The 55,085-nt window shown below is 38.2% G+C and carries 53 protein-coding genes, 1 tRNA gene and 5 pseudogenes; 28 read left to right on the forward strand and 31 right to left on the reverse strand.

Translation table 11 applies throughout. From position 1 onward, the window contains the following. From J7R10_RS05830 to J7R10_RS05855, 6 genes are all read right to left on the reverse strand, one after another. Positions 1–613 (reverse strand): TniB family NTP-binding protein (locus J7R10_RS05830; protein ID WP_484792988.1); only part of this gene is annotated, 613 nt, incomplete at its 3' end. A 305-nt stretch (positions 614–918) separates the two neighbouring features. Further along, entirely contained in the window at positions 919–2,892 is a 1,974-nt protein-coding gene (locus J7R10_RS05835; protein ID WP_010705673.1) for a transposase domain-containing protein, read from the reverse strand. Next, positions 2,889–3,347 carry a hypothetical protein gene (locus J7R10_RS05840; protein WP_026501401.1) on the reverse strand — a complete coding sequence of 153 codons (459 nt, stop codon included), beginning with the start codon at positions 3,345–3,347 and terminating at the stop codon, positions 2,889–2,891. The genes J7R10_RS05835 and J7R10_RS05840 overlap by 4 nt, the downstream gene beginning before the upstream one ends. Further along, positions 3,347–4,315 (reverse strand): ParB/RepB/Spo0J family partition protein, encoded by a 969-nt coding sequence (locus J7R10_RS05845; protein WP_010705675.1) that lies wholly within the window; start codon positions 4,313–4,315, stop codon positions 3,347–3,349. Before J7R10_RS05845 ends, J7R10_RS05840 begins: the two co-directional genes overlap by 1 nt. Next, positions 4,315–4,713 carry a hypothetical protein gene (locus J7R10_RS05850; RefSeq protein ID WP_010705676.1) on the reverse strand — a complete coding sequence of 133 codons (399 nt, stop codon included), beginning with the start codon at positions 4,711–4,713 and terminating at the stop codon, positions 4,315–4,317. The genes J7R10_RS05845 and J7R10_RS05850 overlap by 1 nt, the downstream gene beginning before the upstream one ends. Before the next feature lie 155 nt (positions 4,714–4,868). Continuing rightward, a complete protein-coding gene (locus J7R10_RS05855) occupies positions 4,869–5,162 on the reverse strand; it encodes a helix-turn-helix domain-containing protein (RefSeq protein ID WP_010705677.1) in 294 nt (97 codons plus the stop codon). Positions 5,163–5,314: 152 nt separating this feature from the next. Between J7R10_RS05855 and J7R10_RS05860 the strand changes: the two genes are divergently transcribed. The 3 genes from J7R10_RS05860 to rimO all read left to right on the forward strand — a co-directional run bounded on the left by J7R10_RS05860 (position 5,315) and on the right by rimO (position 8,956). Next, positions 5,315–5,845: a helix-turn-helix domain-containing protein gene (locus J7R10_RS05860; protein ID WP_010705678.1), complete on the forward strand. Its 531-nt coding sequence runs from the start codon at positions 5,315–5,317 to the stop codon at positions 5,843–5,845. An 854-nt stretch (positions 5,846–6,699) separates the two neighbouring features. Further along, the gene (gene lexA / locus J7R10_RS05865) at positions 6,700–7,413 is read left to right on the forward strand and encodes a transcriptional repressor LexA (protein ID WP_010705679.1); all 714 of its coding nucleotides are present in this window, start codon (positions 6,700–6,702) and stop codon (positions 7,411–7,413) included. 229 nt (positions 7,414–7,642) lie between these two features. Further along, on the forward strand, positions 7,643–8,956 hold the full coding sequence (gene rimO / locus J7R10_RS05870) for a 30S ribosomal protein S12 methylthiotransferase RimO (RefSeq protein WP_010705680.1): 1,314 nt from the start codon (positions 7,643–7,645) through the stop codon (positions 8,954–8,956). Between the two features lie 37 nt (positions 8,957–8,993). Here the strand turns inward: rimO and ttcA are convergent. The 4 genes and pseudogenes from ttcA to J7R10_RS05890 all read right to left on the reverse strand — a co-directional run bounded on the left by ttcA (position 8,994) and on the right by J7R10_RS05890 (position 12,580). Continuing rightward, a pseudogene (gene ttcA, locus J7R10_RS05875) lies at positions 8,994–9,891 on the reverse strand (tRNA 2-thiocytidine(32) synthetase TtcA). Between the two features lie 246 nt (positions 9,892–10,137). Continuing rightward, the gene (gene rpsD / locus J7R10_RS05880) at positions 10,138–10,755 is read right to left on the reverse strand and encodes a 30S ribosomal protein S4 (RefSeq protein ID WP_010705682.1); all 618 of its coding nucleotides are present in this window, start codon (positions 10,753–10,755) and stop codon (positions 10,138–10,140) included. Between the two features lie 183 nt (positions 10,756–10,938). Further along, positions 10,939–11,751: a glutamate racemase gene (murI, locus tag J7R10_RS05885; protein WP_010705683.1), complete on the reverse strand. Its 813-nt coding sequence runs from the start codon at positions 11,749–11,751 to the stop codon at positions 10,939–10,941. Continuing rightward, positions 11,744–12,580, reverse strand: a complete 837-nt coding sequence (locus J7R10_RS05890; protein ID WP_010705684.1) for an RNA methyltransferase — start codon at positions 12,578–12,580, stop codon at positions 11,744–11,746. Before J7R10_RS05890 ends, murI begins: the two co-directional genes overlap by 8 nt. 319 nt (positions 12,581–12,899) lie before the next feature. On the opposite strand from J7R10_RS05890, the gene sfsA reads away from it, so the two are divergent. The 3 genes from sfsA to radC are packed head-to-tail and all read left to right on the forward strand — an operon-like array spanning position 12,900 to position 15,252. After that, entirely contained in the window at positions 12,900–13,610 is a 711-nt protein-coding gene (gene sfsA, locus J7R10_RS05895; protein ID WP_010705685.1) for a DNA/RNA nuclease SfsA, read from the forward strand. Beyond that, on the forward strand, positions 13,610–14,440 hold the full coding sequence (gene map / locus J7R10_RS05900) for a type I methionyl aminopeptidase (protein WP_010705686.1): 831 nt from the start codon (positions 13,610–13,612) through the stop codon (positions 14,438–14,440). The genes sfsA and map overlap by 1 nt, the downstream gene beginning before the upstream one ends. 17 nt (positions 14,441–14,457) lie before the next feature. Beyond that, on the forward strand, positions 14,458–15,252 hold the full coding sequence (gene radC / locus J7R10_RS05905; protein ID WP_010705687.1) for a RadC family protein: 795 nt from the start codon (positions 14,458–14,460) through the stop codon (positions 15,250–15,252). Positions 15,253–15,297: 45 nt separating this feature from the next. On the opposite strand, the gene J7R10_RS05910 is transcribed toward radC, so the two are convergent. The 4 genes from J7R10_RS05910 to J7R10_RS05925 form a co-directional block, all read right to left on the reverse strand. Next, the gene (locus J7R10_RS05910) at positions 15,298–15,510 is read right to left on the reverse strand and encodes a DUF3126 family protein (RefSeq protein WP_010705688.1); all 213 of its coding nucleotides are present in this window, start codon (positions 15,508–15,510) and stop codon (positions 15,298–15,300) included. A gap of 536 nt (positions 15,511–16,046) precedes the next feature. Then, entirely contained in the window at positions 16,047–16,820 is a 774-nt protein-coding gene (locus J7R10_RS05915; protein WP_010705689.1) for an alpha/beta fold hydrolase, read from the reverse strand. Beyond that, on the reverse strand, positions 16,817–17,338 hold the full coding sequence (locus J7R10_RS05920; RefSeq protein ID WP_010705690.1) for a DUF192 domain-containing protein: 522 nt from the start codon (positions 17,336–17,338) through the stop codon (positions 16,817–16,819). The genes J7R10_RS05915 and J7R10_RS05920 overlap by 4 nt, the downstream gene beginning before the upstream one ends. A gap of 254 nt (positions 17,339–17,592) precedes the next feature. Further along, positions 17,593–18,168 (reverse strand): cold-shock protein, encoded by a 576-nt coding sequence (locus J7R10_RS05925; RefSeq protein ID WP_010705691.1) that lies wholly within the window; start codon positions 18,166–18,168, stop codon positions 17,593–17,595. Positions 18,169–18,482: 314 nt separating this feature from the next. Between J7R10_RS05925 and J7R10_RS05930 the strand changes: the two genes are divergently transcribed. The 5 genes from J7R10_RS05930 to J7R10_RS05950 all read left to right on the forward strand — a co-directional run bounded on the left by J7R10_RS05930 (position 18,483) and on the right by J7R10_RS05950 (position 23,344). Continuing rightward, positions 18,483–19,616, forward strand: coding sequence for an ABC transporter substrate-binding protein (locus tag J7R10_RS05930; protein ID WP_208436387.1), 1,134 nt, complete (start codon positions 18,483–18,485; stop codon positions 19,614–19,616). Positions 19,617–19,733: 117 nt separating this feature from the next. Further along, positions 19,734–20,810, forward strand: coding sequence for a branched-chain amino acid ABC transporter permease (locus J7R10_RS05935; RefSeq protein WP_015399044.1), 1,077 nt, complete (start codon positions 19,734–19,736; stop codon positions 20,808–20,810). Then, positions 20,810–21,868, forward strand: a complete 1,059-nt coding sequence (locus J7R10_RS05940; RefSeq protein ID WP_010705313.1) for a branched-chain amino acid ABC transporter permease — start codon at positions 20,810–20,812, stop codon at positions 21,866–21,868. The genes J7R10_RS05935 and J7R10_RS05940 overlap by 1 nt, the downstream gene beginning before the upstream one ends. Then, entirely contained in the window at positions 21,865–22,647 is a 783-nt protein-coding gene (locus J7R10_RS05945; RefSeq protein ID WP_010705314.1) for an ABC transporter ATP-binding protein, read from the forward strand. The genes J7R10_RS05940 and J7R10_RS05945 overlap by 4 nt, the downstream gene beginning before the upstream one ends. Then, positions 22,634–23,344, forward strand: coding sequence for an ABC transporter ATP-binding protein (locus J7R10_RS05950; protein ID WP_010705315.1), 711 nt, complete (start codon positions 22,634–22,636; stop codon positions 23,342–23,344). Before J7R10_RS05945 ends, J7R10_RS05950 begins: the two co-directional genes overlap by 14 nt. Before the next feature lie 113 nt (positions 23,345–23,457). Here the strand turns inward: J7R10_RS05950 and gatA are convergent, their stop codons facing one another. Together gatA and gatC are read right to left on the reverse strand one after the other, a co-directional pair. Beyond that, a complete protein-coding gene (gene gatA / locus J7R10_RS05955) occupies positions 23,458–24,942 on the reverse strand; it encodes an Asp-tRNA(Asn)/Glu-tRNA(Gln) amidotransferase subunit GatA (protein ID WP_010705316.1) in 1,485 nt (494 codons plus the stop codon). A 30-nt stretch (positions 24,943–24,972) separates the two neighbouring features. Continuing rightward, a complete protein-coding gene (gene gatC / locus J7R10_RS05960) occupies positions 24,973–25,260 on the reverse strand; it encodes an Asp-tRNA(Asn)/Glu-tRNA(Gln) amidotransferase subunit GatC (RefSeq protein WP_010705317.1) in 288 nt (95 codons plus the stop codon). A 138-nt stretch (positions 25,261–25,398) separates the two neighbouring features. Between gatC and ruvX the strand changes: the two genes are divergently transcribed. Further along, entirely contained in the window at positions 25,399–25,878 is a 480-nt protein-coding gene (gene ruvX / locus J7R10_RS05965; protein ID WP_010705318.1) for a Holliday junction resolvase RuvX, read from the forward strand. Here ruvX and J7R10_RS05970 read toward each other — a convergent pair. Beyond that, positions 25,863–27,491: an acyl-CoA dehydrogenase family protein gene (locus tag J7R10_RS05970; protein WP_010705319.1), complete on the reverse strand. Its 1,629-nt coding sequence runs from the start codon at positions 27,489–27,491 to the stop codon at positions 25,863–25,865. The two genes, ruvX and J7R10_RS05970, sit on opposite strands and share 16 nt — an antisense overlap. A 128-nt stretch (positions 27,492–27,619) precedes the next feature. On the opposite strand from J7R10_RS05970, the gene J7R10_RS05975 reads away from it, so the two are divergent. The 4 genes from J7R10_RS05975 to dprA are packed head-to-tail and all read left to right on the forward strand — an operon-like array spanning position 27,620 to position 31,719. Then, complete coding sequence (locus J7R10_RS05975; protein ID WP_010705320.1) at positions 27,620–28,585, forward strand: aspartate carbamoyltransferase catalytic subunit; 966 nt, start codon at positions 27,620–27,622, stop codon at positions 28,583–28,585. Continuing rightward, a complete protein-coding gene (locus tag J7R10_RS05980) occupies positions 28,582–29,886 on the forward strand; it encodes a dihydroorotase (RefSeq protein ID WP_010705321.1) in 1,305 nt (434 codons plus the stop codon). The genes J7R10_RS05975 and J7R10_RS05980 overlap by 4 nt, the downstream gene beginning before the upstream one ends. Before the next feature lie 8 nt (positions 29,887–29,894). After that, complete coding sequence (gene plsY, locus J7R10_RS05985) at positions 29,895–30,530, forward strand: glycerol-3-phosphate 1-O-acyltransferase PlsY (RefSeq protein ID WP_010705322.1); 636 nt, start codon at positions 29,895–29,897, stop codon at positions 30,528–30,530. Continuing rightward, positions 30,505–31,719: a DNA-processing protein DprA gene (dprA, locus tag J7R10_RS05990; RefSeq protein WP_010705323.1), complete on the forward strand. Its 1,215-nt coding sequence runs from the start codon at positions 30,505–30,507 to the stop codon at positions 31,717–31,719. Before plsY ends, dprA begins: the two co-directional genes overlap by 26 nt. Here dprA and J7R10_RS09945 read toward each other — a convergent pair. Beyond that, the gene (locus J7R10_RS09945; RefSeq protein ID WP_081601358.1) at positions 31,649–31,855 is read right to left on the reverse strand and encodes a hypothetical protein; all 207 of its coding nucleotides are present in this window, start codon (positions 31,853–31,855) and stop codon (positions 31,649–31,651) included. The genes dprA and J7R10_RS09945 overlap by 71 nt on opposite strands. Before the next feature lie 265 nt (positions 31,856–32,120). Between J7R10_RS09945 and topA the strand changes: the two genes are divergently transcribed. The 6 genes and pseudogenes from topA (at position 32,121) to J7R10_RS06020 (ending at position 40,532) form a co-directional block, all read left to right on the forward strand. Then, positions 32,121–34,682, forward strand: coding sequence for a type I DNA topoisomerase (gene topA / locus J7R10_RS05995; protein ID WP_010705324.1), 2,562 nt, complete (start codon positions 32,121–32,123; stop codon positions 34,680–34,682). Positions 34,683–34,685: 3 nt separating this feature from the next. After that, complete coding sequence (gene rnr, locus J7R10_RS06000) at positions 34,686–36,968, forward strand: ribonuclease R (protein WP_010705325.1); 2,283 nt, start codon at positions 34,686–34,688, stop codon at positions 36,966–36,968. Between the two features lie 1,311 nt (positions 36,969–38,279). Beyond that, positions 38,280–38,447 (forward strand): 50S ribosomal protein L33, encoded by a 168-nt coding sequence (rpmG, locus tag J7R10_RS06005; protein WP_004864083.1) that lies wholly within the window; start codon positions 38,280–38,282, stop codon positions 38,445–38,447. Between the two features lie 341 nt (positions 38,448–38,788). After that, positions 38,789–39,367: a thermonuclease family protein gene (locus J7R10_RS06010; protein WP_035000689.1), complete on the forward strand. Its 579-nt coding sequence runs from the start codon at positions 38,789–38,791 to the stop codon at positions 39,365–39,367. A gap of 30 nt (positions 39,368–39,397) precedes the next feature. Then, entirely contained in the window at positions 39,398–40,033 is a 636-nt protein-coding gene (locus J7R10_RS06015; protein ID WP_010705327.1) for a uracil-DNA glycosylase family protein, read from the forward strand. 17 nt (positions 40,034–40,050) lie between these two features. Further along, positions 40,051–40,532, forward strand: a pseudogene (locus J7R10_RS06020) (Lrp/AsnC family transcriptional regulator). 36 nt (positions 40,533–40,568) lie between these two features. On the opposite strand, the gene J7R10_RS06025 reads toward J7R10_RS06020, so the two are convergent. From J7R10_RS06025 to glpD, 3 genes are all read right to left on the reverse strand, one after another. Next, entirely contained in the window at positions 40,569–41,558 is a 990-nt protein-coding gene (locus tag J7R10_RS06025; RefSeq protein WP_010705328.1) for a nicotinate-nucleotide--dimethylbenzimidazole phosphoribosyltransferase, read from the reverse strand. A 384-nt stretch (positions 41,559–41,942) separates the two neighbouring features. Continuing rightward, a complete protein-coding gene (gene dusA, locus J7R10_RS06030) occupies positions 41,943–42,923 on the reverse strand; it encodes a tRNA dihydrouridine(20/20a) synthase DusA (protein ID WP_010705329.1) in 981 nt (326 codons plus the stop codon). A gap of 463 nt (positions 42,924–43,386) precedes the next feature. Beyond that, positions 43,387–44,919, reverse strand: a complete 1,533-nt coding sequence (gene glpD, locus J7R10_RS06035; protein WP_010705330.1) for a glycerol-3-phosphate dehydrogenase — start codon at positions 44,917–44,919, stop codon at positions 43,387–43,389. 347 nt (positions 44,920–45,266) lie between these two features. Between glpD and J7R10_RS06040 the strand changes: the two genes are divergently transcribed. The 4 genes from J7R10_RS06040 to J7R10_RS06055 all read left to right on the forward strand — a co-directional run bounded on the left by J7R10_RS06040 (position 45,267) and on the right by J7R10_RS06055 (position 48,539). Next, a complete protein-coding gene (locus J7R10_RS06040; protein ID WP_026501346.1) occupies positions 45,267–46,139 on the forward strand; it encodes a DsbA family protein in 873 nt (290 codons plus the stop codon). Between the two features lie 254 nt (positions 46,140–46,393). After that, the gene (gene accB / locus J7R10_RS06045) at positions 46,394–46,885 is read left to right on the forward strand and encodes an acetyl-CoA carboxylase biotin carboxyl carrier protein (RefSeq protein ID WP_010705332.1); all 492 of its coding nucleotides are present in this window, start codon (positions 46,394–46,396) and stop codon (positions 46,883–46,885) included. Between the two features lie 14 nt (positions 46,886–46,899). Continuing rightward, positions 46,900–48,258, forward strand: a complete 1,359-nt coding sequence (gene accC / locus J7R10_RS06050; RefSeq protein ID WP_010705333.1) for an acetyl-CoA carboxylase biotin carboxylase subunit — start codon at positions 46,900–46,902, stop codon at positions 48,256–48,258. Positions 48,259–48,463: 205 nt separating this feature from the next. Then, positions 48,464–48,539 (forward strand) — tRNA-Thr (locus tag J7R10_RS06055). 152 nt (positions 48,540–48,691) lie between these two features. On the opposite strand, the gene J7R10_RS06060 is transcribed toward J7R10_RS06055, so the two are convergent. The 7 genes and pseudogenes from J7R10_RS06060 to J7R10_RS06090 all read right to left on the reverse strand — a co-directional run bounded on the left by J7R10_RS06060 (position 48,692) and on the right by J7R10_RS06090 (position 51,464). Continuing rightward, positions 48,692–48,961 (reverse strand): type II toxin-antitoxin system RelE/ParE family toxin, encoded by a 270-nt coding sequence (locus J7R10_RS06060; RefSeq protein ID WP_010705334.1) that lies wholly within the window; start codon positions 48,959–48,961, stop codon positions 48,692–48,694. 2 nt (positions 48,962–48,963) lie between these two features. Then, complete coding sequence (locus J7R10_RS06065) at positions 48,964–49,209, reverse strand: ribbon-helix-helix domain-containing protein (RefSeq protein WP_010705335.1); 246 nt, start codon at positions 49,207–49,209, stop codon at positions 48,964–48,966. Between the two features lie 82 nt (positions 49,210–49,291). Then, positions 49,292–49,510: a hypothetical protein gene (locus tag J7R10_RS06070; RefSeq protein WP_035000687.1), complete on the reverse strand. Its 219-nt coding sequence runs from the start codon at positions 49,508–49,510 to the stop codon at positions 49,292–49,294. A gap of 351 nt (positions 49,511–49,861) precedes the next feature. Further along, positions 49,862–50,526 (reverse strand): annotated as a pseudogene (locus J7R10_RS06075) (lysozyme). 64 nt (positions 50,527–50,590) lie between these two features. Beyond that, positions 50,591–50,923, reverse strand: a complete 333-nt coding sequence (locus J7R10_RS06080; protein WP_010705337.1) for a hypothetical protein — start codon at positions 50,921–50,923, stop codon at positions 50,591–50,593. Positions 50,924–50,936: 13 nt separating this feature from the next. Further along, on the reverse strand, positions 50,937–51,074 hold the full coding sequence (locus J7R10_RS06085) for a hypothetical protein (protein ID WP_155806764.1): 138 nt from the start codon (positions 51,072–51,074) through the stop codon (positions 50,937–50,939). Positions 51,075–51,110: 36 nt separating this feature from the next. Beyond that, on the reverse strand, positions 51,111–51,464 hold the full coding sequence (locus J7R10_RS06090) for a hypothetical protein (protein ID WP_051101756.1): 354 nt from the start codon (positions 51,462–51,464) through the stop codon (positions 51,111–51,113). Between the two features lie 254 nt (positions 51,465–51,718). Here J7R10_RS06090 and J7R10_RS06095 point away from each other — a divergent pair. Together J7R10_RS06095 and J7R10_RS06100 are read left to right on the forward strand one after the other, a co-directional pair. Continuing rightward, positions 51,719–52,880, forward strand: a pseudogene (locus J7R10_RS06095) (tyrosine-type recombinase/integrase). A 206-nt stretch (positions 52,881–53,086) separates the two neighbouring features. Beyond that, positions 53,087–53,287: a helix-turn-helix transcriptional regulator gene (locus tag J7R10_RS06100; RefSeq protein WP_010705338.1), complete on the forward strand. Its 201-nt coding sequence runs from the start codon at positions 53,087–53,089 to the stop codon at positions 53,285–53,287. A gap of 54 nt (positions 53,288–53,341) precedes the next feature. Here the strand turns inward: J7R10_RS06100 and J7R10_RS06105 are convergent, their stop codons facing one another. The 3 genes and pseudogenes from J7R10_RS06105 to J7R10_RS06115 form a co-directional block, all read right to left on the reverse strand. After that, positions 53,342–53,701: a hypothetical protein gene (locus tag J7R10_RS06105; protein WP_010705339.1), complete on the reverse strand. Its 360-nt coding sequence runs from the start codon at positions 53,699–53,701 to the stop codon at positions 53,342–53,344. Positions 53,702–53,885: 184 nt separating this feature from the next. Further along, positions 53,886–54,290 carry a hypothetical protein gene (locus J7R10_RS06110; RefSeq protein ID WP_010705340.1) on the reverse strand — a complete coding sequence of 135 codons (405 nt, stop codon included), beginning with the start codon at positions 54,288–54,290 and terminating at the stop codon, positions 53,886–53,888. Continuing rightward, positions 54,287–55,085 (reverse strand): annotated as a pseudogene (locus J7R10_RS06115) (filamentous hemagglutinin); the annotation flags it as partial. The gene J7R10_RS06110 and the pseudogene J7R10_RS06115, both read right to left, overlap by 4 nt.

Genomic DNA, 55,085 nt, shown 5'->3' on the forward strand with positions numbered 1-55,085 from the left:
ACGTCCCACCACCTACCCGCTCTAACCTCTTGCCAATCGCACGGGTTAAACGGGTGGGATTATATTCCACCACTTCCAATTCTGCTGCCATATCATTCAAAATACCATGAACACTGCGCGTATGCGGACTTGCTGTCACCAGATAAACATGCGGACGGGTCGCACGGTAATGGCGGCAGGTTTCCGTTTTACCACTGCCCGCATCAAGCGTAATCATCACCATATCGCCCGTGCTTTGTGCCAGCGTTAAAGTATCAATGATCTCACTGGCAATGCGATTCCTCTGAAAGGCTGGCTTTTCAGGTATACGCTCCAAAAGTTCATCAACCTCCTTTAAAGCCTCTACCCACTGTTGAACTTTTGCATTCTGCTTGCCCAATTGCCCCGCATAACTCCCCGCATACCATTGCGAAAATGTTCCATCTGGCATACCAATGCGCCGCGCCACTTCCGCCTTCGTCCAATCATGCATTTTTGCGATAGCTCTCACCGCATCCACAAGCTCATTCCATAAAGCAATATCATCACTGTTGCGGTTTGCTGCTGTTTCGGGCTGGATTTTTGGTCGCGCCCAAGGATTTTTATCGACCGTTGCATTTATCGCGTATTTCATCTATAATCTCCCTCTCGTATTGATTTTAGACTCTTGAATGGGTAGGCTCCCACCTACCCATTCGTGTTATTCTTCAAGCCGTACGCGATACTCAACCGGCTCCCGACAATCTCCCCCCTGCACCTTTTCACTCAAAGGGGAAACTTAAATCACTCCATACTCCTCACCCAATCAGGTAAAGACGCATAAAAACTCGATTCTATTGATTTGAAATGGATAAGACTTCTCCCCCCCCTTTCTCTGTTCATTCTTCAACCCCGCACATGGACCTCAACCAGTCCCCTTAAATCCCCCCTCTCCTTTTCCTATTGCTTAGGAAACTTTATCACTTCACGCCCCTCATCAGACGCCGAAAACTTTCTCAAAGCTTTATGCAAATGATGGCTAAATTCTTGGGCTTCCAAAGCCTCGTCCTCCTTCGCTTGCAAAGCTAAATTCCCCACATTGTTTGGAACCAATCTCGTAACCTTTGGCTTTATCGGAAGCTTGGATTTGAACGCTTCATCTTTTTTCTCAAGGCGCCCATAAACATCTGCCAATTGATCAGGAGCAAGTTTAGCTGCCAACTGCTTTTCGGCTTTCACAGCCTTCACATACTCTTTACGCAAACGCCCATTGAGACGTGCCGCCTGCTGGTCGTAAAAACCAACATCGCAAAGGCATGGTGCCAAACAAATCAACCGATTATGCAAATCATAAACCCGCAAATCCTGATGCAAATGATCCGGATCAAAGCGTACAATCACCTTCTGCCCCGCATGCTCATTCAATGCTCGTGCCCAATAACGATTGCCATAAAAATGAATCTCGCCCGTACCCTTTTGCGCACGCAATGCTTCAGAGGTCAAAAGCCATAAAGCCCGTTGCGCCGCTGTTGCCTGCCGAATAATCGTCCCCTCGGCTTGCAAACTTTCTGCAAAAGTCTCATCAAAACTACGCCCCGCACATGTCAGCGCCTTGCGCCCTGTTTGTGCATTGTGTGCACAAATTTGCGCGCCAACATGGGCTTTAAACGCTTCAAATCCTATGGCGCGCTTACCATAATCTTCAGGCTTGGCATCTGGTTTATTGCCTGTATATGCCCCCGCACAAAAAGGATGCTTCGAAATCGCTTCTGCTAAATCACGCCATGCTCTCTCAATCGGTTTAGACTGCCCGCTATAAGGGGTCGTCCATTGCAATTGCACACCCAAACTCGTCAAAAGCCCTTGCGGATCATCCGGCTTAATCTTAAAACGAAAGCGGTTTTGCACACCCCCAGAAATCCATTTGCTGGTAAAAGCGCGCCCATTATCCAAAGTCATTCGCTCCGGTATTCCATAAGCCTCCACCATATCCCCAATCACCAAACGTACGATTTCCCAAGTCTCGGCATCAGACAAGCGCCACGATAAAATCTTGCCCGAATAAAGATCTTGTATGGCAATCAAATAAAGCCGCACAGGCTTCTCCGCCCAAGGCACAGCAACAAAAACATCCAGCTTATGCCCATCCATATTCACCGCTTGCAAAGCATGCAGATTTGAACGATCACGCCGTTGTGCTGGATAAAGCTTTTTTGCCTTTTCTTCTCCCTCACGTGCCAACACCACAGCCGCCTTGGAAACTTCTTTATGAAAACGGCGCCGCAAAGCCCGCTCCGAAGGAATTGGCTCCCAACCCTTTTTCCGTGCAATCACAACCATCCGCCGATAACACGCCGAAAATGCTGGTTTAGAGGGACGTAAATAATCCGAACAGAGAACCTCCCAAGCTTCCTCATGACAAAGCGCAAATTGCGAAACATTCTCCTCACCATAACAAGGCGCTAGCGCTGCCAACCAATCAGGGCGCGCATATCCCTCCACCATCTGCCGCCAATTAAAAAGCGACATCCGGCTCACACCAAAGTGCACCGCAGTGCTTGTTGCCGCATCATGCACGCCAAGACCGCCATGGAGCAAATCATCCATAAAACAAAGCGCCTTCAAACGCTCTTCACAGCGCCTTTTATGCTCCTTTGAAAGCCCCTCATAACGTGCCCAAAGTTCTTCTTTTTGTCCACAACTCTCCCCCGAAACACCCACTCCAAATCGCACCAACAAAGCCGCCCGCGCTTCCTCCGGCAATAACGAGAGATGAATCTCGACAATGGGTCGAAACGCTCCCTTAACTTTGCGTATCAAGTCACTATGATGGCGCCATTTCGTCGACAAAATCCTGCGAAAGCCACTTTTGCTCTTCGGTACCCCTGGCAAAGCCGCTTCAGCCAATTCAGCAATACTAAACCATTCCTTCATGGCTGCCCCCTTTTAATGCGAACCGGCGTTGCGCGCATGGCTTTCAATCGCGCCGCAATCTCCCGCTGTTCCTGCTGCAACCGTGCAATCTCTGCCAAACGCGCTTCATCCCCTTGCAACAACAACAATCCATCTTCACGCACCACCTCATCCCAGAGCCAAAAGGCTTCTGTCGCCCGCACAAAGGCTTTAAAACGCGGTAGAGAAATATCCACCTGCTTACTTTCCGCAACATACGCATCCAAACTCGCCTTACTCAAACAACCAATGCCCAAATAATGCGCCATACGTTCGGCAACCACACTGCGTTCAACTCGGCATTCGCGTAAAGCCCGTGCCATGGCACGCTTCATGTGTGAACGAAACCGCTCTAAATCAATCTGCGCAACCGGTTCGCGGCAAGGAAAAACCGGCTGTTGAAAAAAATCAAGCTGCCCGCAACCATGCATCTTCATCATTGCACCTCCACCGGTTGCTTTTCCAAATATGCACAAAAACGCGCCCGCGTTTGCTCATTTGCCCTTTGCCACACCCCCAATAATTGGGCAAAAATCCGTTCCTGTTCATTAATTTGTGGTGGCGTATTAATCCCATTGACCAAATCAAAGGCCCGTCGTAAATCCCCCTCAACCTGTTGAAAAGCAACCGCCACTCTCCGTTGCGCAACCGGCTCCATCTTCGCCAACTTCAACAATTGTGCCTGATTATCCGCCAATGCTGTTCCACGCAAAACCGAACGCAACTCCGGTTGTAAATGTCGAGCAATACTATTAAGGCGTCTTACTGATTTTGTAGATAAACCAATCCTATCGGCAACATGTGTGGCAAAGTGCAAACTTTGCACTTTGCCATTTAAGTCATCATCATTTGGCAAAGGGTCAAGTTGACCCTTTGCCACTTTGTCCCCTTCACACCCGATTTTATTGTGATCTGAAGTTGCATTGCTGTCCCTTTGAGAAATAGGTGCAAGTTGCACCAATTTCTCAAAATCTGTCTCACCACCGATCAAAGGGACAACTTGTCCCTTTGATTTTCTGTCCCCACCACGCTTGATTTCCCCATACTTCTTCTCCCATAATTCGCGGTAAGTCTGGACAAAAAGCGCACGGTCAATCACAGACAATTCATTGCGAAACAGATTTTCCGCCACTTCTAAAAGCGCAGCATTGTCCTTATCAGCCTGCACCACAACCGCATCAATTTCGCTATAATCCAAAAGCTCAGCAGCACGCAGCCGATGCGCACCAGCAATAAGCGTATAATTGCCTTCTTTAGCATTGGGGGTATGACGCACCGTAATCGGATTCATCAATCCCTCCCGCGCCATCGATTGTGCAAGTGCCTTGGCATGCTCATCATCTACAGGGCGAATGCGCTCCGGCACCACAATCACATCAAGAGCAAGCTTTTGAAACTGTGCCATCACGCTGCCGCCTTTCTGATCTCTTTTAAAAACAAATCCATCGCACGCACAGCCCATCTTTGATAAGCTTTCGCAAAGACAGGTTCCATTAACCGCCGGTTAATCACCTGCAGAGACAGAGAAATAGAAGTCCGCTGCCGTGCCTGTATGGCAACAATACGCCGCCGCGGCACCTCAAACTGATAATGCAGAATATGGATAACAATCTGCCGCGCTAACGCCGCATCAAATAAGCCATGCGGAGGGTCAATAATATACCGGATCGGCAGATGCTTAAATCCACCACTCACTGCCTTAAAAGAACAGGAAAGCATCACCTGTAAACGTTCAACTTCTGAATAAGGATTAACGATATCGCTTCTGACATCTGGGGTCCATAAATTACAAGCAGCAACCATAACCACCCCCTATAAAAACGGCTGTTTGACAACACAACTCTATGCAATTTATCTTGCCCATTTTGTATTGATCTTTAGACATTGATAAACCTTTTTATCTTATGGTATTTAAATTCATGGCAAATGCGCAAAAACGCAAAGCCGTATAACGAAGTTTAAGCAGCGTTACCACGCAAAGCGGAATGCTTTATCGAATCCGTATTGGCATGTTTTGCTGCTTTGAAAATACGACGGCGACTTTTGGGGTAGCGGTCGTAGAAAACCTGCTCGACGGGCAAACCGATAAAATCGGCTATGGCACGTTCGGCTTTCTCGTTAGGCCGTGTCCAAATGTTTTTGACACTGGATGACGGTATTTGATATGCTTTCGCGAGCTCCGCCAAGGTCATATTACGGCGGCGTAGCTCGGCTAAAATACTATGGCGATCCCATGTTTGTGTGAGAGTCATAACTTTCGCTCCTGCTTCAAACGGATGTCGCAACCATCCGTCTTTTGTGGGGTTCTTTGTGTAATAACTGCCCTTAATAACGGGCTGTAATATGAGGTATAAATCAATATAATTGTTTAGTCAACAATTATATTGACTTTGGAGTGATTTTTTTGGCACGTCCTGAATCAGAGCCTAAAACCGAACTGGCAAAACGTTTTCGTGAGGTACGTCGCATCCTTGGTTTCACGGAGCGCAAACAATTTGCCAAACATCTTGGTGTAACTGCTGGCTCTATAGGAACTTATGAAACTGGTATAAGTGAACCGACTGCCTCTGCTCTCTCCAAATACCAAGAAATCTGTGGAATATCCTTAGATTGGCTCGTTACCGGCAATGGTGAAATGTTTAGTGACATGGCAAAAGCGAAAGCAGCTGGTTTTAAAGCACCTACTATCCCTACTGGGCTTATGAAAAAGCTCGGTCGCATAGCTTATACGACCTATCGCGACGCAAAAATAAAACTCCCCCCTGAAGATATAGCGGAATTAGCGGCAGAGCTTTATAGAAAGTTGCAAGAGCTTGTTCAAAACATCAATGACCCAGAAGAAGTCGAGCTTACTTTGCCTCTTCTAAAGTTGCATTTAAAGCGTCAAATTGAAGCTGAAAAAGCACATCTAACAACCACACAAAATACGGCGTAATGCCCCTTTAAAAGGAAAAATATGCGAGCGTTTCTCCTTACATTAATAAAGTAAATTAACTTATTGTTTTTAAAAGATTATATGTAATAAAAATAGAAATGCTCGGTAGCGAGCGTTTCTATTTTGCTTTTTTGATCATTTTGGGCTGATTTTGAAGGTAATTACATTTTTTGCTTCATTTTTTTCAAAGGGTCTTCAAAGCCGGTTTTCTGGGCTTTCATAGACTTTTTAAAATTCTTCAAAGCATTTTCAAAGACCTTTCAAAGGATTTTCTTACTTTTAGTGCAAAATTCTAATTTTTGGCATTTTTTGCTCTTTTTGCCATTTTCAGGTGTCAAAATCTTATTTGACAAAACACGCATTTTAAGGTAAAAAATATGCATAAAAACAACAAATTACCACGTATTCCTACCTAATCCCACCTAATCCCACTTAGTATAAAACCTAGTGTCAAACTACAATAATTGAAATGATATTAAAAATATCACGCATGACGATAAAAAAACACTTAATATTTTAACTATAAATAATTGTAGTGAAAATAAAAGGTCAAGATCAATATGTGAATTGATTCCCAATGTTATAGCTAGCATCTTTTTAAATCAGCAGAATCCGTTTAACTAAGCTCTTTATAACAGAAATTACAAAATACACGGCTATCTTCTCAAGAAGAGGTAGATAACTCTTCTCCAAAACGGATTTATAAATTTATCTTAAGAAAAGAAATCATAATTAAAAATTTAAAAAATAAAGTATTTTTTGTTTATCTCAAAAAACTTGTAAAGTATTTGCAGATAAAATACATTTTAGCTTATGTTTTCTTTATTTTTGATATTTTTTAATTGGAATATTGAATGCTAACATGTAAACAATATGAGCTCCTCTTGTTTATTCACAATCATATAAAAGAAACAGGTATTCCCCCCTCCTTTGAGGAAATGAAAATTGCATTAGAGCTTTCTTCAAAGTCTTGTATTCATAAACTCATTATAGCATTAGAACAAAGAGGTTTTATACGCCGTTTACCAAATCGTGCCCGTGCATTAGAAGTGATTCGACTTCCTGAAAAAATAACCTTTAATCTTTCTTTAGCACGTAAAATTTCTCCTAGTATGATAAAAAAAAATCAAAGAAGAATATCAAAAAATTTTAATGATCTTGATAATGGTGAAATAGAAAAGAAAAAAAGTGTCATTATCCCTATTATGGGGCGCATTGCTGCAAGTGTGCCTGTCTCCGCTGTAACACAGCAAATAAATACGCTTTCTTTACCAGAAGATATGATTCATTCTGGTGAGCACTATGCTTTAGAAGTCAAAGATGATTCTATGATTGAAGCTGGTATTCTTGATAAAGATATTATAATTGTTAAACGTCAAACTACAGCAATATCAGGTGAAATTATTGTTGCATTTATTGATAAAGAAGAAGCAACTTTAAAACGTTATCGACGAAACGGAGCCTCTATTGCTTTAGAAGCTGCAAATCATCACTATGAAACACGAATATATGGATCAGAGCATGTACAGATACAAGGTAAACTTATTGGGCTTATTCGCAAATACTAAATAATAAAAATATTTTCCTAACTATACTTCACACATTTAATAAAATTTAGTATTTTCTCATATTACACTACACTCATTGATATAAATATTGCACGCATAAAACATTATAAAAACAAATGATGTCATAAAAAATTGTCTTGCATATCTATCAAAGATAAAGCACATTTTTATTCTTAATGAAGTGAAAATAGCCAACAAAATTTAATGTTATAAAGTTGCAGGATTTATCATGGCAGCACCCCGTATTAGTTTTGTCTCTCTTGGATGTCCAAAAGCACTGGTAGATTCTGAACGAATTATTACCAGACTCCGATCTGAAGGTTATGAAATTTCACGTAAACATCAAGGTGCTGATCTCGTTATTGTGAATACTTGTGGTTTTCTTGATTCTGCTCGAAATGAATCATTAACCACTATTGATGAAGCTCTCAAAGAAAATGGAAAAGTGATTGTAACTGGGTGTCTTGGTGCTGATCCTGATATTATTCGTCAAGCACACCCTAATGTATTAGCCATTACGGGACCACAGGCCTATGAAAGTGTTATACAAGCTGTTCATACAGCAATTCCTCCAGTTCACGATCCCTTTATTGATTTAGTTCCTCCACAAGGTATTCGCTTAACACCTCGACATTATGCTTACTTAAAAATTTCTGAAGGATGTTCTAATCGATGTAGTTTTTGTATTATCCCTATTCTACGCGGTAATCTTACTTCACGCCCCATCAAGGATGTTCTTCACGAAGCTGAAAAACTTGTGCAGGCTGGTGTAAAAGAGCTTTTGGTTATCTCACAAGATACGAGTGCTTACGGCATTGATATTAAATATCTCGAAAGTTCTTGGAAAGATCGCACAGTAAAAACCAAATTTTTTGATCTTTGTCGCGAATTAGGTGATATGGGCATTTGGATACGCATGCATTATGTTTATCCTTATCCTCATGTTGATGAAGTTATTGAGCTTATGGCGGCAAAAAAAATTCTTCCTTATCTGGATATCCCTTTTCAGCATGCATCACCCACTGTTTTACGCAACATGAGACGTCCTGCTCTTATGGAAAAAACAAATCGTAGAATTGAAAAGTGGAGAAAAATTTGTCCAGATCTCACTCTACGATCAACGTTCATTGTTGGTTTTCCAGGCGAAACGAATGAAGATTTTAATATACTCCTCGAATGGCTAGAGGAAGCAAAAATTGAACGTGCTGGCTGCTTTAAATATGAACCAGTAAAAGGTGCTGTCGCAAATAATTTAGGATTAGAAAAGATTGCCGAAGAAGTGAAAGAAAATCGCTGGCATCGTTTTATGGCAAAACAACAACAAATTTCTACTCATCTTTTAAAGAAAAAAATCGGAAAAAGACTTCAAGTTCTCATCGATGAAAGTCAAGGAAAAATTGCTAAAGGTCGTAGCCAATATGATGCTCCCGAAGTAGATGGTGTTGTACATATAGCATCACGACGACCATTACGTGTTGGTGAATTTGTCTCCGTAAAAATCGAAAAATCAGATACTTATGATCTTTATGGTGTCGCGGTTTAAGGGTAAGGTTTAGGTTTATTATCTTAGTAGTTAAGCTTTATAATAAGCTCTTAAAATCAAAAAAATTCTTATCAAGTAAATGGCTTGGACGAACATTTGTCAAAGCGCGGATCATAGTATCTTTCCGTCCTGGTATTCTTCTTTCTATATCTTTGAGCATTTCTTTCATTGCATTGCGTTGTAAACCATCTTGACTTCCACAAAGATTGCAAGGGATGATAGGAAATCGCATAGCTTGAGAAAATTTTTCCATGTCTTCCTCAGCAGCATAAACAAGAGGGCGCAAAACGAAAAGATCTCCTTCGTCGTTTACAAGCTTTCCAGGCATGGCAGCTAATCGGCCACCATGAAACAAATTCATAAAAAACGTTTCTAAAACATCATCACGATGATGTCCGAGAACTAATGCAGAACATCCCTCTTCACGTGCAATACGGTATAAATTACCACGTCGTAACCGAGAACAAAGCGAACAATATGTTTGCGTATCTGCCAATTTATCTGTGACAATGGAATAAGTATCCTGATACTCAATGCGATATGGAACTTTATAAGAGTTTAAAAAGTCTGGAAGAATATGCTTTGGAAAGCCTGGCTGTCCTTGATCAAGATTACAAGCTAGAATTTCAACAGGTAAAAGGCCACGCCATTTTAAATCAAGAAGAAGTGCTAAGAGCCCGTAAGAATCTTTTCCGCCCGATAAAGCAATCAGCCACTTTTTTCCTGAAGAAAGCATGGAAAAATCATCCAATGCTTGCCGCATATGGCGTAAAAGCCGTTTGCGCAATTTATTAAATTCCACAGTTGAAGGAGCAATCCGAAATATTGGATGACAATCACCAGCTTCCCTCGCCAAAGAATTAGTTTTTTCTACATTCTTTTCCATTGCTCGATATTCGACTTAAAATATTACCCATCATACCATAATTCTGCATGTAAATATCTTGTTCTGCAAAAACAACAGAAAAAACATAGTCTAAACGAATGTCTATTGAGCGATAAGACGAGATCTGTAAAAAGAAATGGAGCTACATCAAACGACGCTGTTATAAAATATAACAACAAACTTGACATAGCACCATTCACAAAAAAACTCGTTAGCTTTTAAAAAATATAAAGCAACACTAATATTTTTGAATGTATAACAAAATGAAAGAGAGCAATATTCCCTTATAGAGAACTTAACGAGAATAAAATTCAACAACCAAATTGGGTTCCATCTGCACAGCATAAGGAACATCCGCAAAAGCAGGAATACGCGTAAATGTTGCTTTCATTTGATTATGATCTGCTTCAATATACTCGGGAACATCACGTTCTGCTAAATGCACAGACTCCAAGACCAAAACAAGCTTTTTTGATTTTTCACGAACCTCAATAACATCACCTGGCTTACAACGATATGATTGAACATTCGTGCGCCGGCCATTTACGTTAACATGACCATGATTGATAAACTGGCGAGAAGCAAAAATTGTAGGAACAAATTTTGCACGGTAGACGACAGCATCCAAACGCGATTCTAAAAGACCAATTAGATTTTCACCAGTATCACCACGACGTCGAGCAGCTTCTTCATAAGTTTTACGGAATTGCTTTTCTGAAATATCACCGTAAAATCCTTTTAACTTCTGCTTAGCGCGTAATTGTACACCATAATCAGAGAGCTTCCCTTTACGGCGCTGACCATGTTGACCTGGTCCATAATCACGACGATTGACTGGAGACTTTGGACGTCCCCAAATGTTTTCTCCCATACGCCGATCAATTTTATATTTTGTTGTTTCGCGTTTACTCATCGCATTTCCTTTTAAAACAGAATACAAGATCTCATCGTAAGATCTCAAGGAAACGCGCCCTCCTCTGCCTTCAAATCAAAAGACTGACAGGATAGCTTAACATATAATAGGTAAAGCTACCCACGGGACACGTCAATTCATGCCATTTCCTCGAAAGAAAAGACTGAAGTAGCTTTATTGATCTTAGATCCCAAAGTCAACTCCTTTGATGATATTTAAGTGAAATCTTTTTAACAAATGTTCTGTTGAAGAAGTTATATTTTGCGTTGTAAATAACGCAAAGTCTTTATGCTTCTTTATGATTTCTGACTGGTCTCTTTCCGGTAATAATGATCTTGTGTGTTTGGCTACAGCTTTTGCTGGATCAATCCATTCTACTGGCCATAAAGCTTGTTCACGAAAAAAATTGATCAAAAAAGGATAATGCGTACAAGCTAAAACAATAATATCAGTATATTTGCCATCTTTCTTAACAAAACATGGAAGGATTTCATGACGCAATTTCTGCAAATCGATAGGCTTTCCACGCAAATAATCTTCAGCAAATCCAGCAAGTTTTTCACTTCCAACAAGCTGAACATGACACTGAGCAGCAAAAGAATTGATTAATTCATGTGTATAGGAACGCTTAACTGTTGCAGGAGTGGCTAAGACTGAAATAAAACCCGATTTTGTTTGTTCTGCTGCTGACTTAATTGCGGGAACTGTTCCTACAAAAAGAATATGCGGAAATCTCTTTCGTAAATCTGCCATTATCAGTGTAGAAGCAGTGTTGCAAGCGATCACACATAAAACAGGGTTATAGAGTGTTAAAAGATTTGTAAAAATCTTTAAAATGCGTTTTTTTAAAACATTTTCTTCCCAATTTCCATAAGGAAAACCCGCATCATCAGCAACATAAATAAATTGTCTTTCAGGAATCAGAAGCCGCACTTCCCTCAACACTGTTAAACCACCAATGCCACTATCAAAAAAAAGAAGGGGCCGTTCATCCATCAGTTTTCACACTTGTTTTTATTTTTTTACGTTCACGATGTGCGGACGCACCACTTCCTCGTGGGAACTTAGGCGAATAATGATCCAATGAAGATATAATCCCCCGTAGCAAACGAACCTCAGATTCGCTAAAATGAGCGCGTGTAAAAACAGAGCGCAGATTTGCAAGCATTACTTCTTTGCGTTCTCGAGGTCTAAAATATCCACGGATATCCAAAGCATCCTCTAACTGAGATAAAAAACCATGAAATGTTGCTTTATTCGCTGGCTCCATCTCGACTGCACGAAAAGCCGTATTGCTCATATCTTCCAAACCTGATTTCATCCACTCATAAGACATCAACAAAACCGCTTGCGCAATATTGAGTGAGGCAAAAGCAGGATTAACTGGAAAAGTAATGATTTCATCGACAAGACTGATTTCATCATTTTCTAGTCCCCACCTTTCTCTTCCAAAGAGAATACCCGTTTTATGCCCAATATTCTCACGCTGACGTAATACACTTGCTGCTTCAACAGCACTTCTTACAGTTTTAAAACCACATCTTTCACGTGCTGTTGTAGCAAAAACATAATGCAAATCTGCAATTGCATCAGGTAACGTATCAAAAATGACTGCATTATTAATGACATGATCTGCTTTACTCGCAGCAGCTATAGCTTTTTCATTTGGAAATATTTCTCGAGGCTTGACTAATCGAAGCTCAGAAAGCCCAAAATTTGCCATCGCTCTTGCTACCATACCAATATTCTCAGGCAACTGCGGCTCGACTAAAATAATAATTGGACCATTTGTCAAATTTTCACGATTCTTATTCGTTCCAGCCATCAATTCTCCCTAACCTCACGCATTATGCTGTTATTGTTTTTTTTTTGAACATAGCCTTCTTTTAAAATACTCCCTCAAAGAACCTTTTTAATAACAAATTACGGTCAATATTATCTTTTGATTCAAAGTTTATTGTAAAGCAACAACTTTAAAAATTAATAATGGTTTATGAAGAAAAAATAAATTTTGGCGCTTAGAGTAGTGAGGTAAATTGTTTTAAACATTTTTATGCATTTAAAATGCCTTATTGAAACATGTTCTAAAACTCACAAATAACAATCTGGTTGAATTATAAAAACATAAATTCTAAGAAAGGAATATGCTCTTTATTTCCAAACTTTTTCCTGCAAAACTTATCCGTCGTTATAAACGTTTTCTTGCTGATGTTAAAGGAGAAGATCAAGATATCTTTACTGTTTCAGTTCCTAATACAGGATCGATGCTTGGATTGATAACTCCCAACGCTAATATTTGGCTTTCATATAACAATAATTCCAAGCGAAAATATGCATATCAATTAGAAATTGTCGAAGTAAATAATACTTTAGTTGGTATCAATACGACTTTACCAAATAAGCTTGCATTAGAAGCAATTCAAAAGGGTTTATTACCAGAATTGAGTGGATACAAAACTATTTTGAAAGAACAATGCTATGGTAGACAATCACGCATTGACTTTCTTCTGTGTGATGGCATTACCCCTGATTCTTATCTAGAAGTCAAAAATGTTCATTTTATTCGCAAAAAAGGATTAGCAGAATTTCCCGATACAGTGACAAAACGCGGCACACGACATCTTGAAGAACTTATAAAAGTTGTGCAACAGGGAAAACGAGCTGCTATGCTTTATGTTATTCAACGGGAGGATTGCTCAAATTTTACAATCTGCCATGACCTTGACCCAACCTATGGACGTACATTTGATTTAGCGCTAAAATCTGGAGTAGAATTTTATGCTGTAAAATGTCACGTAAGTACAAAAGGTATTTTTCCGATTCATCGAGTAGAAATAGAAAAATGGAAAAAGTAATGATTGACTATATTGAATATAATAAAATACCCTTAAAATTTAACGGACAAATTCGTATTTTTGATGATTACGCTTTTACCAAAATGCGTGAAGTTGGTCGCATTGCTGCGGAATGTCTTGATTCACTTATAGATGTCATTAAACCTGGTGTCACCACACAAGAAATTGATGATTTTGTCTTTACTTTTGGAGCGGAGCGAGGAGCCCTTCCTGCTGACTTGAATTATCATGGATACGGTTATTCATGCTGTACATCCATCAATCATGTTGTTTGCCATGGCATCCCTAACAAAAGGCCCTTGCAAGAAGGCGATATTGTTAATGTTGATGTGACCTTTATTCTCGACGGTTGGCATGGAGATTCAAGCCGCATGTACCCTGTTGGAAAAATTAGACGAGCTGCTGAGCGTCTCCTAAAAATCACCCATGAAAGTTTGATGAGGGGAATTTCTGTAGTCAAACCCGGAGCAACCACTGGTGATATTGGTGCCGCCATTCAACATTATGCAGAATCTGAACGCTGCTCGATTGTCAGAGATTTTTGTGGACATGGAATTGGTCAGCTATTTCATGACGCGCCCAATATTCTCCATTATGGAAATCCTGGAGAAGGAGTAGAATTAAAACAAGGTATGATATTTACAATTGAGCCGATGATCAACCTCGGTAAACCACAGGTTAAAATTTTATCGGATGGTTGGACAGCTGTTACACGCGATCGATCTCTTACTGCACAGTATGAACATACAATTGGTGTAACAAATGAAGGATGTGAAATTTTTACGCAATCTCCTAGAAATATTTTTTATATTCCAAATTCATATGCCTAAATAAATGTAGAAATGTCATGGCTAAAAAAACAAATAAAAAGGAAGACATCCAGAGCAATCATTTTGCATTAACACCAAGTCCTTCACTCAATCCAATACCAGAAATAAAAAATAAAAAAGCTCAGAAGAATTTACAAATACATAAACATTATCAAGGACATCGTGAACGTCTCCGTAAACGCTATTTAAAATCAAAAGGAAATTCGATTGAAGATTATGAATACCTTGAATTATTGCTTTTTCGCACTATTCCCCGAGCAAATACAAAACCAATAGCTAAGAGTTTGATCGCACGTTTTGGCTCATTAGCAGACGTATTGGGTGCTAATATTGATCGGCTTCAAGAAGTTGAAGGATGCGGTCCAGCAACGGCAACCGATTTAAAAATTATTTCAGATGTTGCTGGACGTCTTGCTCGTGCAGAATTATTCAAACGTGATATTTTTTCATCATGGGATAAAGTATTAGCTTATTGCAAAGCTGTCATGGCTCATGAAACACGTGAACAATTTCGTGTCTTATTTCTCGATAAAAAAAATGGTTTACTTGCTGATGAAGTGCAACAAACTGGAACCATCGATCATACCCCTGTTTATCCACGTGAAGTAATCGGCCGAGCTTTGGAATTGTCCGCATCAGGACTTATCTTAGTGCATAACCATCCTTCTGGTGATGCCACACCTTCTCAAGCAGATATAACTATGACACATAGAATAAAAGATGGAGCAAATGCATTAGGCATTATTGTTCACGACCACCTTATCATCGCACGAAACAAACATACGAGCTTTAAAGCGTTAAGACTTATATGACTTTCATTTAAATAAAAAAGACTTCATTTAATTAGTTGCAACGAATCAATTTTCTAAATCAATATCCAATATAGCCATTGAAAAATTGTATGATAGTTCATCCTCATCTTCATCTCGATAGATAACACCTAAAAACTCATCCCCAATATAAACTTCACAAGAATCATCCTTTTTAGGCCGTGCCTTCACTTGTAATGCTGAATTTTGGAATGTGTTTTTTAAATAACTATCAAGTTTTTTTATTTCATCAGCATTCACAATGCTCTCCTGTCTTTTGAGACTTTTAAATTAATGCCTAAACAGTAAATAAGGTACTCCTAAAATTCTATAAAAATAATAAACAATCTTAGTCGCAATTTTTACTTATATTACCTATATCTGAGATAATATTATTTGGTGTATTGACTGAGGGGCCTTTATTAAAGAATCCTACGATCGTTAAATATATTCGTATAGTTTCAAAAATAAAAAATACAGTTAGAAAACCGCAATTTTTAAATAATTTCTATTTTATCCCCAAGTTTAGTAGTTACACTTACAAGCAGTTTTTGATAAAATATTGAAAATATATCTTTTACAACTGCCTTATTTGTCAAAAGATTCTATTGCATCATAAAAAATAGTTTTCTTTAACTATTTCCAGAACACGCTTGTTAAAGCTATAAGAAAAAATTTCATTCCTACACAAATACATAAAATAAACTAACAAAAATTTATTATTATTCCTTCATCTATCTTACCCAAAATAAAAAATATTGGAGAACTTTGCGAACTCTAAAACTTGCGAATAATTCTTATACGATAGGATAACGAGAAAGAAAATTGATAACGCCCTTTTTATAGACCTTATCTCCCACAGCAAGCATATGATCTCGATCGGGGATTGGCAATGCTTCACCACTGGGCAATAAAGCTGCTAATGGCTCTGCTTCACCGCCAATTTCATCTAATGAACCAACAGCAACAAGTGCAGGTTGTTTAATTTTATAAATCTCAGATGCTGTTAATTCCTGTTTTGATGTAATAATACAAGCAGCCAGAGCACGTCTATCGCTTTTAGTTTGGTCTGCAAATTTACGAAACATCAAACCACGCGGATTAGTAATGGTAGAAATATCTTCTGCTAAAAGAGCCTCAGCAACAGGCTTCCAATCCCCTGCTCCTGTTACCATCCCAATACCTAAGCCACCAAAAATAACACTGTGTACATATGTTGGATATAAAAGAGCCATAAATCCGCTAATTCGAGCCCCCATAGAATATCCCATGACATGCGCTTTAGATAATTCTAAATGCTGCAATAATCTTACCGCATCACCAGCCATAGCTTGAGGTGTATAAAAAGAAGAATCATAACTTTTAGCAGAATCCCCATGTCCGCGATTATCTAGAGCAATAACACGATATCCCGCTTCAGTAAGGATACGAAACCAACCCGTTGCATACCAATTCACCCGTGCGGAAGATCCAAAACCATGAATTAACAAGATAGGATCCCCCTGCCCCTCTTCTCGATAAGCAAATCGCAAACCGTCATATTCAAAAAAACGAATATCCTCTGCTGTCATTGTTTATCGCCTTCGCACTTCCCACAAATGGTAGGATGAATAACACGTTGTCCTTGCCGTATTTGTTTCTCAGAAACTTCACCAGCATTCAGTTCAAGTGCGAAAGTTGCAGGTACCCCTGATGAAATAATATCTTTTGAAAATGGGGGAGTTTTTTCGACAATCGACACAATAACCCCCTCAGCGTTTAAAAAAATCATATCTAAGGGCAAAGGTGTATTTGCCATCCACATAAAAAATTCTTCCTTATCCTTTAACTGCTCATTTCCTTGCTGTTTAAAGAGCATCGCACGATCATGTGGAAAATGCGTGCGATACATTAAACCAGCAGCAGCCTGAGACTGTGTAAAGGCAATCTCTACCCTGTAAGAGACCACATCTTGTTTTGTTTGTATTTCTAAGGGAACTGGATCAATAGGAATCTCTATGGGCTGTTTTGCTGCAACTACATTCACTTCCCATAGCATCAAAAATAGTGCCAATACGACAATATGCCCTCTTTTAAAAGGCTTTAACATTTTTATCTCCACTATAGATAACTCATTGCCTTCATTTATAAAACTGAAAGAGCAAAATTTAAAAAGTAAAAGGATAAGAGAGCATTCTTGTTATTGTTCTTCATATCATATTAAAAACCCCCTTTACCTTTTACGACGTCACAAATTATATCTCTTCACATAACTGCCTTTATAACTATCATGTCTGAGCAACAACACCTCTCTCCTTAAAAATCAGGAGATCATTTGGCTTCAATAGTGCGATTTAATGCGTATTAATGCGTAGCAAACGGAATCCCTATATCCGGATAAATTTCTGCTGTCATCAAGCCTTTTTCCCCTTTACCAAACCGCACAAGAACAACTTGACCAGAACGAAGCTCCGCTAAACCAAAACGGCGCAATGTTTCCATATGAATAAAAATATCTTCTGTTCCCTGCCCACGGCTAAGGAAACCAAACCCTTTATCGCGATTAAACCATTTAACAATTGCGCGCTCTAAACCACTTTCTGGAGTAACAACAACATGCGTACGGGCTGGAATCTCTGACGGATGAATTGCTGAAGAGCAATCTATGGATTTTACCTGAACACACTTTAACCCTCGTTCAGTCTTTTCTACAGCACAAATAACTTTAGCGCCCTCCAACGCCGTTTGAAAACCATCCCTCCGCATTACCGTAACATGCAATAATATATCGGAAAAATGAGGTAAATCAGGTACAATAAACCCATACCCCTTACTACCATCAAACCACTTAATGACACCACTGATTTCAATAATCTCACCACAAGCACCTATACTGTCCTCAGATAGGGAACAATCCTTTAATGCATCCTTAATCGTCATAATAAAACGTGATCCTGTAGTTCTAAATTGTACGACATTGATTCTCTACGTTTAAGTAAACATTGCTCTTGCCTCAACACGCAAGCCCCAAGATAAGATTTCCCCATATTGTCGTACCTCCACTGTTAATATCAACACGAATATTCATAAAAGTGTTTGCTCGTACGCCTTACATATTTTACAAAAGATGTTTTACAATAAAAAGATAATATAAAAGATTTTCACCAATGCTATTTTCATTCATGTGTAACTTGCATGATGAAGAACTTCAAGATAAGGTGCGAAAACCACAACTCAATTCAGGAAAGTGCGCAATGTTATTAAAGAAAATCCTTATTACAGTCGCAGCTACCATGGCATTTGTAGCAAATGTCTATGCGAGTGAACCTATCAAAATCGGTGTTTACCTTCCGTTAAGTGGTCAAAATGCATTTGGAGGTCAGCTCGAAATTAGAGGTATAGAATTGGCACATAAAAAAGTCCCAGAAATATTGGGACGTAAAGTGGAACTTATTATTATCGATAATAAGTCTGATAAGGTAGAAGCAGCTAATGCTGTCATGCGTTTAACCGCAAGTGAAAAAGTAAGTGGAATCATTGGCACTTATGGCTCTTCACTCTCATTGGCTGGTGGAGAAATATCTGAAAAAGCAAAAACTCCAACCATTGCAACGTCTTCAACAAATCCACTTGTTACACAAGGTAAAAAATATTATTTTCGCACTTGTTTTATTGATTCCTACCAAGGTATTGGAATTGCCACTTATGTAAGTCAGACTTTGCATGCAAAAAGAGCTGCTATTCTCAAAGATATCTCAAGCGATTATGCGATTGGGCTTTCAAGTTATTTTACGCGTGCTTTCAAAAAATTAGGTGGTAAAATTATCTCAAACTTAAATTACAATTCTGGAGATCAGGATTTTTCAGCTGTTCTTACACAAATTATAGCACAAAAACTCGATATCTTATTTATTCCATCCTACTTTTCTGAGGGTGCCATCATTATGAAGCAAGCACGTGAATTAGGTGCAAAGTTTCAGATTATGGGTGGTGATGCTATGGATAACCCTGAAACCATTACGATTGCAGGAGAAGCTGCAGAAGGCTTCTTACATACCACACTTCCCTATAGTGAAAACATGCCGAATATGTCAAAAGCTGCTCAAGAATTCACAACTAAATGGAGAGAAGCTTATCCTGATAAAGAACCAAATATCAATTCTGTTTTGGGATATACGAGTTATATGATGTTCATGAAAGCTATTGAAAATGCTGGCAATGCTGATCGTGAAAAAATCACTACAGAACTTAGCAAATTAAAGGATTTTCAAACACCTTTTGGTGATATGACGATGGATGAAAACCATAATCCTAAAATTCCTATTGGTATAATTGAAATCAAAAACGGTAAACGCGTCTATTTAGATGAAGTTAAACCTGCTTTTTAAAAAGACAAAAATTTTGCTAATTAAAAAGTGTAAGAATCGGTTAAGAACTTTTTTCTCAACTATCTAAAGATTTCTTATTTTATCCTATATAAATGAACAAATGTGGAAGGATGAGAGATGAGCACTGAAATGTTCATCCAGTATTTTTTTAATGCACTGGCATTGGGATCTCTTTATGGACTTATCGCGATTGGTTACACGATGGTCTATGGTATATTGAGACTCATTAATTTTGCTCACGGTGATATCTTTATGCTGGGAGCATATTTTGTTTTCTTTTCCACCATTAGCTTTATGCCTGCTTGGGCAACACTTTTTCTTTTGTTACTCGCTGTTCTCATCTATTACTCGGTGTTTATAGGGTTCAAAAAACGTCCTTCAACTTTTTGGATTGCTGTTTTTTTAATGCTTACTTTGGGGTTCATTTATTACTTTAAAATTGCCCCACAAGATTTTACTCCAATTTGGGCTCTCGCCCTCTGTTTTTCAATTTTTATCACAAGTGCAGTGGGTATTATTGTTGATCAATTTGCCTATAAACCTTTGCGCCATGCTCCGCGTATCTCAGCACTTATCGGTGCAATAGGGGTTTCCTTTTTTATTGAAAATCTTGCTACTGTACTCTTTAGTGGTGTCCCGAAAGGTGTAAAACAACCAGATTTTCTTGTAAGACCATTTCTATGGCATTTAGAATCAGGAGCAGAGAAGATCATTAGAATTGCTCCCATGTCTCTCATCGTTCCCGCTGTTTCATTTATTCTTATTCTTTTACTGCTATGGATTATTCATAAAACAAAACCTGGTCTTGCTATGCGTGCAATCTCACATGATATTGAAACAACACGTCTGATGGGTGTTTCTGTCAATAAAGTCATTGCATTTACATTTGGAATAGGCTCAGCACTTGCCGCTATCGCAGGCATTATGTGGTCACTACGTTATCCTCAAATTCAGCCTTATATGGGCGTTCTTCCTGGGCTTAAAGCATTTATTGCTGCCGTTATAGGAGGTATTGGCTCAATTCCAGGAGCAATGTTAGGGGGATTATTACTAGGGTTTATTGAAATTATGATTATCGCATTTTTTCCCGCGTTATCTGGATATCGAGATGCTTTCGCTTTTATTTTATTGATTCTGATTTTATTGATAATGCCTACTGGATTAATGGGCAAAAAAAGCCAGGAGAAAATCTAATGGGAAAAGCCGCTACAACTTTTCTATCATGTGTCAGTATTCTCGTTCTTATTGGTTTTTTATTTTATGCTGATAACCATTTTAATGATTACACACTTCGTGTTATCAATCTGATTGCTATTAATGCAATATTGGCAATTTCGCTCAATTTGATTTATGGTTTCACAGGCATGTTTTCTCTTGGACATGCTGGTTTCATGGCAATTGGTGCTTATGTCTGTGCAATTTTACTGCTGTCTCCTGAACAAAAAGAGATGATGTGGATTCTTGAACCTATAGCTGAACCGTTGTATCATCTACAGTTACCTTTTTTCATCGCCGTTGTTATAAGTGGTTTATCTACTGCAGTTATAGGTTTACTGATTGCTCTTCCTATATTACGTCTTGGTGGTGATTATCTTGGGATTGCAACATTGGGTTTTGCAGAAATTATTCGTATTGTCATTACGAATGCAACATCGCTAACAAATGGCTCCTTAGGAATCAAAGGAATACCGCAAAATGCAACATTATGGTGGAACTATAGTTGGTTAGCATTTACTGTTTTCTTTATTGTTCTCTTACTACGAAGCAATACCGGTAATGTATTACGTGCTATTCGTGATGACGAAATCGCTGCAAAAACAATGGGAGTTAACGCTTTTTTCTATCGTAGTTTTTCTTTTACTGTTGGTGCATTTTTTGCTGGGATAGGAGGAGCATTGATGGCTGCTCTTATTTCAACTATCGATCCAAAAATGTTCAATTTTCTCCTTACTTTTAATATTTTGATGATTGTTGTCGCTGGTGGTCTTGGTTCAATTACAGGAAGCATTATTGGGAGCATTATTATTACAGTCATGCTTGAATGGCTTCGCATTATTGAAAGTCCATTTGATTTAGGTTTTATACATATTCCAGAAACACCAGGACTGCGTATGGTTGTTTTTTCTCTTTTATTGCTCGTCATTATTTTATTTTGGAGAAAAGGACTGTTGGGACAACGTGAATTCTCGTGGAATGGAATTTATAGCTTTTTGACACGCAAAAAACTCTCTAATACTGAAGGAAAGTTATGAACGACACCATCCTTTCACTCAATGATATCGTGATGCGTTTTGGTGGCTTGATTGCTGTAAATAATATTAATATGGCAATCAAACGAGGAACAATTACTGGATTAATTGGTCCCAATGGAGCTGGAAAAACGACTGTTTTTAATATGATTTCCGGATTTTATACCCCTACGAGTGGAATCATTCTTTTTGATGAGCAAAAAGTATCTGGATCTCCTCCTTATGTTATCTGTAAACGCCATATTGCACGAACATTTCAAAATATTCGCCTTTTCTCAGGATTAACGGTTTTACAAAATGTGATGGTGGGAGCTCATGTCCGGCAAAAATATCCATGGTTTTCTTCAGCACTGTTTTTTTCAAAAGCAATAAAGGAAAAAAGAGAGGTCCATAAAAATTCAATGGAACTTCTTGAACGGCTACAACTTGATCATCTTGCTCATCAATCTGCAACGGCCCTTCCCTATGGTGTGCAACGCCGTTTAGAAATTGCACGTGCTCTAGCAACAAAGCCAAAATTACTCCTTCTTGATGAACCTGCTGCTGGTATGAATCCACAGGAAAGTGAGGACCTTAGAAAATTCATAGAAAAAGTACGGGAAGACTTTGATCTTACAATTCTGCTTATTGAACACGATATGAAAGTTGTTATGGAGCTTTGCCAATATATTTGGGTGATGGAATACGGATCTTGTATTGCTCATGGCACACCAGATGAAATTCGTAACAACCCCAAAGTTATTGAAGCTTATCTTGGCGGAGATGTTTATGGATATTCTTAAAATCAAAAATCTTCACGTTCATTATGGTGCTATTAAAGCTATCCAAAACCTTTCTATGTCTATAAAAAAAGGAAGTATCGTAACTTTAATTGGTGCTAATGGAGCAGGAAAAAGCAGCATTGTACGCTCTATTACAGGACTGAATCGATCTGTTTATGGAGAGATTACCTATAAAGGCGAATCAATTATTAAAAAATCACCAGAAACAATCCTGCGATTGGGTATTGCTCTAAGTCCTGAAGGACGGCGTATTATGCCCCATCTTACTGTTTTAGAGAATCTACATCTAGGCGCTTATATCCGTCACAATAAGCTAGGAATTGCCCGTGATATAGAATGGATTTTTGATCTCTTTCCGCGTCTGCGTGAAAGAGCAAAACAGTTGGGAGGAACAATGTCTGGTGGTGAGCAACAAATGCTTGCTGTAGGTCGCGCACTTATGAGCAATCCTGACATGGTCATATTAGATGAACCCTCTCTGGGTTTAGCACCACTGCTTGTAAAAGAACTTTTTTCGATTATCAAAAAAATTAAAGATATGGGAAAAACTGTCCTTCTTATTGAACAAAATGCATTTGCAGCACTTTCTATTGCTGACTATGCTTATATTCTAGAAGTAGGACATGTTTTATTTCACGGTGAAGGAAAATCTATGCTTTTTGATCCACGTGTTAAAGAAGCATATCTTGGTGGATAAAAACGGAGCAATGTTAAAAAACTAATGCCCTCCTCTGCCTCAAAGAACCTCCCTAGCTTAAGAGTTCTGCTTTTTTATTAAAAGTTTCTCATAAAACAAACGCAGATCTTTTGTCATATCCACCATTTCTCTGCGCTGAATACTCCTGCTGCCTGTTCTATAATATGCGCTATCTGAAAAATAACTTCTTCAGCAAAAGGCTTACCAATCAATTGCAACCCTAGTGGTAAACCATTTGATGAGAGACCAGCAGGAACAGAGATGCCCGGTAAACCAGCCATATTTACTGGAACAGTAAAAATATCATTGAGATACATTGCTACAGTATCATTTTTTATCTTTTCATCAGCGATGCCAAAAGCAGATGTTGGTGTTGCAGGTGTGAGAATAGCATCAATACCAGAAGCAAAACATTGATCAAAATCACGCTTTACTAATGTTCGCACTTTTTGGGCTCTCAAGTAATAAGCATCATAATAGCCTGATGAGAGAACATAAGTACCAATCAATATACGTCGTTTGACTTCATCACCGAAACCGGCTGATCGGGTATTTTCATACATTTCAATGACGTCTTTTCCCGGTATGCGGAGACCGAAACGGACACCATCATAACGTGCTAAATTAGAAGACGCTTCTGCAGGAGCCACAATATAGTAAGCAGGCAAAGCATATCTTGTATGAGGTAATGAAATATCGATTATTTCAGCACCTGCTTCTTTTAGCCAATCCATGCCTTTTTGCCAAAGCGTAACAATTTCAGAAGACATCCCTTCCATATGGTATTCTTTCGGAATACCAATTTTCATTCCTTTAATTGATTGACCAAGATAACTTTCATAATCAGGAACTGGTACATTAACAGAAGTGGAATCTTTTTCATCAAAAGAAGCCATGGATTTAAGCAAAATAGCACAATCGCGAACATCCCGCCCGATAGGGCCTGCTTGATCAAGTGATGAGGCAAAAGCGATAGTTCCCCACCGTGAACAACGCCCATAAGTTGGTTTAATTCCTACCGTTCCGGTGAATGCTGCTGGTTGACGTATTGAACCGCCTGTATCTGTCGCCGTTGCACCAGCACAAATCTGTGCTGCAACAGCAGCTGCAGAACCACCTGAAGAACCACCTGGAACAAGCTTTTCATTGGAGTGCTTCTTTCTCCATGGACTCATAACTGGACCATAATATGACGTTTCATTGGAGGATCCCATAGCAAACTCATCCATATTAAGCTTCCCTAACATAACGGCCCCATCTTGCCATAAATTAGCGGTCACCGTTGATTCATAATGCGGTTTAAAACCATCAAGGATATGTGAACAAGCTTGCGTATGAACACCCTGCGTTGCAAAAAGATCTTTAATTCCCAGTGGAATTCCTTCTAAAACTCTCCTCTGCCCTCTATCTAATCGGCTCTCTGATTCAGCAGCCATTTTTCTTGCTTGTTCTGCTGTTACTGCAACATAAACGTTCAAAGTTGGATTAGCCAATTCAATCGCTTTTAAATAAGCTTCCGTTAATTCAGTTGCTTTAAACTCTTTCTTTATGAGAGCATCACGGGCTTGTGCAATTGTGAGAGTTGTTAAATCGGTCATATTGATTCTCAAGTTTTTAAAAGACAAAAATTACTCGACGACTTTTGAGACAAGAAAGAAATTTTCTTCCGTAACAGGTGCATTTGCTACGATATCTTCTGCTATATCCCCATCTGTGACACTATCTTCACGCATTCGTAAAGCCATTGGTATCACTGATGTTAATGGTTCAACACCACTGACATCGACTTCACGCAATTGTTCTACAAAACCTAAAATGACATTGAGTTCTTTTGTCATACGTTCTGCTTCATCATCACGGACAGCAATACGCGCTAAATGTGCTACTCGCTTGACTGTTTTCTTATCAACAGACATACTGTGCCTTTCTGCTTTATTTATTTTATCTCTATATTGGCTATACAAGGCTGCGTTTATAAGCGCAAGAATATTGATAACACAAATAAAGAATATCAGTATGAACCTGAAAAGGAAAAGGCTTAAATTATAAACCATATGGCTATTATTCATATAAATGAAGTTATGACACATCTTTTGTCTGGACAAACAATAGCAGGTTTAGATTTAGGCAAAAAAACCATCGGAATTGCAGTTTCTGATATGGGACTCACTTTTTCAAATCCGCGTCCTGTATTACAACGAAAAAAATTTATCGAAGACGCTCACACACTTATAAAAATTTTTGATCGTGAAAACGTGGGGGTTATTATCATTGGTCTGCCTCTTAACATGAATGGAAGCAATGGCCCTCGTGCTCAAGCAACCAGAACTTTTGTAAGCAATATGGGGGCATATACACAAATTCCATTTGTTTTTTGGGACGAACGCTTATCAACAATTGCCGCAGAACGCTCTCTTCTTGAAATGAACGTCTCACGTGCTAAAAGAGCAACCCGAATTGATTCGGCTGCTGCCGCTTTCATATTGCAAGGTGCTCTTAATAGGATTAAAAACCTTCATCATATGGAAGGATAGAGAACATTTAACAAATGCCCTGCATTATATCGTGCAATGAGCATTCCATAAGATGATCTCCATTGCCCTCCAAGACGGCTTTCCATATAGGCATTTGCCACATGCTCTATATCTGTAGAACGTAACGACGCAGCAGCTGCTGCATAGGCTACTTGTTCAACAAAAAATCTTCCTGCTCCCTCATTTGCCGATGCCATCTCTACAGCAGATTTAATAATCTCCATTGCCCGTGGACCCGCTGGCCCAATATCAACAGCAATTTTTTCTAACAATTTCTGAAATAATCCCGGTGCTTTTTTAGCAATGAGAATTGCATCCTTTACCAATTGATTAGCAGAATTATTTCTCACAATCCGTGCAGGGGCATTACACAAAATTTGTGATAATGGATTGCCCTCTATAAAGCTTTCGATACCAAGTTGTGCAATAATTTCGCCAATAATAGGTATAACTAATTGGCTTACGTGATAAGCAATAATAGGAGTCATAATCCGTGCAAAAGCCGCTTCAGAGCGATCATTTGCCGCATTGTCAAATGCACGTGCTAAACGTAGAACCAATGCTTGTGCCGCAGCAATATCCAGTGCAATATCTGCAAAAATACGTTCTGTCAGAGGGGGCAAAGGCTGATCTGGCATCTTTTGCCGAAAGAAATCTATGCCAAATTGAAGTGCACCCCGCAAAACACCTGCTGATACGACAGATTGATCAAAACGCATCATCGTCTCAATATCTTTAATGACTTTAAGCCCTTCTCCAACATTTCCTAAAAGCCAACCATAACTGCCCTGAAAATCAACAACACCTTCTGGCGTTAAAGATTCTCCAGAACGCTGCATCAAATGACGAATTGATATAACACCATTTAATGTACCATCTTCTTGCATACGTGGAACTAAAAAGCAGCTTAAATGGCCATCTAATTCTGCACTAACAAGATATCCATCGACTATAGGATTAATAACATTGGCTTTTGAAACATTTAAACGATACAAATCACGACCAACTTTTTCATCAAAAGAAATTTTCTTAACAGTTGGAAAATTAAAAGAGTGTTTTCCACGTTGTTCAACATCATCAAAAGCATAAGTCAGTGAAGCCGCTTTTTTGCTGTTAATAGGCTTGGATGATAAATCATATTGACGCGATAAAAGTACATTTTGCCATTTTTTGAAGAGCTCAACATCACTAATTAAAACTGCTATAGCGGCACTTGTTATAATAACCTCATTCAAATGCCCTGTTTCTAAACTAGCCGATAAAGCCAAGCGAATAGCACGCGCTTGATAGCGTACCCCATTTTCTGAGGAGGTATTTTCCCAAAGTGAAGTAACCAAACCTGCTTGTCTAGAATATTGTTGAAGAGCTTGATAAGAGGAATGTATTTCTAATTTTTCTGTTGGCTGCCCCCACTCATCATTATAGCGCAAGACTGGTCTATAACGATTCGCTAAAGAGGAAAGCTCCCATGCTTCACGACTTGCTACAAAATCTCCTATTTCTTCAAAACTCGCTAATAAAAACTTAGGCAAAGTAGAAGCAACACGAAACAGAAGCGTATCACTGAGAAACGCATTTTTTTTGCAGGCATTTTGCGTAGACATAGCACTCATAGGCATATTCCTATTATTCAAATCATTCACATCATAGACTATTTGTCGTTTTGCAGTTAAAAAACATTTACTATATTCAAGCAAAAATGCTTGTTTAATCTGTTTAGAGAGAGATAGAAAAGAATGCTATGACTCAAAATACTTTTTTTCCCCTTTTCCCCCACCAACATCTTTTAGGCATTAAAGGTTTATGTGTGCAAGACCTTAACACATTGCTTGATCGTGCAAATGCAAATGTTAACCTCTCTAAAAAAATTGATAAAACAAAATCTATATTATATGGGCGTACCCAAATTAATCTTTTCTTTGAAGCTTCCACCCGCACGCAATCTTCTTTCGAATTAGCTGGTAAACGGCTAGGAGCAAACGTAATGAGTATGGCTATTGGCAACTCATCTGTAAAAAAAGGGGAAACATTGATTGATACAGCCACCACCCTCAATGCGATGAAACCAGATATACTCGTCGTTCGCCATAATTGTGCTGGAGCAGCTGCTTTGTTAGCGCAAAAAGTGGATTGTTGTGTCATTAATGCGGGCGATGGAGCCCATGAACATCCTACACAAGCTTTATTAGATGCTCTCACCATTAAAAGAACAAAAGGCTGCATTGAAGGATTAACTGTTGCAATTTGCGGAGATATTTTGCATTCACGTGTTGCGCGTTCTAATATTCTCAGTCTCAATGCTTTGGGAGCTCAGGTTCGTGTGGTTGCACCTTCAACACTCTTGCCTATAGGAATTGCCGATATGAGTGTTAAGGTTTTTAACACGATGAAAGAAGGTCTTAAAGGTGTTGATGTCATCATGATGCTACGCTTACAACATGAACGTATGACCGGTTCTTTTATTCCCTCCATTCGTGAATATTTTCATTATTTCGGCTTACATAAAAAAAATCTGGCTTATGCCAAAAATGATTGCATTATACTGCATCCTGGCCCAATAAACCGTGGTATAGAAATTGCATCTGACATAGCAGATGGTCCACAAAGTATGATTCATACACAAGTAGAAATGGGAATCGCTGTGCGTATGGCTGTCATGGAGGCTTTATTGGATTCACGCCTTAAAGCAAGTGGAGAAAAAAAATGACCAAGCCAATTGTTTTTCAAAATGCTCGCATTATTGATCCGTCACGTACAATTGATGAAATTGGCACTGTCATTGTTGAAAATGGACTGATTACAGCCGCTGGAAAAGAAGCCCTTAATCAAGGAGTTCCCGAGGGAGCAGAGATTATTAATGCACAAAACAAAGCAATTTTACCCGGACTTGTTGATGCCCGTGTTTTTGTCGGAGAACCAGGAAATGAACGCCGTGAAACAATTGCGTCAGCAAGTCAATCGGCAGCAGCAGGTGGTATTACGTCTTTCCTTATGATGCCGGATACACATCCCGTTATCGATAATGTAGCGCTGGTTAAATTCATTAGGCATACAGCACAAGAAATGTCATCGGTTAATATTTATCCCGTTGCAGCAATCACGCAAGGTTTTCAAGGACAAGAAATAACCGAATTTGGCCTGCTAAAAGATGCAGGAGCAGTTGCCTTTTGTGAAGGGAAAAAAACACTCCAAAATTCATCTGTTATGCGGCGTGCAATGACCTATGCACGTGATTTTGATGTTCCATTGATGCACGAAACACAAGATAAGGATCTCTCAGGACAAGGCGTTATCAATGAAGGACTTTTAGCAAGTTGGCTCGGTCTTTCTGGAATTCCTCGTGAAGCAGAAGTCATCCCACTTGAAAGAGATTTGCGCCTAGCAGCATTAACGCAAACACGCTATCATGCCGCACAAATATCGACAGCACTCTCTGTTGAAGCACTTCGCTTAGGAAAACAACGAAGTGAGAAGATTTCAGCCGGCGTATCTATTCATCACTTGTCTCTTAATGAAAATGACATTGGTGAATATTGTACCCTTTTTCGTTTTATGCCTCCATTGCGTACAGAAGAAGATCGTAGAGCAATGATTGAAGCAATAAAAGATGGAACAGTAGATATTATTGTTTCTTCTCATGATCCTCAGAATCTTGATACAAAACATTTACCATTTAATGAAGCATCTGCTGGCGCCATTGGTATGGAAACCTTATTGAGTGCCACTTTACGCCTTTATCATGATGAAAGCATCTCCCTTCTACGTCTCACTGAACTTTTATCAACGACACCCGCAAAACTCTTTGGACTCAATGCAGGAACACTCAAAAAAGGTGCTTATGCAGACCTTATTTTGCTTGATCTTCATGAACCATGGGTCGTTTCTACAGAGAAGTTGTATTCATATGCGAAAAATACACCTTTTGAAAATACACCGTTCCAAGGACGTGTTCTTGAAACCTTTGTCAAAGGGCGATCAATTTTTAAAGTCGATCAACAAACGAAATGAGATTTTTCATGAATGAAGGTGAAATATTTTTTCAATTTTGGACATGGTTTGTTTTTCTGTTGTCTTATCTCATTGGTTCTATCCCATTTGGTCTACTTTTTACGCGTTTGGCTAAACTTGGCGATGTGAGAACTATTGGTTCTGGAAATATTGGAGCTACAAATGTTTTACGCACAGGAAATAAAAAAGTTGCCGCTCTCACACTTGCTTGCGATATCTTGAAGGGAACTGTTGTTGTTCTTATAATAAAATCTTTAAGTACTCCGATAGAGAATGGTATTGTTAATTCACTGGCTGGTTTTTTTGCCTTCTTGGGACATCTTTTCCCCATATGGCTTAAGTTTAAAGGCGGCAAAGGTGTTGCTACCTATCTTGGTGTGTGCTTAGGGCTCTACTGGCCAGCAGCAATTGTTTTCATTGTTGTATGGATGGTGATTTTTTTATGTATACGCTATTCTTCATTATCCGCACTCATTGCTGTGGTCATCACTCCAATCTTTTTTTATTTTTCCTATCCTTATTTCTATGCGCATTGTATACTCCTAGCTATGAGTATATTGGTGATTATAAAACATCATGCCAATATCGGTAGATTATTAATTGGGAAAGAAAGCAAGATTGGCACGCAAAACGGGGACAAATAAAGGAATCCTTCTCACAGATCGTCAACGTCTAAATTGGTTACGGTTGTTGCGGAGTGAAAATATTGGAGCAGTAAGTTTTCGCAATCTTATTGATCATTATAAAACAGCAGAAAATGCTTTAGCTGCACTTCCTGAACTGATTAGAAAAGGTGGTCTCTCTACCTCTCTTCGGATAACAACAAGAGAAGATGCAGAAAAAGAAATGCAAGAAGCCGAAAGGTTAGGTATTCGCTTTGTTGGTATAGGAGAACCAGATTATCCAGCATTTCTTAAAGTGATAGAAGCATCACCACCGCTTATTGCCATAAAAGGCAATGTTTCCGTTTTTCAGACACCTTCTGTTGGAATTGTGGGATCTCGAAATGCCTCAGCGGCCGGTAAAAAGCTTGCCTCTCAATTCGCTCATTTTCTTGGTGATGCTGGCTTTACAACAATTTCTGGACTCGCTCGTGGAATTGATAGCATCGTACATCAAGCAAGTCTGTTAACGGGCACAGCCGCAGTAATGGCTGGTGGAATTGATCACATCTATCCTCCTGAAAACAAAAAATTGTACGAGGATATTATTGCTAACGGTGGAGCTATTATCAGTGAAATGCCTATTGCTTGGAAACCGCGTGCTATTGATTTTCCAAGAAGAAACCGTATTATTGCAGCTCTATCTCTTGGACTTTTAGTTGTAGAAGCCGCTATACGATCAGGCTCCTTAATTACCGCACGTCAAGCGGCCGAAATGGGGCGATTGATCTTTGCCATTCCAGGATCTCCACTTGATCCAAGATCTATTGGTACAAACAATCTTATTAAAGATGGCGCTTTGCTTACCACACATCCTTCTGATATCATAGAAGCACTCACACCATTAACCTCAACTCCCACACATTCTCAACTCAATTTTTTTGAAGAATCAGCTTCTTTGCAATTCGAAAAGGAATGTTTTCATTCACCTGATGAAAAAGCCTGTAGTCTCTCTCCACTTCGAGATGATAAAGAACGCACAGCTGTTCTCTCCGCCCTTTCAACAACTCCAATCGATTTAGAAACACTCCGCACCCATTCAGGTGTTTCACTTCCAAATCTTTACCTCTTGCTGGTAGAGCTCGAGCTTGCTGGAAAGCTTATTCGACACTCTGGTGGTTATGTGTCATTGTCGCGTTTGGATCTTCTCCAAGAGCCTCCGCACTATTAATAATGCTTTGTCCTTCTTTGGCAACCATATCCAAAAGCAACGCTAAAAGTGGGCTATGTGCTTGACGCGCCATCTGATTCATTTGCTTTGACATATCTGTAATATATTGGATAACTTTTAATTGATTTATAAACATAATCCTCTATCCCTCAGTATTTCCCCTCCTACTTTTCAATAGACGTTATCTTATTATTTCGCTGTATGTTGTTGTATTAACAGTGGAAAATAAATCATGTAATTCTATATAGGGTGTATTTTAATAATAACAATTACAAGTTGTACAATATTAATGTTTTTTATATGGCTAATATTTTTTTATGTGCTCTTCATAAATTGCCATTAGCTATTCCTATGAAAGGAGTTTATAAGAAAGATTTTTATTTCAACATTCGGGTAAAATTATGAATATCGTTATCGTTGAATCTCCAGCAAAAGCAAAAACAATTAATAAGTATCTTGGATCTCAATACAAAGTCGTTGCATCATTTGGACATGTTCGTGATTTACCCGCAAAAGATGGCTCTGTTTTACCCGATCAAGATTTTTCTATGAAATGGAGTGTAGATTCTGCTGCCACTAAGCGCTTAAATGAAATAGCAAAAGCCGTCAAAGATGCCGATAGTCTCATTTTAGCAACGGACCCTGATCGTGAAGGAGAAGCCATTTCATGGCATATTCTGGATATTCTTCGTCAAAAAAAAGTTTTAAAGGATAAACCTGTTAAACGGGTTGTGTTCAATGCTATTACCAAAAAATCTGTGCTTGATGCCATGAGCAATCCGCGTGATATTGATATATCACTCGTGGATGCATATCTTGCACGTCGTGCTCTTGATTATCTTGTTGGTTTTACACTCTCCCCTGTTTTGTGGCGTAAACTTCCCGGTGCACGTTCAGCTGGTCGCGTTCAATCCGTTGCATTGCGTATTATTTGTGATCGTGAGTCAGAAATAGAACATTTTATCAAAGAAGATTATTGGTCTCTTACAACAAACTTAAAAACCATCCGAAATGATGGTTTCCAAGCAAGATTAACAATGTTTAATCAAAAAAAGATTGGCAAACTTGACATTCAATCTCAAGAGCAAGCAGATCAAATTCGCATTATGTTGGAGGGAGCAAAATATCGCACACTCAGTGTTGAAGCAAAACCAACAAAGAGAAATCCTTCTCCTCCATTTACAACATCCACTTTACAGCAAGCGGCCTCTTCAAAATTAGGTTTTTCAGCCTCTCGTACTATGCAAGTTGCTCAAAAACTTTATGAAGGCGTTGAAATGAATGGTGAAATGGCAGGGCTTATTACCTATATGCGTACCGATGGTGTACAAATAGCACCAGAAGCCATTGAGTCAGCACGAAGAGTGATTCATGAAGCCTTTGGTAATGACTATATTCCTGAAAAACCACACTTTTATTCAACAAAAGCAAAAAACGCACAAGAAGCGCATGAAGCTATCCGCCCAACAGATTTTCAACGCACTCCCGATTATGTACGAAATTTCCTCGATAGCGATCAAGCAAAACTCTATGAGCTGATATGGAAGCGCGCTATTGCTAGCCAAATGTGTTCTGCTGAAATTGAACGCACAACTGTTGAAATTGAAGCACAGAAAGGAGAAAATAACGCAAATTTACGTGCAACAGGTTCTGTTATTCGTTTTGATGGCTTTATTTCTGTCTACACTGATCAACGAGAAGAAGAAACCAGTGAAGAAAATGAAACAACACGTTTGCCACAAATTAACGCAGGCGAATCGCTTACAAAAGAAAAAGTTGAAGCTATACAACATAGCACAGAACCACCTCCTCGTTATTCTGAAGCTTCCCTCATTAAAAAGCTTGAAGAGCTAGGAATTGGTCGACCTTCAACCTATGCATCTACATTGTCCACACTTTGTGATCGTGGATATATTGTCATGGATAAACGAAAGCTTATTCCTAATGCAAAAGGACGTATTGTTACAGCCTTTCTTGAAAATTTCTTTAATCGCTATGTAGAGTATGGTTTTACAGCAGATCTTGAAGAAAAACTGGATCTTATATCGGATGGAAAACTTTCTTGGAAAGATGTAATGCGTGATTTTTGGGATGAATTTAACGCATCTATTACCAATATAAAAGAACTCCGTATAACCAATGTTCTTGACGTTTTAAACGTAACATTAGCACCTCTCGCCTTTCCTCTCCGTGAAGATGGAAGTGATGTCCGCTCTTGTCCGCTTTGTACAAATGGTCAGTTATCCTTAAAGTTAGGGCGTTATGGTGCATTTGTTGGCTGTTCTAATTATCCCGAATGCAAATATACCCGCCAACTTGGAACAGAGACAGGAGAAGAAAATGATGCCATGCGTAATGATGAACCACTTATGCTTGGTATCGACCCTGAAACAGGAAAAGATATCTCTCTTCGTAATGGTCGTTTTGGCCCTTATATTCAACTCGGTGAAAGCAAAGAAGCTAAGCGTGTAGGACTACCAAAAGAATGGCAAGCAGAAACTATAACCTTTGATAAAGCCTTGGCCTTAATATCATTGCCCCGTAAAATTGGCATTCATCCTGAAACAGGCAAAATGATTACAGCCACTATTGGACGTTATGGTCCCTATCTGTCACATGATGGCAAGTCTGCTCCTCTTCTTCATACCGATGAAGTTTTTGATATTGGTATTAATCGCGCTGTTACAGTGCTTGCTGAAAAACAAGGAAATAAAACAACGCGCAGTAGAACAACACCAACAGCACTCGCAACATTAGGAAATCACCCAGATGGGGGAACCATTACTGTGCACAATGGACGTTACGGTCCATATGTTAATTGGGGTAAAATTAATGCAACATTGCCAAAAGATAAAGATCCAATTAGTGTAACACTTTCAGAAGCATTAGAACTTATATCCTCTAAAGCATCCGGCAAAAAAACAACTTCAAAAAGAGCTTCTTCTTCAAAAAAAGAGACATAAATCTTGGCTAAAGGTGAAAAGAAAACAAAATATTTCCACCCATTCAATATGGAACGGCTGCCTAACAAAACAGAAATTCTTTCCTTTATTCATGAGAATCCTGACCGATCAAGTAAACGTGAAATTGCCAAAGCCTTTAACTTAAAAGGCAATTCTCGCATCTGGTTAAGAGATATCTTACGTGAGTTAAAGGACCAAGATCTTATATTAAAACAGCGTAAAAAGGAAATAAGTAGAGAAAAATTACCACCAGTTGCTGTCGTAAAAATCAGCGGGCGTGATAAAGATGGTGATTTTATCGCACAACCTTTTGAATGGGAAGGGGATACAAAACCAAATATCGTAATACGTTCTTTTCCTCGCATAAAAGGGGCAAGCGTTGGCGTTGGAGATCATATTCTTGTAAAAATTTTTCGAAATAAAACGCCTCAAAGCTCTGCTTATATAGGACGAATTATTCGTAAAATTGATGTATCACCAAAGACTACATTTGGTGTTGTCCGAAAATTAAAACCTGATCAATGGCGCCTTGACCCTATAAATCGTAAAACGAATGAACTCATTATTGATACCTCTGAATCATCTTCAAAAATGAGGATAGAATCTGGCGATCTTGTTGAAGTCGAAATTAAAAAAAATACTGGTTATGGATTGAAAAGCGCACAAATAAAAAACGTTTTAGGACGTATTGAGAGTAAAAAAACACTATCAATGATTGCGCTTCTTTCCAAAGGAATTCCCTATATTTTTCCTGAAGAGGTTCTTGAACAAGTAAAACATATAAAACCTGCCAAGATAGAAAATCGTGAAGATTGGCGACAATTGCCGCTTGTTACAATTGATCCTTCAGATGCAAAAGATCATGATGATGCCGTTTATGCAACAAAGGATAAAGACCCTGCAAATCCTAGCGGTTGGATTCTTGTCGTCGCAATTGCAGATGTTTCTTACTATATAAAAACGGGAAGTGCTTTAGATAAAGAAGCATTAAAACGGGGCAATTCTATTTATTTTCCTGATCACGTTGTGCCAATGCTCCCAGAACAAATTTCTAATAATTTATGTTCTTTACGTGAAGGAAAAGAAAGACCGGCTTTAGCTGTTCGTATGATTTTTGATTCAAAAGGTCATAAATTAAGACATAGTTTTCATCGAATTATGATACGTGTGATAGCTAAACTCTCTTATCAAGAGGTACAATTAGCCATTGAGGGAAAGATAACTAAAAAAACTGCTCCTCTTATAGAAAATGTCTTACAACCATTATGGCAAGCTTATGGGTGTCTAAAAATCGCACGAAATCGCCGACAACCTCTGGAATTAGAAATAGCAGAAAAAAAGATTATTCTTGATCAAGATGGATGCATCAAAGATGTTGTAAGTGAAACATATCTAGAAGCACATCGTTTGATTGAAGAATTCATGATACAAGCGAATATTTCCGCTTCTGAAACATTAAAAGAACATCATCAGCCCTTCATTTATCGTATCCATGATAAACCCTCTCTTGCAAAGCAAGAAATACTGCGAAATTTTCTTCAAAGTTTAGGTATATCACTCTCTCGAGGTGTAGAACTTACATCAGCACGCCTTAATAGCATTTTAGCAAAAGTCATGAACACCCAACAACAGGAATTGGTCAATCAGGTTATTTTGCGTACACAATCTCAAGCCGAGTATCATCCTAAAAATATCGGCCATTTTGGTTTGAACTTACATAACTATACACATTTTACATCACCGATCCGTCGTTATGCTGATCTTATTATTCATCGTGCACTCATTAAAGCCCTAAAACTAGGGAATGACCAATTAACAGACATACAAGAAGAAAATCTTACAGAAATCGCCACACAAATTTCTCTCTATGAACGCCGTGCAATGATCGCTGAAAGAGAAACCATTGATAGGCTTGTTGCACATTATTTAACCAACAAAATCGGATGTACTTTTACAGGCCGTGTTTCAGGAGTTACAAAAGCAGGTCTTTTTATCTCACTCGATAAACTCAATACGGATGGTTTTGTGCCTATTTCTACTCTTAAAAATGATTATTATTACTTTGATGAAGTCCAGCATATTCTTGTAGGAAAGCGTAGCCACAAAGGCTACCAACTCAGTGATAAAGTAGAAGTGAAGCTGATAACAGTACAGCCTTTTGCTGGTGCCTTATGCTTTGAGCTCTTAACAGCACCTCGTCCAATAGCCTTTTCATCTACATCCTACCATAAGAGCAAATTTATAACGAAAAAACAAAGACACAGCTTTTATGGGAAAAAATATTAATTAAATATAAAAAATAATAAAATAGAGAACATTTAAACAGAATAAATAATATTAGATAATATTTTTATTTATAAAATTATAATTATATTATTTAATTAACAATAATATAATTATAGAAGAGATTTCTCTGTTAAATAAATTAAAAAATATGCAAAATTTATATTTCTTTCATTATAAATAAACTTTTCATCAGTCGAATGAAAAAAGCAGTAATTAAGCTCTCCTCATGCTAAACCATTTTGAATCTTTAAAATGATGTTTTATCTGCAACCATTACAATCATGGATATTGTTGGAATAGCATTGCACTCAACTGATTTAACTTCTAATAACTGAGCAAAATATTTCAAAGAATACCACCATTAGCTATAGCAGAACAATTGGCGGAATCTGCTAAAATTTATTATAGCCATCTTTACTGCTCGAATCTCCTCTAGGTATTGTTAAAACAATAATGGCACATAGAATATTGAAGCTTTCTAAGTTTCTGTTTTATTTTGCAAAGCAATTTGAATTGTGTTCATTTCAAGATTTATATGAGGTTTCATACTATTCACGAAAGTAAGGACACAAAAACGCAGATCTTTTACTACTGGCTGCATCTTTATTGTACTGGAAAAATTGTGGCTTAAAAATTAAGCGGGTTTTAAAAAAGAACCCCTACATGCTATTTTGCCCCTTTCCAATTCAATAATGACAGTATTTATTATAGTATTGTCCAAATGGAAAATTTATTTCTTATAACACAGTTTATCCATGAGTATAATAAAATAAGCTGCACATTTTATTGGCAATACACAGCTTTGGTAATATTTTCACTAATCCCTATCCGAATTTATAAACAATCATGGAAAAGATCATCGCTCTCCACTAATGGGCTGCACTCTCTTTAGGATTTGGTGGAACTTTTATGGTCCCATAGATAATAAAACATCAATGGCTTTTGATATTTGCTCTCTTTCCCTCTAATGTAATTTCACGTCTTTATACAATCGGGCTTGCTTATCTAATGGGTGTATCACAAAGCGCATAAACTTGCTCCTGCTTACTCTGCTTTTTTGTTATGAAACCAATATGGTTCAACCATTCGAGACAGAGTATGAGATATCTTTAAACCAGTTGATTTTTCAAAAACAGTGATGAGTTTTTTCGCTTATATATTATTTTAGTGTTTGTACAATGCATAAGGAAATTAATCAGCTCTTGACTTTTTTTAGAACATCCGTAGTGTTGGCAAAAAATCTGATTACATGAGAAATAGATTTTGATAGCAAGATAATATCGTTTTCAGTATAAATAGGATTCCTAAATTATGGCTAAGGCAGCAACCATTAAGATCAAGCTTTTATCAACTGCAGATACTGGTTTTTTCTATGTCACAAAGAAAAACAGCCGTACAATGACTGACAAAATGAGTAAACGTAAATATGATCCAGTTGTGAAAAAACACGTCGAATTTAAAGAAACAAAAATTAAATAACGGATTGTACCACTTAACCGATGGGTTTTGCAGTTGAAAATCAATACAGTTTTATTCCTCTTCAAAATCATTCTCTTGAGGGGTGTTTTTTTTAAGTTAAAGAAATACTATATCTGTAATCTGCACGTTTTATATGAACTTGGATAGGTTGACTTATTTTCTGGTTGCCTATTTTTATTATAGTCATACGTCTTATCACGATATTACATTTGATCTGCTTATGTAACCGAAACACAAGGCTCATATATAAAAAGATTTTCTTATTATCATGAGATATTATCGAGGAAATGGAAAATTTGATAAAAACTATGAGTGCTTCTCATTCAATCAAACATGTTATAATGGCAGTTTTTTTATTTCATGAAAAAAAATACCATTTTAATTCAAGAGGCTTTAATTTAAAGTTTATCGGTTTTAGCTTTTTTGTCGCTACGACCTTTTTTATCATTATAACGATTTATTTTAAGCATAATCAAACACTCTCTCAAAAAGAATATTCTTCTTCTAAAGCATTTGTCGAAGGTCATGCCTCCATTATTGATGGCGATTCAATCATGATTTCTTCTGTTACAATCCGGCTTGCAGGAATTGATGCTCCTGAACTCCACCAATTCTGTGGTAAAAAAGATGCACGCTATCCTTGTGGGCTCGAGGCAAAAAAATACTTAGAACAACTCACAGCAAATCAACTTGTTAGATGTTACTGGCATAAAAAAGATAAATATCGCCGTAGCCTTGCAACATGTAAAACAAAAGAAATCAGCAACATCAACGCAACACTTGTACAAAATGGTTGGGCTGTAAGTTACTATGACTATCCTGAAGAAGAGCAAAAAGCCAAAAAGACAAAAAAAGGGATATGGCAATCAAATTTCCAACGACCAAAAGAATGGCGAAAAGCACATCCTCGAACAGAATAAGAAAAATATTCTTTAACCTTGTATCTGCCAATGAAGCAACCACACTATAACTCAATTATTGAACTTGAAAAGGAAATTTATTCCTGTCGCACTTGTATCCAACATCCCTATTATCTCCCTCCTCTTCCTCATGAACCAAAACCGGTCGTTTATTTATCTGATACAGCTTCGATTGCAATCGCAGGGCAAGCACCTGGATTGCGTGTCCATGAAACTTCTATCCCTTTTAATGATCGTTCTGGTGAAAGATTGCGTAATTGGCTCAACGTAACAAAGGAGGAATTTTATAATAGATCTCATTTTGCTATTGTCCCTATGGGCTTTTGCTTTCCAGGCTATGATCAAAATAAATATGATTTGCCTCCAAGACGTGAATGTCATGAAATATGGCATGAAAAAATATTTCACGCTATGCCACAAATAAAGCTTGTCCTTGCTATTGGAAGTTATGCACAAAAGTGGCATATTACTGAGTTAAGACATAAAACTGTTTCAGCAACCGTCAGTGATTGGAGAAATATTCTTTCCATACGTCAACCTCGAGGCTATCATGTCATGCCTTTACCTCACCCATCATGGCGAAACACTTCTTGGTTACAGAAAAACTCATGGTTTAACGAAGAGCTTATTGTGTACCTACAGAGTTTAATACGTGAATTTTTATAAACTGAATCGAGAAAAATATGGATCGCTTTGATCGAAAAGTTTTATATCTCTTACAAGAAAATGCAACACTTTCTGTCGCTGATATCGCTAAAAGAATTGGACTTTCAACCACTCCTTTCTGGCGCAGAATCCAAAAACTTGAAGAAGATAGTGTTATTCAACGTCGTGTTGCTGTTCTTTCTCCAGAGAAAGTAACGCACACATTACTGTTTTTGTTTCTATTCGCACAAATACACACAGCCATGAATGGTTTAAGCGTTTTTCAAAAATTGTTCGAGAATTCCGCGAAGTCATCGAATTTTATCGAATGAGTGGAGATATTGACTATTTATTACGTGTTGTCGTTCCCAATATCGAAGCTTATGATCTTTTTTATAAAAAATTAACTACTAAAATTGATATTCGCGATGTCTCATCTTCTTTTGCAATGGAACAAATTAAATACACAACAGAACTTCCACTCAGTTATATAAAATTGCAAGAAAAAATAAGCGGATAAAGTTCTTAAAAGATTCTTCTAATACACTATCTCTCCTTATTCAACAGCCACCATTTGTGTATGCATCAAAATAGCAGCCTTGACAATACCCGCTGCCATGGCCGCCCCTGTCCCTTCACTAAAACTCATCTCTAGATCTAAAAGCGGTTCTTTGCCAATTTTTTCTAAAAGTTTACGATGTGCAGATTCAGAAGAAACATGCCCAATCAGAGTATGATCAAGAGCCCTAGGATGCATTTTATAAAGTAGCGCTGCTGCTGCTGTTGCTACAAAACCATCCAAAATAACTGGTATTTTTTCTATTCTTGCCGCTAAAATAGCACCAACTATGGCAGCAATCTCACGTCCACCTAAACGACGCATTATTTCAAAAGGATCATTTAAATAATCCTTATGTAAAGAAATTGCTGCCTTAACTGCTGCTATTTTACGCTGATAGAATTCTCCTTCAGATTTTATTTCACTTTCTACCCATTCCTCAACTTCTCCACCAAATAACGCTAGACATAAAGCTAAAGCTATTGTTGTGTTTCCAATGCCCATTTCACCTATACACAGGAGATCTGTCCCACCAGCAATGGATTCCATTCCAAATGCCATTGTAGCAGCTGCACTACGCTCATCCATTGCTGCATCCTTGGTAATATTCATTGTGGGATATTCCAATGCTAAATCAAAAATCTTCAATCCAAGATCATAAGCTATACAAATTTGATTAATAGCACCCCCACCAGTTGAAAAATTTTGTACCATCTTTTGTGTCATAGATTGTGGAAATGGTGTAATATTTTCTTCTGTAACACCATGATTTCCAGAAAAAATAGCAACTAAAGGGCGCTTTACGATAGGCTTTTCTGTTGCTCTCCATCCAGCATACCAAACAGCAATATCTCCTAATTTTCCTAGTGCCCCTTGAGTTTTCGTTAATTCTGTTTGCCGTTTTTTCGCCAAAGTCACAGAAAATGCATCTGCAATAGGTAAATTTGTGAGTAAAGCACGAAAATCATCAAATGGACTAACGGTCATGGAGATACCTTTTCAAATCTAAAATGTTTAATGAGAATCTCATCATATATACAGGATATGAATAATTTGTTGGTTTTTTAAAAGCCGCTTTTTAAGAACATTAAATCTTGTTAGTAAAATTATTTTTGCATGATATCTTTCAACAAAGTGACTATTTTAATGATTTGTAAACTAAATGTTATCAATATCTTATTATATATTTTTAAATTATAGTCTTAATTTATTTTCACATTGCATAACCTTCATCAGTATACTGTTTAACATGCCATACTAACATTCTCTTCATAATAAAGATTGAGAGCTTTATGAAATTTTTTAATCTGAATTTTTTAAAATTTGTAAAGAAATAAAACTTTAAGAGAGAGAGCAATCTGTAAACTGTTGTTAAATGAGGGCAGAAAAAGCCTCTTTTAAAATATGCACACCTGCATCGGTTTTTGTTGCATCACTGGATAATATTTGCCGCCATCGGCGTGCTCCATCCCGCCCATGAAATAAACCGATCATATGACGTGTCACATGGGAAAGCCGCCCTCCTAATGCGATATGTCGAGCAGCATAATCACATATGGCTTCAATAAGATCACTATCACTCATTTCACTCTGCAACTCACCATATATTTCAAAATCAACATGTTTTAATAAAGCTGGATCATGATAAACTTGTCGACCAACCATGACAGCATCACACAAAGTCAAATGTTTTTTGATCTCATAAATAGATTTAATTCCACCATTTATCCCAATAAATTTATGAGGATATTTATGTTTTAATTTATAAACTCTTTCATACTTAAGTGGAGGAATATTGCGATTTTCTTTTGGACTTAATCCTTTTAACCAAGCTTTTCGTGCATGGACCCAAAGGGCATCACACCCAGCATTCCAAACCTGATCGGCTAAAAGATCTAAAGCTAACTCTTCATCCTGCTCATCCACACTCATACGACATTTGACCGTTACAGGTATCGTAACGACTTGTTTCATCGCTTCTACAGCATTTGCTACAATATTAGGATGTAACATCAAACAAGCACCAAATACACCTGCTTGAACCCGATTTGAAGGGCAACCAACATTGAGATTTATTTCATCATAACCAAATTCTTCAGCAATTCTAGCAGCCTCTGCCAATTTCTTCGGATTTGCCCCTCCTAACTGCAAGGCAATCGGATGTTCTTTATCATTCAAAGTCAATAGTTGTTCACGAACACCATGGATTACAGCATCAGCTACAATCATTTCAGTATAAAGAAGAGCTTTTTTTGTTAAAAGGCGATAAAAGAATCTACAGTGTTGATCTGTCCAGCCCAACATTGGTGCTACCGCAAATTTTACTGATGATGGAGAACTATAAGTTATCATAAGAGCTTAGTCTCTCATCTCTATTAAGTATTTCCCCTTCATACTAGATCTCCGCTCTTTTCCACTCACAGAAAGTTTTATTCCATTTACCATTACTTAGAAAAAAAATACGCTCTCTATCCAACTCTCTTCCTCAAATCATCTAAATTTTCCAAAAACCAAAAAAAGACAACAGAACGTTGCGAATAGAACAAGACTTCCTAATATCATGGCCATGCAACTGATGTTGTAAGAAATAAAATTGTACCTAAAAAACGTATTTGAATAGTACTTCCTGTCACTCACATAGTTCTTGAAGGACTTAACGACATTCTAAAGTAGACAGTATCAAAAATATTTTGAGTCTCACAAAATAATAAATGAAAGCTTCTCACACACATCATTATAGCTTATTTCCCTTCAAAGTTTTTCAGTTTATCGTGCCAATAAATTTTACAATAAGGTGCTCGTGTAAAGCTTAATTCTATAAATCTTGTTCGCTCTCTTTTTGGCTTTGCATATAAGCGGAAAGAGCATCAATCTCTTTCTTCTTAAACAAAAGCCCAAGTTTTGAACGACGCCATAACACATCTTCACATGTTTTAGCCCACTCCTTTTCTATTAACCATTTGACTTCTACTTCATAAAGTCCATGACCAAAATTTTTTCCCATATCTGCCTTCCCATTTGCAAATATCACCAAAGCCTCCGAACCATAAGAGCGCGCAAGTCTGCGATATGTAAAATCATCTAAATCTGGAATCAAAAGAGCGATCTTATTTTCAAGTGTATTTAGCTTATTATATGGAAAATTACCTCCGGGAAGCGTTGAATTTTCTGTCCATGGAGCTCCTTTCATCCCAAGCGCTTTTTCAACAAATTTCATTGCATCTTCAGCCAGCTTACGATAGGTCGTAATCTTACCACCATAAAGATTAAGAAGCGGTGGCATATTTTCTGTACTCATTTCTTTTAAAACATAATCACGTGTAATTTCTTGTGCTTTTGAAGCTCCATCATCATACAGCGGACGAACACCAGAGTAAGTCCAGACAATATTCTCACGCAATACTGGTTGTATAAAATATTCACTCGCTGCTGTACAAATATAATCAATCTCTGCATCCGTAATACAGACATTAGCAGGATCACCCTGATAGTCACAATCCGTCGTTCCAAGCAGTGTAAATTTTTCCTGATATGGAATAGAAAATATAATACGTCCATCACCGTTTTGAAAAATATATGCACGGTCATGAGCATAAAGCCTAGGAACCAGAATATGAGACCCCCTAACAAGCCGTACGGGCGGCTTCTCCTTACAGCTTAATACGTTTTCCAAAATATGATTAATCCAAGGCCCTGTCATATTCGCAACATAAGAAGCTGTAACGCAATATTCCTTGCTGTTTAATTTATTTCGAAGAATTATAAGCCATTTTTTTTCTTCTCTCTTTAAAGAGAGAATTTCTGTGCGCACTTTTATATCGGCGCCCTGCTTTTTTGCATCACGAGCATTAGCAATTACCAAACGCGCATCATCTACTCTTGCATCAGAATATTCAAAACCTTTCTGATACTCTTCCTTAAGCGTAGAACAAAAATCTTTTGAAAAATTAACCTTTTTACTGCGCCACAGTTTTTGGTTCCAGTTTCCTAAATAATCATAAATGAAAAGCCCCATACGCAACATCCAAGCAGGACGTAACTCTTTATGATAAGGGAGAATAAAACGTAAAGGACGCACAATATGTGGAGCCATCCGCAAAATAATTTCGCGTTCTTTTAACGCTTCACGAACAAGTTTAAACTCATAGTGTTCAAGATAGCGAAGACCACCATGAATAAGCTTTGTCGATGCACTTGATGTCCCTGACGCAAGATCATTCATCTCCGCCAATCCCACTTTAAATCCGCGTCCAGCTGCATCCCTTGCTAATCCACATCCGTTTATTCCTCCACCAATGATAAACAGGTCGTAATGCGTTGTGGTTTTCATCATTTTATTTTTCATCATTTATTTAATTTGCTCTACTATACTCAATAAGATAACAGCTAAAAGATAATGCCAATGCTCTTAATCGAATTGTTACGTTCTTTTTTCCCATAATAAATACGCATAAAAATATTTTTAATATTACAGAATTAAAAAAAACATCTGATAAAAAAACGAAAAATTCAGCCACTGTAAAAAACAGTATTATCGTAAAATATGCTTTATATGAAAGCTCCTTAGAAAAAAATTGATATTTTCTCTGCAACCTATTAGATTTACACTATAGTTAAATATCTTATTGCATATAGACAATAGCTCTCATATAAATTTACTCAACATTACAATAGGAATATGAAGCCATATAAATGATGACCTATCAGCCCCAACACTCAAAAACAACGCTCATTTCAAAATTTTTAACAACAGCTCTGTTGAGTATTTTGACCTTTTCTTCTTTTTCATCAAACGCAATATCACACGAGAAAACAGCAAATCATTTCAGCTCAGAAAAACTTAAGACACAGCTTCTAGAAGATCCCACTTTCTTATCTAAGCTTAAAAAAAAGCTTATACCACTTATCAATGATCACGATATTCAAAATATTGTAAGGGATTATTTACTCACTCATCCAGAGATTATGATCGAAATGCAGCTTATCCTCCAAGAAAAGCTGGAAAAGAACAGCGAACAAACGGCTCAAAAACAAGCTTCCATCATCAATTTGTTTAAAAAGGAAATTTTTCAGTCTCCTCATGATGCTGTTTTGGGAAATCCAAATGGTAAGAAAGTGCTTGTTGATTTTTTTGATTACAATTGTGGATATTGCAAAATGTCCTATTCATACATAGAAAACTTAATAAAAGAGGATCCAGATCTACGGGTTATTGTTAAAGATCTACCAATTTTGGGAGCTGATTCTATGGCGGCACATACTGTTGCCTACGCTTTTCGAAAACAATTTCCAGAAAAATATCCTCAGTTTCATAGAGCGCTTTTAACTAGTAAAAGTCGCGCAAATGAGGCTAAAGCTATAAAAATAGCAGTTTCATTAGGAGCAGATGAAAAAAAACTGCGCAATGCAATAAGGGATTTCAATCTTCAAAATTCCTTTAAAGAAAATATTCAAATTGCCTCTGCTCTCAATATCACAGGGACGCCCTCTTATATTATTGGTGATAAAATACTCATTGGAGCCGTGAGCCAAGATATTTTAAAAGAATCCATCAAAAATGTGCAGTAAATATCTTTTCTTTATCTCATCAACTTGATGAAGAATACCATACATGAAATAATTTTATGCTTTCTCTTTTTGAGTAACAGGCTTATAAATGTGAGTTCATACAGCAGATACTGGGTTAAAACTGCAAAATATAATGCTTTAAAAATACATAGCTTTTAACAGAAGCCTTTAAAAAGGTTATCCGTAGTCTAGAGATATTTGATCATAACAATTAAATAGTGACGATCTTCATTGATCAAGGAGTGAAAAATAAAATGGCAACAAAAAAAATGGATGCGGGAAAATATACCGCAATTGATACGAACATTATCCGAGACCTCGCTGAAATTTTAAATGATACAAATTTAACGAATATTGAACTTGAACAAGGTGAACTGCGTATTCGTGTATCCCGTCAAAACACCCCAGTCACTCCTGAACAAACAATTTATGCCCCTATTTCCACCCCTCCTGCTGCTGTAACTTCTCCTCCTATCCCAACGACTGAAACTCCTCTACAAGAAGACAAATCAAAAAATGCAATAACATCCCCAATGGTTGGGACAGCCTATCTTGCACCTTCACCAGGTGCACAACCTTTTGTAGTAGTAGGACAAAATGTTTCTGAAGGACAGACTTTACTTATCATTGAAGCAATGAAAACAATGAACCAAATTCCATCACCACGCTCAGGAACGGTGACTGCTATTTTTGTTCAAGATGGGCAACCCGTTGAATTTGGTGAACCACTTATTGTTGTTGAATAAAGCGAGGGGCAACTATGATTCGAAAAATTCTCATTGCTAATCGGGGAGAAATTGCTCTTCGCGTACTACGAGCCTGCAAAGAGCTTGGAATAAAGACTGTAGCCGTTCACTCCACTGCTGATGCTGATGCCATGCATGTTCGTCTTGCTGACGAGAGTGTCTGTATTGGCCCTCCCCCAGCACGCGATTCTTATTTAAGTATTCAGCAAATTATTGCTGCATGCGAAATTACAGGAGCTGATGCTGTTCATCCAGGCTATGGCTTTCTTTCTGAAAATGCAAAATTTGCAGATGTTCTAGAGGCCCATGACATCACATTTATCGGCCCAACAGCTGCGCATATTCGGATCATGGGCGATAAAATCGAAGCAAAGAAAACCGCTAAAAAACTTGGAATTCCTGTAGTCCCTGGTTCAGACGGAGCTGTCACTGAAGAATCTGAAGCTCTACGTACTGCTCGTGAAATTGGTTATCCAGTTATTATTAAGGCTTCTGCCGGTGGTGGAGGACGCGGTATGAAAGTGGTCCATTCTGAACAAGAGTTTGCTATAGCTCTTAAAACAACCCGTTCAGAAGCAGCAGCAGCTTTTGGAGATGATGCAGTTTATATTGAAAAATATCTAGAAAAGCCTCGTCATATTGAAATTCAAATAATCGGTGATGGAGCAGGGAATGCTATTCATTTAGGAGAACGCGATTGTTCACTTCAACGACGTCATCAAAAAATATGGGAAGAAGCTACATCACCCGCGCTTAATGAGACTGAACGGAAAAAAATTGGTGACATTGTCGCAAATGCCTGTGCACAACTTGGATACCGCGGAGCAGGTACTATTGAGTTTCTTTATGAAAATGGCAAATTCTATTTTATTGAGATGAATACGCGTTTACAAGTTGAACATCCTGTAACCGAAGCGATTACAGGCATAGATTTAGTTCACGAACAAATTCATATTGCATCAGGCTGCAAACTTTCAGTTGCACAAGATGACATTTGCTTCTCTGGTCATGCTATTGAATGTCGTATTAATGCTGAAGATCCTATTAACTTTACGCCATCTCCAGGAACCATTACACATTTTCATACACCAGGAGGTTTAGGAATTCGCGTTGATTCAGGTGCTTATTCAGGTTATCGCATTCCTCCTTATTATGACAGCATGATTGGAAAGTTAATTGTTCATGGACGTACACGTTTAGAATGTATGATGCGGTTAAGGCGTGCTTTAGATGAATTTGTGGTCGATGGAATCAAAACCACGTTACCTCTCTTTCGCGATCTCATTAACAATAAAGATGTTGCAGAAGGTAATTATAATATTCATTGGCTAGAAAAATATCTTTCTAGCCAATCGAATTCTTCAGATTCGTGAATCTGGTAGCAAAAAGCATTTTTTTCTCAACGCTTTTATAAAGTATCAATGTGGAAATAATTTCTGACATTGTGATAAAGGATGATAAGAAAATAAAGAAGCTCATTATTTTATAATTTGACGTATAATTTCTAAAAATATGCATAAAAACTGATAATTTTCTATTTTCCTTTTTGTGAGTTTGTGCTACCTCCTATGTGGTTATGCCCTTATAGCTCAGTTGGTAGAGCACCTGATTTGTAATCAGGGGGTCGGGAGTTCGAGTCTCTCTGGGGGCACCATTCTCTTTTTTATCCCAAGCAACTTATTGGTTTTAAGTATGTTTTTTTGAGGTGAGGGATGCGTGGATAAAAGTGAGGGAATAGGATTTCGAATATGCCCCTATAAAGTATTATGAAGCAGGAGTTCTTTTTGAGGATTCAGAATCGACTTCTTATCGAAATAAATCTGAATGTGTACCTGTCCTATCAAAATGGACTCGCTCTTCATCAACTATATAAATTAATAACCAATCTGGCTCTGTATAAAGATCTCGACGAGGCTTCCAATTTCCTTGTAATGCGTAATCATTTAAAATAGCTGGCAATTGCTGCTTATGAATTAGAAGTTGCATAACTTCTAGAAGCTTTTGCATATCTTTGCCTCGCTTTTTTGCTCGTTTTACGTCCTTTTTAAACTTTCCTGAATAGCTCACTGAACGCATACTTAGATATCCAGTTGCTTCATCAAATCAGTAAGATTTTTAGCATAAAAAACATCATCATTGCTGTCGGTTTTATGAAAAGTTTCAAGCGTTTCCTGATTAGGTATCTTGTTATTTTCAACGTAAACACGGATAAGATCACGTAAAATTTGAGATGCTGGACGGTGTTTTCTTTCAGCTATAGCCATAAACGCGTTTTTTAAATTTATATCTACTTTAGCTGATATAAGTTCACTTTTTATACTCATAATATTTCCTCTTTAAGAAGTTTAATGATTAAACTATGTTTAACTTATGATTGATATCAATTTCTTTTTAAAGAAGAATTTTCTAACTCCTTGTTAACCATCTTTTGAGATGTGTAAGGATGTTATCCAGCGCATCCATAATGCGGGCAAAATCGATAATGAACATAAAGATAATGAACGCCACCCACTTCACGCAACGAGACATCATCTTTAAACCCTGATAGGTATTGATCATCTCATAAAGCAGCTGTCGTTCGTTTTCTGTAAGTTCTTTATCTTTGTTGTTTGGTTTCTCGACCATCTTTCCAACCGCATAAATGCGCTCCCTGCTTGTTATGTTTTAAAATGTCTCTTGCTAGGTTGGGACTGATGACCGCAATATCGTGCGAATCTAAATAAAGCGGCAACCAGCCAACACAAGAAACAGCCCTATTTGCCGCGCACCCAACGAGAAAGAGCAGAGCGCACATCACCATCACTTTTCTGATTAACTTCATTTTCAACCTCAAGCCGTCTTATTGCTGTCTTCAAAGCATTCTTTGTCTGCTTGTGCTGTTCGCTTTTCTTGCCAAGGTAAAATGCCTTAGCTAAAGCTATAAAAAAACGGCTAAAGCCGCTGTAAACATCAGGTACTATTTCTTGAACCAGAAAATCACAACCGCTGCTCCCGAAACCGTTTGGCTACAAACACTATGCTCGTGCATGCCGCTAAAACCATTATGCCGGCTAAAACCCATTGAATGGGTCCATTGCCTGCCAATAATCCCCCAAGACCAGAGCAAGAACCTATAATCGGAGCGAGCGCTTCTGCTTTGAGAAGTCCTGTTGCCTCTTTCGTTTCCGCACATTGATAATTAAAACAAACATAAGATCCCTTCGCCCATAACCCCGCTTCTACTGTTCTACGGTTTGCTAATGCTTTAAGAGGCTTGCCTCCTATCTTATTCCATCTCTGTAATTCTGCTGGAACCGATTCATAATCTCCCTTATTAAGCTTTTTTAAAAGGGTAGATTTACAAAAGGCTTTGGTTCCTACATTATAGCAAAAGGACACTAATGCCGCGAACTGTTCACATCCGTTAACTTTACCGTAACAGCTTCCTCAATCGCTTTCTCAAATTGCTTTAAATCCTTACAAATGATTTCCTCTGCTTGCCCTTGTGTAATGCACATGCCCTTCTTAACAATCGGTTTGCCCGCAGAGCTGGTGTGACCATAACCTATTGTCCAAACGCATGCCTTATCTTGATACGCATTCAAGCGTAACCCTTCCCATTGCTTGATCAGAACTAAACCTTCTTTCGATATTCTTCTCATAGCTTACTCCATAAAAAAAGCCCCACAAAAGTGAGGCGGCATAAAAGGGATATCTCAATGAAAACTAGACAGTTTCATCCCTATTGTCTTTAATTAATTGCTCTACTTCTTCAACACGAAAACCAAGTTGAAAGAGCGGCGCATATTCACTTTCCTGTAATTCATATTGATAACGCTTTTCTATCAAATCTTTCTCTGAAGCAATCGACATTTCTGTTGCCGTATGAATCCTATGCCTCTCATCTTCAATCCCTTCTTCTCCAAGCTCTTTTATCGCAACCAAATACAAACGCGTTTCTAGAAGCTGTTCTAGCCTTCTCACCGTTTCTACCTTGTCATAGTCCAGCATGTTCAAATAATCTTGCTTGGTGTTTAAATGTTCTGGATAGTCTCTCATCCCTGTTGTCTCCTTAAACAAAACGTTGCGAGCGGCTACATCTACGAGCGCCTACTTCTTCACCCCGTGAAGAACGAGACAATACACCGCGAAGGAACAGATCGCTTCGTCCATCATTGGACCAGCTGCCACCTCCAACCAAAACATTCATCTCTGTTTTATAACTCGTTCACAACGTCCCACTAGACTAGACTTGCATAGCAAAAACGCCTGATAAAAATTGCCAAACATAACCACAACCATCCTCACAATCAATATGCGAGATCATACGCCTATTATCCGTATCAACGTAACCACCCGAATGTTTAGGCAACGGAGCTTCTTTACCTTGAATGTTGGTCTTATCGTTGCTCCCATACATCGCAGAAGCAAACTGTTCATCAGTCAAAAAAGACTTCTTCACACGCAACAGATCTGATATGTGATCCGTAGAAGAACGGTTTGTCGTTATAGGAACACCATGCGCAGAGCGCGTGTTTTCATCCGTGCCTGACTGCAAATAAATATCTACCCAAAGGTTTTGAGAAGGGTCATAGACCATTCATTCTGGAGAACTCTGCGGACGATGATTTAAATACCAAACAAAGTTGGGTAAAATATTCCCCGCCTGATAGGCCGATACAAGATATTGATTTATAATGATAATTTACTGTTTTGCATATTGAATTAGACCCCCGAATAACGTAGGATTCTCTCATTTCAAATCTGTTTATGTTGAATCAATCAAAACTACTTGCTTGCACGTCATAAGCGGGGCTGGCGTGTGGGTAAAAGCTATAGAAGAAAGGAGTAAAAATACCTCTTATGAACCGCCTTAATGCAAGGGCTGTCGCAACATTGGGGGCTGGCAAATATAATGATGGTGTCGGCTTATTACTTCATAAGCGTAAAGATGGTGGTGCTCAATGACTTTACCGGTATACCATTCATGGGCGCCGTCGCGTAATGGGCTTGGGTGCTTTGAGAGATATCTCTTTAAAACAAGCCCGTGAATCGGTAACCCAATGGCGTGCTGTTTTACGTGAGGGTCGTGACCCCATTAAAGAACGCAACAAACAAAAGCGTGAGGCAATGCGCAATCTCCATTACTTAAAAGAGATTGCCGTGGATGCTTTTGAAAGCCGTAAAGCAGAATTAAAAGGAGATGGGAATTGGTTTCTACCTTTAAAACTTCATATTTTCCCTAAATTAGGCTGTTTACCCGTTTCAGAAATCACCCAAACAGATATATGCAATGCTCTTGCTCCTATCTGGCGTACAAAAGCTGGAACTGCCTATAAAGCACTAAACCGACTTAATCTTTATTTCAAACATGCTGCTACACTAGATTTGAATGTTGATTTACAAGTAATAGAAAAAACAAAAGCTCTCTTAGGAAAATAACACCATAAAGCTACAAATTGGCCGGCAATGGATTGGAGAGATGTGCCGGTTTTTTTATCAATTTCTCTGCAAAACAACAACTATAAAAACATTTAGCTTTGCGTTTACTTATCCTTACAGGAGTTCGTAGCAATCCTTTGTGTCATATTCGTGAAGATCAGATTGAAGATGATATCTGGACAATCCCTGCTGAGAATATGAAAGGAAAGCGTGATGCGACAACAGAGTTTCGCGTGCCCCTATCATCTGAAGCAATGAAAGTTATTGAACAAGCCCGCTGTATCTCTAAAAGTGATTTCATCTTTTCACTTACCGGTCGTGGTCCTCTTTCACATACGATGATGGCGCGGCGTATATGAGAAAAAATAAAATTGAAGCCTGTCCCCATGGTTTTCGTTCTAGTTTACGCGATTGGCTAGCAGAAACAACCGATGCCCCCTATGAGGTCGCTGAAACCATTCTATGTCATACGGTCGGAGGACAAGTAGAGCGCTCCTATCGTCGTACTGATTATCTGGAACAGCGCCGTGTCTATATGGATAAATGGGCAGCTTATGTCACTGGTCAATCCTAAGATATGGGGTGCAATACCCCATTATCCGTGGATAACTTTAGCTCTCTTTTCTCTCATTCTTTCTCAATAAGACTTATAAATTATCACATAAGGTTTTATATGATAAAATATTGTTTTATATAAATAAAATACATTCAAAAATGAACAAAATATGGTTAATAAATGCTTATGATTTGTTGCCATTTTTATAGTGAAAGGAATTTATAATGACAGAGAACGATATTCTTTTAACAAACCGTGAAAGTGCAAAACTGCTTCATATGAGTGTTTCAACATTCCAGCACCATGTAACTAATGGCTCTCTCCCAAAACCTTTAAAATTTGGCTTTTTATCGCGTTGGTTACAATCGGATCTTTTGAATGTAATCGAGCAAGCGAAACAGCAACGTTATAACGACGCGGTATAAAAAGAAAACCTTGTCACATAAGAATGGACAAGGATTTCTCTGCTGAAGCAAGACTTAAGGTTTGCATTCAAGTTGTTCTGAATGCTTTTTACAATAAGGGCTATTTAAGCGTCTCTCAACACTTCGCTGAGGCATGACAGCACCAGGACGACATATGGGAAGGTTTTCGGATTTATGATTTCCACACCAATCTTGTATTGTAAAGCTAGGGCGAAAACCTGATTGCGCCATACATATTTCAATACTGGCGAATTGATTTAAATCTAGCGCCACAACCTTATTAAGGTCCGGTACTCCACATTCTAAAAGTATTTTATTTCTCCATAATGCTGGAGAAAGTAAGGGAATTGAATTAACACATCCAGCGATACTTAACAGAGCCATGCAACTCAATAGTTTTAAGATTTTCTTCATTTTTCCCCTCTTTCAATGGATTTATTTACGATAAAAAAGCTCGGAAGCCTGTTGATATTTTCTCTCCATACTGTGTTCAAGACAAGTTAGGACTAAATTGAGATGCTGGATTGAGAAAACAATCGCGCTATTCCAAAAGCGAAGGTAAGGATGGAGGATTGTTTCCCATCAGCAGCAGTAAGACTTAAGGTTGGCATTCAGGTTGTACTGGACTTCTTTTACAAAACGGGCTATTTAAACGCCTTTCGACACTTCGTTGCGGGATGACAGCGCCTGGTCGACATATGGGGAGGTTTTCCTCTTTAAAATTCTCACACCATCCCCCCCCCCATTTATCTTTATAATGGAATCCTGCTTGAAGCATACAGCCATGAATTGTTTCTATTGCATTGATACTTAGCTCTCTGTTTTCTGAATCCTCACCATAAGGGGTTGGCATTCCACATTCTAATAAGGCTTTTCCTACCTCAGTAAAATCTGCTCCTGGCTTCTCCCACATACTTAGGTACCCCGGAGGAGGCTTATCAATGTTACACCCAGCGATAGTTAACAGCATGATCCCACTCAATAATTTTAAGGTTTGTTTCATTTTTTCCTCCCTGATTTATTTGAATATATTTTTTGGCGGTGCTTATAAGAATCCCCATAAGCACGCCTACATGCTAGATCCGCATTTCCATAACAAGCGTGGACAGTAGGATAAGTCGTAAATATTTTCCACACCTCTTTCCTGCCGTTACTACCAGAGGGTATTTGTTCAAAGGTATAAGGATTGTGACCAGCTAACCATCCACCAACAAAGTCATATTTATGATTTTCCAAATTGACATAATCCTGCTTGCCATCACTTACATAATTTAGCGTATTTGCCATATCTTGAGCATTATAAGCTGGTCCAAAAAGATAGATATCTGTTTCTTTTGCTATGCCGTGGATGCCATGCTTTTCAAAATCACGCATTCCGTTACCTACTGTTAAGCTACCACGGCTATGCGCACTAATAAGTAATCCATCATTGCCATAGTTCAGTACCAGATTTTGGTACTTCTTGCTCGAATTACTCCATCCCCCAAAATACTGATAAATCGCTATCCCAAACTCTACGAGCTTGTCTTCAGCTTGGGGAAAATATGTAAAATAAAGGGGATTATGCTCATTATCAGCTAACTGAACGGCATTACGCGCTGCGTCATCTGGTGTATTTGAAATGCCATTATAGAACATACGCCTGTTGCCATCAGAACCTGCTTGTAAATACTGCTCATCTTCAGCTTTTAAAAAGTGATACAGAGGTATTAGTTTTCCATGGCTGTCTTTTATATACTCTCCATTTTCATTTTTTGCATAGATGACATTGCCATGTTCATCATGCAAAACCTCACCT

This window comes from Bartonella vinsonii subsp. berkhoffii ATCC 51672, assembly GCF_902825225.1.
GTDB classification, from domain to species: Bacteria; Pseudomonadota; Alphaproteobacteria; order Rhizobiales; family Rhizobiaceae; genus Bartonella; species Bartonella berkhoffii.

Bases quoted from the DNA above. Each gene is read 5' to 3' on its own strand.
- J7R10_RS06085 (WP_155806764.1), bottom strand. From the start codon at position 51,074: ATGAATGTTTTGGTTGGAGGTGGCAGCTGGTCCAATGATGGACGAAGC.
- radC (WP_010705687.1), top strand. From the start codon at position 14,458: ATGGCTAAAAAAACAAATAAAAAGGAAGACATCCAGAGCAATCATTTT.
- dusA (WP_010705329.1), bottom strand. From the start codon at position 42,923: ATGATAACTTATAGTTCTCCATCATCAGTAAAATTTGCGGTAGCACCA.
- J7R10_RS06015 (WP_010705327.1), top strand. From the start codon at position 39,398: ATGAAGCAACCACACTATAACTCAATTATTGAACTTGAAAAGGAAATT.
- rpsD (WP_010705682.1), bottom strand. From the start codon at position 10,755: ATGAGTAAACGCGAAACAACAAAATATAAAATTGATCGGCGTATGGGA.
- J7R10_RS05850 (WP_010705676.1), bottom strand. From the start codon at position 4,713: ATGGTTGCTGCTTGTAATTTATGGACCCCAGATGTCAGAAGCGATATC.
- J7R10_RS06090 (WP_051101756.1), bottom strand. From the start codon at position 51,464: ATGGTCTATGACCCTTCTCAAAACCTTTGGGTAGATATTTATTTGCAG.
- J7R10_RS05935 (WP_015399044.1), top strand. From the start codon at position 19,734: ATGAGCACTGAAATGTTCATCCAGTATTTTTTTAATGCACTGGCATTG.
- J7R10_RS06080 (WP_010705337.1), bottom strand. From the start codon at position 50,923: ATGAGAGACTATCCAGAACATTTAAACACCAAGCAAGATTATTTGAAC.
- J7R10_RS05970 (WP_010705319.1), bottom strand. From the start codon at position 27,491: ATGAGTGCTATGTCTACGCAAAATGCCTGCAAAAAAAATGCGTTTCTC.
- J7R10_RS05845 (WP_010705675.1), bottom strand. From the start codon at position 4,315: ATGGCACAGTTTCAAAAGCTTGCTCTTGATGTGATTGTGGTGCCGGAG.
- J7R10_RS06070 (WP_035000687.1), bottom strand. From the start codon at position 49,510: ATGGTCGAGAAACCAAACAACAAAGATAAAGAACTTACAGAAAACGAA.
- accC (WP_010705333.1), top strand. From the start codon at position 46,900: ATGATTCGAAAAATTCTCATTGCTAATCGGGGAGAAATTGCTCTTCGC.
- J7R10_RS09945 (WP_081601358.1), bottom strand. From the start codon at position 31,855: ATGTTTATAAATCAATTAAAAGTTATCCAATATATTACAGATATGTCA.
- J7R10_RS06105 (WP_010705339.1), bottom strand. From the start codon at position 53,701: ATGAAGAAAATCTTAAAACTATTGAGTTGCATGGCTCTGTTAAGTATC.
- J7R10_RS06040 (WP_026501346.1), top strand. From the start codon at position 45,267: ATGACCTATCAGCCCCAACACTCAAAAACAACGCTCATTTCAAAATTT.
- sfsA (WP_010705685.1), top strand. From the start codon at position 12,900: ATGCTCTTTATTTCCAAACTTTTTCCTGCAAAACTTATCCGTCGTTAT.
- J7R10_RS06065 (WP_010705335.1), bottom strand. From the start codon at position 49,209: ATGAGTATAAAAAGTGAACTTATATCAGCTAAAGTAGATATAAATTTA.
- J7R10_RS05950 (WP_010705315.1), top strand. From the start codon at position 22,634: ATGGATATTCTTAAAATCAAAAATCTTCACGTTCATTATGGTGCTATT.
- lexA (WP_010705679.1), top strand. From the start codon at position 6,700: ATGCTAACATGTAAACAATATGAGCTCCTCTTGTTTATTCACAATCAT.
- topA (WP_010705324.1), top strand. From the start codon at position 32,121: ATGAATATCGTTATCGTTGAATCTCCAGCAAAAGCAAAAACAATTAAT.
- gatC (WP_010705317.1), bottom strand. From the start codon at position 25,260: ATGTCTGTTGATAAGAAAACAGTCAAGCGAGTAGCACATTTAGCGCGT.
- rimO (WP_010705680.1), top strand. From the start codon at position 7,643: ATGGCAGCACCCCGTATTAGTTTTGTCTCTCTTGGATGTCCAAAAGCA.
- J7R10_RS05930 (WP_208436387.1), top strand. From the start codon at position 18,483: ATGTTATTAAAGAAAATCCTTATTACAGTCGCAGCTACCATGGCATTT.
- J7R10_RS06100 (WP_010705338.1), top strand. From the start codon at position 53,087: ATGACAGAGAACGATATTCTTTTAACAAACCGTGAAAGTGCAAAACTG.
- J7R10_RS05940 (WP_010705313.1), top strand. From the start codon at position 20,810: ATGGGAAAAGCCGCTACAACTTTTCTATCATGTGTCAGTATTCTCGTT.
- J7R10_RS05975 (WP_010705320.1), top strand. From the start codon at position 27,620: ATGACTCAAAATACTTTTTTTCCCCTTTTCCCCCACCAACATCTTTTA.
- murI (WP_010705683.1), bottom strand. From the start codon at position 11,751: ATGGATGAACGGCCCCTTCTTTTTTTTGATAGTGGCATTGGTGGTTTA.
- map (WP_010705686.1), top strand. From the start codon at position 13,610: ATGATTGACTATATTGAATATAATAAAATACCCTTAAAATTTAACGGA.
- glpD (WP_010705330.1), bottom strand. From the start codon at position 44,919: ATGATGAAAAATAAAATGATGAAAACCACAACGCATTACGACCTGTTT.
- plsY (WP_010705322.1), top strand. From the start codon at position 29,895: ATGAATGAAGGTGAAATATTTTTTCAATTTTGGACATGGTTTGTTTTT.
- J7R10_RS05890 (WP_010705684.1), bottom strand. From the start codon at position 12,580: ATGGCTGGAACGAATAAGAATCGTGAAAATTTGACAAATGGTCCAATT.
- J7R10_RS06110 (WP_010705340.1), bottom strand. From the start codon at position 54,290: ATGAAACAAACCTTAAAATTATTGAGTGGGATCATGCTGTTAACTATC.
- gatA (WP_010705316.1), bottom strand. From the start codon at position 24,942: ATGACCGATTTAACAACTCTCACAATTGCACAAGCCCGTGATGCTCTC.
- rpmG (WP_004864083.1), top strand. From the start codon at position 38,280: ATGGCTAAGGCAGCAACCATTAAGATCAAGCTTTTATCAACTGCAGAT.
- ruvX (WP_010705318.1), top strand. From the start codon at position 25,399: ATGGCTATTATTCATATAAATGAAGTTATGACACATCTTTTGTCTGGA.
- J7R10_RS05835 (WP_010705673.1), bottom strand. From the start codon at position 2,892: ATGAAGGAATGGTTTAGTATTGCTGAATTGGCTGAAGCGGCTTTGCCA.
- J7R10_RS05840 (WP_026501401.1), bottom strand. From the start codon at position 3,347: ATGAAGATGCATGGTTGCGGGCAGCTTGATTTTTTTCAACAGCCGGTT.
- J7R10_RS05945 (WP_010705314.1), top strand. From the start codon at position 21,865: ATGAACGACACCATCCTTTCACTCAATGATATCGTGATGCGTTTTGGT.
- accB (WP_010705332.1), top strand. From the start codon at position 46,394: ATGGCAACAAAAAAAATGGATGCGGGAAAATATACCGCAATTGATACG.
- J7R10_RS05925 (WP_010705691.1), bottom strand. From the start codon at position 18,168: ATGACGATTAAGGATGCATTAAAGGATTGTTCCCTATCTGAGGACAGT.
- J7R10_RS06060 (WP_010705334.1), bottom strand. From the start codon at position 48,961: ATGCGTTCAGTGAGCTATTCAGGAAAGTTTAAAAAGGACGTAAAACGA.
- J7R10_RS06010 (WP_035000689.1), top strand. From the start codon at position 38,789: ATGGCAGTTTTTTTATTTCATGAAAAAAAATACCATTTTAATTCAAGA.
- J7R10_RS05920 (WP_010705690.1), bottom strand. From the start codon at position 17,338: ATGTTAAAGCCTTTTAAAAGAGGGCATATTGTCGTATTGGCACTATTT.
- J7R10_RS06025 (WP_010705328.1), bottom strand. From the start codon at position 41,558: ATGACCGTTAGTCCATTTGATGATTTTCGTGCTTTACTCACAAATTTA.
- J7R10_RS05980 (WP_010705321.1), top strand. From the start codon at position 28,582: ATGACCAAGCCAATTGTTTTTCAAAATGCTCGCATTATTGATCCGTCA.
- J7R10_RS05915 (WP_010705689.1), bottom strand. From the start codon at position 16,820: ATGACAGCAGAGGATATTCGTTTTTTTGAATATGACGGTTTGCGATTT.
- J7R10_RS05855 (WP_010705677.1), bottom strand. From the start codon at position 5,162: ATGACTCTCACACAAACATGGGATCGCCATAGTATTTTAGCCGAGCTA.